The organism is Chryseobacterium gotjawalense (assembly GCF_030012525.1).
GTDB lineage: Bacteria > Bacteroidota > Bacteroidia > Flavobacteriales > Weeksellaceae > Kaistella > Kaistella gotjawalense.
This window is the reverse complement of sequence record NZ_CP124855.1, coordinates 2,767,882-2,825,552: the sequence shown is the minus strand read 5'-3', so window position 1 is coordinate 2,825,552 and position 57,671 is coordinate 2,767,882. Positions and strand designations below refer to the sequence as shown.

Here is a 57,671-nt window from a genome sequence, read left to right as displayed (position 1 = left end):
TCCGCCACTGAATATGCTGAAAATGGTTGGGATATTGAAGAAAGCGCACAGCTTGCCAAAATCCTGAAAGATAAAAATGTCGATTTAATGGATATCTCAAGCGGTGGAAATATTCACGGAGCAAAAATCACTTTGTTTGATGGTTATCAGGTTCCGCTTGCCGCAGAAATTAAAAACAAAGCAGGAATGAAAACGGGCGCGGTCGGTTTGATCAAAACAGCGGAACTAGCGGAAGAAATTCTACAGAAAAAGGAAGCAGATTTAATTCTTGTTGCCCGTGAAATTTTAAGAAATCCATATCTGGCAATTCAGGGAGCTTTTGAGGGCAAAGGAGATTGCGATTTTCCGCACCAATACGAAAGAGCGAGAATTTAATATTAAAATTGCCACGAATGCACGAATGAGTTATTATTCGTGAATTCGTGGCAAAAATTATCGCAAAAAAAATCCGCTTCAATAATATTTGAAGCGGATTTTTCTTTATGAATATTCAAAATTTCTGATGACTTCCAAAGTTCTGTCGATTTCCTTTTCCTTAATGGAATTAGAAATAAACCAGGTTTCATAACCACTTGGAGGTAAATAAATTCCTTTTTTTAAAAGCTGGTGGAAGAAATTATTGAACAAAGCATGATTGGCATTGGCTGCTTCTTCAAAATTCGAAACGGCATTCACGTGGAAAAAAACACTCATCATCGACCCTTTTCTATTGATCCGGTGCGGAATTGATTTATGGTTGAGAATTTTCCCGATTTCAAAGTCTAAAGTTTCTGTCGTTTTATTGATATTTTGGTAAAAATTTTCATCATTTTTAATAAGTTGCAAAGTGGTTAAACCCGCCCGCATCGCCAGAGGATTTCCGCTTAACGTTCCGGCTTGGTAAACCGCACCTTTTGGAGCCAGATGATCCATGATTTCATTTCTTCCTGCGAATGCACCTACGGGAAGTCCGCCACCGATCACTTTTCCGAAGGTCACTAAATCAGCTTTCACGCCGTATAATTCCTGCGCGCCGCCAAAAGCCAAACGGAATCCCGTCATTACTTCATCAAAAATGAGCAAGGCCCCGTTTTCGTCGCAGAGTTTTCTCAGATTCTGGAGGAAATTGTTTTCAGGCAGAACGCAGCCCATGTTTCCGGCAACAGGCTCTACAATAATTGCGGCAATTTCTCCCTGATGGTGTCGGAAAAGATCTTCCACCTGCTCAATATCATTATATCTTGCCAACAACGTATCTTTTGCCGTTCCGGCAGTGACTCCGGGAGAATTTGGGTTTCCGAAAGTGGCAGCACCGCTTCCGGCTTTAATTAAAAAAGAATCGGAATGCCCATGATAGCACCCTTCGAATTTGATGAATTTATCTCTTCCGGTAAAACCTCTGGCCAAACGGATCGCACTCATACACGCTTCCGTTCCAGAAGAAACCATTCTGATCTGATCAATATTAGGAACGTTTTCTACAATAAACTTTGCAATTTCAGTTTCGAGTTCTGTAGGAGTTCCATAAGAAAACCCCTTTTCTGCCTGCTTTTTAATGGCTTCTAAAACTTCGGGATGCGTATGTCCAAGAATCGCAGGACCCCAAGAATTAATGTAATCAATATATTGATTATCATCTTCATCGGTCATATATGCGCCTTTTGCAGATTTCATAAAAATGGGAACACCGCCCACGGATTTAAAAGCACGAACCGGGGAATTTACCCCGCCCGGAATATATTGGTAGGCTTCATCGAATAAAGCTGAACTTCTTTGGTATAACATTTTTTAAATATTAGATATGAGATATTAGATATGAGATATTAGATAATAGACGAATAGATAATAGACGAATAGATGACTGGCAGATCAAAGAATTCATTTTCGATTTCCATTTATCAAGTTTTCGGCCTTTGATTACTTTTTAGGTTTTTTGCTTTGAAGGTAAATTAACTGGCCGCTTGTTGGTTGCTGGCCGTAATCCATTCGGTTTTTGGAATAAAGCTTCTTGAGTTTGATTCCGAATTTCTGGGCGATGTCGTGCATCGATTCTCCAACCTGGGCTTTATAAGTCGCTACGTTTCCGGTGGAAGATTTGTGTTCCAGAAACAGAATGTCATTTCTTTTTAATTGAGTTCCGTCGAGCTCGTTCCATTTCATCAGCGTATTTTCTGTAATCTGGAATTTTTTAGAAATTGCGGCCAAATCAATATCTTCAGGAACAATTACGAATTTCTTACCGCCATTAGGATGACTTTTAATTAAAATTGACTGTAAGGTTTCTGCCTTTGAGACTATTTTCTCTACATTTTTCTGCTGTTTTGCATAAGAGGTCTGTTCGTACGGAACCTTTACGGTGACTGGTTTACCGGTAATTCCGCTCTGATCCAGCTGCGCCATAAAAATACGGTCATTCTTTAAATCAGGATACATTTTTAAAACAGCATACAGCACTTCTTTGGAATTGGTTTTATCGAATTCGTAGAGTCTATTTTTTTCAATTTTATCGATCAGAATATAGGCGTATCTTGGATTCGTCGCATAGCCGGCTTTTTTCAAACCATGTGCCCACGCTTTATAATCCATCATGTCGAGTTTGAAAAGATTCACGTAATACGGTCTGTACGCTAAAAACTTTGAATGATCTTCGTAAGAATCCCGCGGATCATCATAAACCCGGAAACATTCATTCGGCGCATCATCAGTATGTGTCATGGTTTTTCCGTTCCAATCTTCTTTACATTTGATGCCGAAATGATTATTTCCCTGTTGTGCGAGCCGGCTTTGTCCGCCACCGGTTTCCAGAAGTCCCTGTGCTAAAGTAATTGAAGCCGGAATTTTAAATTTTTCCATTTCTTCGACGGCGTAGGTCGCAAATTTCTGAATGTATTGCTCATCCGTCTTCCAACCTTGGGCGTTGAATTTTGCAAATAATATTAATGCAAGAGCAAAAAATATTTTCTTCATATATTATATTTAAGGACTTTTAAACTGATTGCGTGATGAACCATAAAGTCACAAAGTTTCGTTTTAATTTTCATTCAATAAGATCATCTTTATGAACTTATATTTTGAACATCTTCACATGCTTGTGGTTAAATCTATGTGGTTTAAAATCTAATCAGTTCACGGTTTTGTTTTTTCAGCAATTCATTAGCTCCAAATATCCCCTGCAAGCCACCGGTATGAAAAGCCAGAATCCTGCTCTCTTCCGGAAACTCCTTTTTTTCAATCATTTCGAAAAGCTTCTTCATCATCTTTCCGGTATAAACCGGGTCGAGCTGAATACCAAACTTTTGTTTAAAGTCATTGATAAAACGGATATTTTCGTCGGTTATTTTACCGTACTTTCCATCGTGCGCTTCAATCAGTTGAAAGTTATTTCTGGTAGAAAGTTCCGACACCTTATTATATAAGGACTGGTCATCTACTGCTTTGAAACCCAAAACCTGCTGTTTCTTTCCCGCATACTTCGAAATTCCGGCGATTGTTCCGCCTGTTCCGACTGCGGTGCAAAGATAATCAAAACTTTTTGTTTCCTCTGTGAGCATGTATTTTATGCCTTGCACAGCGCGTTCATTGGTTCCACCTTCCGGGATAATCAAAGCCTGGGGAAATTCTTTTTCTAAAATTTGGGTTAAAGTTTCTTTGTCTCTGTACATTTCGCGCGTCACAAACCGAAAATCCATACCGTTTTCCTGCGCGAGTTTCAAGGTTGGATTTTCCTGCCATTTATCCTGAAGTTCTTCCCCCCGGATAATTCCTACAGTTTTTAAATGACCTTCTTTTCCCAAAGCGGCAACTGCTGCAATGTGATTGGAAAAAGCGCCACCAAAAGTAATCAGGAAAGGATCTGCCGGGTTCTGCTCTAAATAGGAATTGATATTATAAAATAATTTCCAGTATTTATTCCCTGAAATCTGTGGATGAATGAGGTCTTCTCTTTTCAGAAAAAGCCGGATGTTTTTTTCTAAAGGGATTTCGACAATGGGAATTGAAATTGCAGGGATTTTCATGGCGCAAATTTCGGGGAAATAATTGAATGAGTATACTAATTAAAGAAAACTATGTATATAGTTAAAGATAAATCATGCAATATTACACCATAAATCCAATAAAATTAAGCCTAATAGCAACAGATTAATTTAAAAATCTATAAAACTAAACCTCCAGGCTTCTAAAATAAATTTCATTTCACACCCAATCTGCGCCCCGACCTGAGTGGAGCTCTTTTTGTGAGGAGGCACGACGAACAAAAAAGCGGGAACGGAGGGCGGAAACAGGCGCCCAAAAAAATATCATTTACCTATTTGATGAAGTCAAATGTGCGCCTAAGTAAATAATTACTCCAAAATATATTTCCAGAAACTCCAGCGTTTCCTGTTTTCCAAATAATTCAAATTGTTTTCCATAGCGTAGGCTTCGCGTTCGAAGGAAATGGATCGGTAGGCGAGATCGTGATTTTTCAGTTTGAAAAACCAATAATAATACTCGATCACGTACCAGAAATAAAAAAAAATAATTAAAAGTTCCAATTGCTGTCTCAGATGGATTTTTTCGTGATTGATGAGAATGGGATCGTGCTTATATTCCGGCTTTCTCAGAATGATGAACGGGAAAAGAGTAATCCCTGAAATTTTCGTATTTTTGAGAAGTCTTTGGCAAATCACAATCATGAAACAAAGATATTCATTTCGGGAAATCTGATTTAACTTATGCACCAGAAAATCATCAAAGAACATGAGGACTTTTATTATAACGAACAGGGTTATAAGGTTTTCACGGAAACATTCCACTTAAAACGAGGTTATTGCTGCAAAAGCGGTTGTAAACATTGTCCCTATGGTTATGATAAGAAAACGGATACGTTTAAAAAGATTGTTAAACCTGAGACAAAGAGATTTGGGACGTGACTAATGATATTTGGGCGACTGAGATATAAAACTAAACTTTTTTTTAAATTAAAATAAAACAAAAACATAACGTCATGAGCAAAAAACTTATCTTACTGCTGCTGGCTTCTGCCACACTGGGACTTGCTTCTTGCAGTCCTTTTCAGGTAAAATCTGATTATGCTGCAACTGCCAATTTCAATCTTTACAAAACGTATAAATTAAGAATCGACGATTTGAAACTAAACGATATTGATAAAGACCGGGTACTGAATGAAGTTTCGAAACAATTGCAAACCAAAGGGTTGAGTGTTTCAGAAACTCCGGACTTGATTGTGAATGTAAAAGCCAACCATAAAAAAATTCAGGACATTCAGTCTTCAAGCCCTTACGGAATCTATGGCTGGGGCGGACCTTTCGGTTGGGGAATGGGAATGAACAGAACCTGGACACAGAATTACACGCAAGGTGCTTTGATTGTGGATTTAATTGATGCAAGAACCCAAAAACTGGTTTGGCAGGGAATAGGAAGTGGGATTTCGGTAGATTCACCAAAAGCGAAACAAAAACAGATTCCGGAAATTGTTGCTGAGATCATGGCAAATTATCCGCCGAACAGAAATAAATAATTTTATTTAAACATAGAGAAGACTGGTTACAAAATCAGTCTTTTTTTTAAACCACAAAGAGCCATGTTTTTGTAGTGTGTTTTTTTTAATACATGACAAAAAATTTCTACCGCAAAAGAGACAAAAGAAAAGAGGACATTTTCAGTTCAAAAGTATTTTTTCAGACCAAAAAAAACCGCCCAAAAGCGGTTTTATATTGATACTGAATTTAAGAATTTAAAACTTATTTCCCAATCGCTTCTACAATCGGGTTTCCGATATTTCCACTTGGGAACTGGATTCTTAATAATGCAGACAAAGTGGGTGCGATATCGGTCATATTGTAATCTTTATTGCTCTCGCCGCTTTTAATTCCCCAACCCATAAAAATTAAAGGAATATGGGAATCATAAGAATTCCACGAGCCGTGCGTAGTGCCCAGTTTCGAATAACTTGGCAACCAGGAATCGTGGTAAATCACCTGAATATCGCCACTTCTCTGCCAGTTGTAGCCATTCACAATCCGCGTTCTAATCGGTTCCGGAACAGAGGACGAACCTGCTTTTTTCATATCAACTGCGAATAAGACCGATTTGTCTCTATTCAGAATATCGATTAGATATTGCTTCACCTGTTCTGCATCCAGTTTATGATCCGCCATTAATTGGTCATCCAGATACACCTGATTGTTGGTTATTTTAGTAATTAATTTATCGACGTTAAATTTATCTTTTAACTGTTTATTAAATTCCTTATTGTCCTCTCCATAAAAACCGGTCGGCATTTTATGTTCTTCCATAAAACCTTCGGAATGCGCGCCGCCATGATCTGCAGAAAGGAAAACGGTATATTGATCCTTGCCAACTGTTTGATCCAAATATTTAAGGAAATCTGCCAAATCCCGGTCTAATCTCAGATAAACATCTTCAACTTCAATAGAATTCGGGCCGAATTTGTGTCCCGCATAATCGGTAGAAGCCAGGTTGACGGCGAGGAAATCGGTAATGGCATCAGCGCCCAGTTGCTCTCCTTTGATGGCAGCTTCTGCTAATTTAAATGTTAAAGTATTTCCGAAAGGCGTAGAACGGATGTTGTCTTTTTTATTTTGATAATCTGCCGCTAAATTACTGTAAGGAAAAGTCGATGTTTTGGCACTTCCCAAAAGCCCTTCCCAGGGAGAATTATCCGGTGAGCTCTCAGTATATTCGGCAATAGGAAGCAAAGTGTTCCAGCCGTTTTTTACCAGTTGATCTCCCATTTTCTGACTGTTAAAATCATTGACCCATTTTGGTAATTCGTTCCTGTAATAAGAACTTGTTACAAAATTTCCGGTGGTATCATCGAACCAATAAGCTCCCGTAGGATTATGGCCGGCAGGAAGAATCGACGCGCGATCCTTTAAAGAAACGCCTACCACTTTCGCTTTAAAATTGGTAGCCAACAGAAGTTCGTCTGTAATAGTCGTTGACCACAAATTTTTTGGTGAATGACTGCCGACTTTAGCATCGGTGGTACCAACCGGCTTTACCGAGTCATCTCCGGTACAGTAAACATTCTTGCCGGTCGTTTTATCAAACCAGTCATTGCCTGAAATCCCGTGAATTGCAGGAACAGAACCGGTATAAATCGTAGTGTGACCAATTGCCGTATAGGTCGGAATATAATTAATGTGGACATTATTGAGGGAATAACCCTGACTCAACAATCTTTTGAAACCGTCATTCCCATATTTTTCATAATAGCGGTAGAGAAAATCCCAACGCATCTGATCGACGACTAATCCAACCACAAGTTTGGGTCTTTCGAGTTGTGTTGATCTATTTTTCTGTGCATTCAACGAAAAAGTGGAAAGCGCAAGAATCCCAATAATCTGAATTTTTCTGAACATTTAATAAATTTTTAGCTTTGGTAAAGGTAATGTTTCTTATCAGATTTTAAAAACGTTTCATCATCTGAAAGGTTTTGGGGTTTAGGTTTACAAGCAGATCTGGAATATTTACAAAAACTGCGGGCGGCATGTTCTCGGTGTTTATCTTTTTTGAGCTTTTTCAGAAGTCGTATTTTCAATTTAATAATGAAGAATCATTGCTGTTTTAAACCAATAAAAAAACGCACCTTTTTCAAGATGCGCTTTCAATATATTTTCAGAAATTTCTTAGAATTTTAAATCTCCATTCACTTCTCTTACTGCTTTTGCTGCCGTAGCGAATTTTTCTTTTTCAGCATCAGTTAAACTGATTTCCACGATTTTTTCAACACCGTTGGCACCGATAATTGCAGGAACACCTAAACAGATATCGCTTTCACCATATTCACCATCTAACATTAATGAACACGGAATCATTTTTTTGTGGTCGCAAAGAATTGCCTGTACCATTACAGAAACCGCTGCCCCTGGTGCGTACCAAGCGGAAGTTCCTAATAATTTCGTTAATGTTGCTCCACCAACTTTGGTTTCTTCTTCAACATAATTTTGTTGTTCTGCACTTAAGAATTCAGTAACCGGAACGCCGTTTCTGGTTGCTTTGCTCATCAAAGGAAGCATTCCCGTATCACTGTGAGCAGCGATTACCATTCCATCCACATCAGAAATTGGGCATTCCAAAGCTTCTGCCAATCTGTATTTGAAACGTGCAGAATCGAGTGCTCCACCCATTCCGATGATTTGATTTTTTGGTAAACCAGAAGTTTTGTGAACCAAATAGGCCATCGTATCCATTGGATTAGAAACCACGATGATGATTACGTTTGGTGAATGCTTTACCAAGTTTGCAGTCACTTCTTTCACGATTCCTGCGTTGATCCCGATCAGTTCCTCACGGGTCATTCCTGGTTTTCTTGGGATTCCTGAAGTAATTACGGCCACTTTTGACCCAGCGGTTTTGCTGTAATCTCCGGTTGTTCCTGTAATTTTGGTATCGAATCCATTCAGAGAAGCGGTTTGCATTAAATCCATGGCTTTTCCTTCTGCGAAACCTTCTTTAATATCTACTAAAACAACTTCTGCCGCGAAATTTTTCATCGCAATGTATTCTGCGCAACTTGCGCCAACTGCTCCTGCTCCAACTACGGTAACTTTCATATCTATTTATTTATTGATTTTTAATGATGGTATGGAAACTTGCGTTTTCATATTTATTAATTTATTATTTATGATAAGAAAACTTGCGTTTTCATCGGTCAATTTCTGTTTCTACCGCATAAGTACCAAAAGAAAATACTGAAAATAAGCAATTCAAAAGTCTGCAAAATGAGAAAGCTCTTTTCATACTGCTTGAGATACTTTTGAAAATCTTAAAAGAAATAAAACTTTTGTAATTTTTGTGGCTATTATTTTCCTATTCTAAACATTTCCTTGAGAATTCAAATTTACGAAATGTTAAAGTTTTGACCAATTTTTGAAGTTATTAAAGTTCCTTTTTGAGCCCGATGATGATCTTTATTTTATTTATTACCGTAGATCAACCTGTTTGGCAAAGCTTATGCTGTAAGTTTGTTCAAATATAAATACCGAATGGATTTTTCTAAACGCTTACATGAGGGTTATGCCCACCGAAAATATGACCTTGATAAAAAGAAGATCGAACATTTCATCGACAGCTTTTTCCGCTTTATATTTTTTCTGGAATATCAGCGGTGTTCGGAACTTAGTGACATCCAAATGCGTTTGAATCATTTTAAAAATGAGTTTAAAGAAATCCTCTATTCGGTTACGGATGATAAAGAAAGTCCCGAAACAGAACTTTTCTTTGAAAGTTTCCCCAAAATCTACGAATCTCTCGAAAAAGATGCCCAGGCAATTTTTGATAACGACCCTGCCGCAAAAAGCATCGAAGAGGTCATGTTTTCTTATCCGGGCTTTTTCGCCATCGCAGTATATCGCTTCGCCCACGAACTCTACAAAAGCAATGTTCCGTTAATCCCAAGAATATGGACCGAATTTGCCCACAGTAAAACCGGAATCGACATCAATCCGGGAGCAGAAATTGGTAATAATTTCGTTATCGATCACGGTACAGGAATCGTCATCGGTGAAACAACAATTATTGGAAATCATGTGAAAATCTATCAGGGCGTTACTTTGGGCGCACATTCGGTGACTAAAAATTTACAGAATACCAAGCGGCACCCGACGATTGAAGATCATGTGGTCATTTATGCCAACGCCACCATTCTCGGTGGCGATACGGTCATCGGAGAAAATGCGCTGATTGGCGGAAACGTCTGGATTACAGAAAGCATTGCCCCGAATTCGGTGGTTTTCCATAAAGGACAGGTCACGGTAAAAAATAAATTCCCGGGGAATGAACCGATCATTTTCAGTATCTGAATACCATCATTTTACGATTAATAACAATTACGAACACAAATACTAACCAAAAAAAATCAGTTATGAAATTGAATACCATATTAGAAGCCATCGGAAATACACCGATCGTGAAAATCAATAAAATTTTCCCCTCCAACGTAGAGGTTTGGATGAAATTAGAAAGACAAAATCCCGGCGGAAGTTTAAAAGACCGGATCGCTTTGGCAATGATTGAAAGAGCGGAGCAAGAAGGAAAAATCAATAAGGACACTTTAATTATTGAACCCACTTCAGGAAATACCGGTGTTGGTTTAGCCATGGTCTGCGCGGTAAAAGGCTACAAACTCGTTTTGGTGATGCCTGAAAGCATGAGCGTTGAACGCAGAAAACTGATGAGTTCATACGGCGCTCAATTTGTTCTCACGCCGAAAGAAAAAGGAACTTCAGGCGCCATTGCCAAAGCGACGGAAATGGCCAATGAAATAGAAAACTCCTGGATTCCGCAGCAGTTTGAGAACCCCGCCAATCCGGAAATTCATGTAAAAACAACAGCTCAGGAAATCCTGAATGATTTCCCAGAAGGCTTTGATTACCTCATCACCGGAGTTGGAACGGGCGGTCACATTACCGGTGTCACTGAAGTTTTGAAACAGAATTTTCCCAATTTAAAAAGCTTCGCGGTTGAACCGAAAGACTCAGCCGTGATTTCAGGAGGAGCTCCCGGATCGCATCCTTTGCAGGGAATTGGCGCTGGCTTTGTTCCAAAAGTTTTGAATACCGCAATATTAGATGGAACAATTCAGGTAGAAAAAGACGAAGCTTTTGCCTTTACAAAAAGACTGGCCGGCGAAGAAGGAATTTTAGGTGGAATTTCTACAGGCGCTTCGCTCGCAGCGATTAATAAAAAACTGGCAGAAATTCCGGAAGGCTCCAGGATTTTAACCTTTAATTACGATACTGGCGAAAGATATTGGTCTGTGGAAGGTCTTTTTGAGGAGAACCTTTACAAGGCGTAATGTGGTGACACTGGAAGTTTAACAAGAAGTTTTTTAACCACAACAGTCACAAAAGTTTTGACTCATAAAGTTTAAAGAATTTCTCTTGAAGAGAAAAAAGACTTAACGTAAAATCCTGCACAACGCAGGATTTTTTTATTTGAATAATTTCTGACACTTGGGACAAACATACGTTTTCATATTTCCCACTTCTTCAATTAAAATTGGAGTTTTATCTTTCGGGCAGATTTTCTTTTCAAAAATTAAGGCATTTTTTTCTACGCTGTCTGTTTTTAATAAGGTCAGGATTTCTTCGGCGTAATCCACGACCATTTTCAGGAGAAATATTATTTTTTTCTCCGGAATAGCTTTGATCAAACTATCAGGATGAATTTTGGCGTGGTATAAAGTTTCAGTTCTGATGACCGGTCCGACACCTGCAAGAATATTTTGATTTAATAAAGCCTCGCCAATGCTTTCTTCGGTGTGGTTGGCTTGTAATTCATTTAAAACAAATTCAGCATCAAATTCCGGTTTTGATATATCTGTTTTAAAATTAAAATAATCGGTTGGTTTTCCCTGATAAACTGTAGGCTCGGAATTATAAAAATTGATTTCATTTTCCTCAAAATGGAATGAAAAACCAGCGTTGATTTTCTTTCGTTTGTTCACCAAAACGTTACCAACTGAATTAACTTCAATCGCCACGAAGAAACCTTTAAAAATAAAAAGGAAATTCTTACCGAAAGTTTGAATATCGATCAGATTTACATTTTCAAACAAAGAGTGATCGATTGCGGCGTCACCCGAAACTTCAGCAATGGTTTTTCCTTTATAGCGCTGGAGTTTATTTTTCAGAAAAAGTAGGAATGGTCCTTCCGGCATTTTTTAATTTTTAAAATTTGAATAAAACAGTCGAACGGATTATTGTTCTTTCTCGAAATACAGTCGGTAATATTTTCCGTTTTCATCCTGGCCCTGTTCAATCATTTTACGGTCACCGTGGACATAAATACTGAAGTTTTTGTCGAGCTTGATAATGCTTTTGAAACCGCGACTCTGTTTTTTCACCGCAGATTCGTTGATGGCAAAATCTTCTGAAATAGACACCTGCATTTCCTGTTCGTAATCGGATTTAAAGTTTCCGAAACTTTCGATCACGTTCTCATCCCGCAAAACTTCTTTGGTAAATTCCTCGTAGTCGAACTGTTCTTTCTCTTTGAAGAACTCAATTGATTTATTAAGGAATTCCGCTTGATCAGCTTTTGTAGTTTCAAATTCCTGAGGCAATTGTTTGGTGATGAATTCTTTGTATACGGACAATGTTTCCTGAGTATGGAAATATTCGTCGTCGCGTTGTTTTACCTTCAGAAAATCCTCGAACCAGTAATACATATCGCCGTTCTTATTATTGTCTACAACAGAAACTGCATAACCGGATTCTTTGAAATTGTTGTAAATGATGCAGCCTTTATCCAGTTTTGTAAGTCCGATTCCGTAATCTTTTTCGATTTCAAACGTTTCGCCTTGGGGGAAAATTTTCAGGAAAGGGTTTTTATTTTCTGTTTTAAAAATTCCGATAGAATCTATTTTTACGCCATCGGTTTCTTCACCTTCGAAATAACATATAAAAAGCTCACCTGGCTGTACACGCGGATTATCGGTAATATCATAGAGATGTTCGGCTATATTTTCAGACTCATACCTGAACTTGGTCAGGTCTTCGAAAATTTCTGAAACCGAACTGAACACAGGATTATTGACCAAATAGGTATCACTGTAAAACTGAAACTGTTCTTCTGATTTAAAGGCTTTGAGGAAAAAATCTTCGAGTAATTCCGTCATCCCTTCTTCAGGTTGATATTCCTCCTGTGAAAGAACCAGCGATTCCTGATTGATTTTGTTCCCGACTTTATGGATGATTATTTTGGTGATCATTGTTTAGACAAATTAAGACTGCAAAGATATTTTTAAAAGATTGAAGCAGGAAATTTTTAAAGGAAAATAAAGCCGTTAAAAGTTAAGTTTTTATAAACCCATTAAACTTTCAAAAAATACAGAAGCGTAGAATTATTGTTGATATCAAAAACCGCAAATTTTTTAGTAAATAATACAGATCGCCTGCATTGAGCTATTTTTTTTACTACCGATGACAGTAATGACAACTGTCATTCTATATCATGACCAACATCATTGCCTCAAACTGATTTCTCTGCTACTTTTACATCAATCAGAACAACAAAGACGAGTAGTATTCCCTATCCAAAACAATATAATATGAAAAAATTTCTAGCAGTTTTTGATGGATTTAACATGTCAAAAAGCACATTGGATTATGCCATACAGTTTACAAAAATTGCAGATGCCCATCTGGTGGGTGTATTTCTCGATGAATTTATTTACCGAAGCTATAATCTGGTAAAAGTGATAAAGACGTACGAGAATTACGAAGAAAAAATGAAAGAACTGGACGAAAAAGATCAAAAGAAAAGAGATGGGGCTGCCCAGAAATTTCAGAAAGCATGTAACAAAGCCGGTATCCATTTTTCCATCCACCGAGATAAGGGTTTTGCCATTAACGACCTGAAACAGGAAAGCATGTTTGCCGATCTGGTGGTCATCAATGAGTTTGAAGCATTCACCAGAAACAAACAGGAATCGCCGACAGGGTTTATCAAAGATCTGCTTCGCGATGTGCAGTGTCCGGTACTGGTTGTGCCCAATAATTTTAGACCCGTTGACAAAATAGTCCTACTGTATGATGGGGGATCTTCCTCTTTATATGCGGTAAAAATGTTCAGCTACCTTTTTGACAGTTTTACGGAGGTACCGGTGGAGGTGGTGACTATAAAAGAGGATGCAATGGCTACATCAAGGTTGCCTGATAATAAACTGATGAGAGAGTTTATCAAAAGACATTTCCCGAAAGCCAGTTTTACTGTTATTAAAGGCACTGTTAAAGAGCAGATTACCGGCCACTTACGCCATCATAAGGAAAATGAACTGGTCGTGCTCGGTGCCTACCGGCGCAGTGAATTTAGCCGCTGGCTGAAGACCAGCCTGGCAGATATACTGATGACAGAGCTGGATACGCCGTTGTTTATCGCACATCTTTAGCAACATCTTCGAGCACTTCGAAAATTACGGTTCTGCTTCTTTGCCATACAAAACGAAGGCTCTTAAAGCCTGCCGATAAAGTTTAAAAACACAAACCAATGAACGCATATACCATTCCCTTTAACAAGATCGATCTTAGTGACCTTCCGCAGGTAGGAGGCAAGAATGCATCTCTGGGCGAAATGTTCAATAAGCTATCTCCACTCGGTATTGAAGTGCCGGATGGTTTTGCGGTGACCGTTGAAAGCTACCGGTCGTTTCTGTCGCAGAATCAACTGCAGGAAACCCTCAAAGAATTACTGGATACCATCGACTGCGAATCGCTTTCCAATCTTCCAAAAGTGGCCTCGCAGTGCCGCACACTGATAACAAATGCCCATATGCCGAAAGAGGTGAAGACTGAAATAATCAACGCGTACCGCCTGTTGGCAGCCGATAAAAATAATTTATCGGTAGCGGTCCGGAGCAGTGCTACCGCTGAAGATCTGCCTACCGCCAGCTTTGCCGGACAGCACGATTCCTTTTTAAATGTTCGGGGTGAGGAAAATTTGCTGAATGCCGTACAACAGTGTTATGTCTCTCTGTTCAATGACCGGGCAATAAAATACCGGATTGATAATGGGTTTGATCACATGCAGGTGGGTTTATCGGTAGGCGTGCAATACATGGTGCGGTCAGATGAAGGCTGCGCTGGTGTAATCTTTACCATTGACCCCGAAAGCGGATTTGAAAATGCCATTTATATAACAGGAGCATGGGGTCTGGGTGAAAATGTGGTGCAGGGCGCTGTCAACCCTGATGAATTCTGGGTATTCAAGCACACACTTTCTCAGGGTAAAAACGGACTGATCAGCCGTAAAAAAGGAGAAAAAACACACATGATGGTGTATGATGAAACAGGTGAATCGGGTAGACCAATTAAAACCGTTGAGACTCCTCTGGATAAATGTTCCGCCTGGATTTTATCTGATCCCGAAGTTTTACAGTTAGCCAAATGGAGCTATGAAATTGAAAAACACTATGGGGTTCCAATGGATATCGAATGGGGAAAAGATGGCGTCAGTAATAAAATATACATCTTACAGGCAAGGCCCGAAACGGTTCATTCACAGAAAACCCATGGGAAAGTTTACACTTATAAATTAAAAGAAAAAGGCAAGGTGATCTGCAGGGGAAAAGCAGTAGGTAAAAAAATTATCAGTGGCCGTGCCTGCATCATTCATTCATTAAGCGAAGCACACAAATTACAGCAAGGCGACATATTGGTTGCAGACATTACGAACCCCGACTGGAATTCCCTTTTACGCAAAGCCGTAAGTATTGTAACCAACAAAGGTGGCCGTACCAGTCATGCTTCCATTGTTGCCCGTGAACTGGGTATTGCCGCAATTGTAGGAACAGGCAACGCCACACAGGTGATCAAAGATGGGCAAATAATAACAGTCGCCAATACCGAAGGCGATGAAGGCCATGTATTGGAGGGCAATATCCCGTTTGAAATGGTGACCACCGACTTATCGAAAGTGCCGAAAACGGAAACCACCCCACTCTTTATATTGGCGGATCCGGACCGGGCATTTGAGCTTTCACATTATCCAGCCAAGGGTGTGGGTTTGCTTCGGATGGAGTTTATCATCAATAACAGTATCCTTATCCACCCCATGGCACTGGTACAGTTTGACCAGTTGCCGGAAGGTCCGGTGAAAAACACCATTGCTCAGATGACAACGGACTATAACAGTAAAACCGAATATTTTGTACAGCAGCTGGCGGAATCGATAGCAAAAGTGGCAGCAGCCTTTTATCCCAATCAGGTGATTTTGCGGATGAGTGATTTTAAAACCAATGAATATGCTTCACTCGTTGGCGGACAGTATTATGAGCCGAAAGAAGAAAACCCGATGATTGGTTTCCGTGGTGCATCCCGGTATTACGACCAGCGTTATTTACCCGGTTTTGGACTGGAATGTGAGGCAGTGCTAAAAGTGAGAAATGAAATGGGCCTCACGAATGTAAAAGTGATGATCCCTTTCTGCAGAACAATTGATGAAGCGAAGAAAGTATTGCAGACCATGGAATCATTCGGATTAAAACGAGGCGAAAATGGGTTGGAAGTATATGTGATGGTCGAGATCCCAAGCAATGTGATACTGGCAGATCAGTTTGCACAACTGTTCGATGGTTTTTCGATCGGCTCCAACGACCTTACTCAGCTAACTTTGGGTCTTGACAGGGATTCGGATATCGTAAGCCATTTATTTGATGAAAACAATGAAGCGGTCACCATCCTGATTGCGCAGGCCATTGCTGCAGCAAAAAAAGCAGGCATTAAAATCGGTTTATGCGGTCAGGCACCCAGCGACTTTCCGGAGTTTTCCCAGTTCCTCGTGGAGCAGGGTATCGATTCCATTTCTTTTACACCCGATTCATTGATTAAAGGGATTGAAAATATATCAAAAGCAGAATTAAAGAGGAGGAAACCCGATAATGGTCTGGTCAAACAGCAATAATGGGAAAGCAATAATTTATTAACAGCATCAGAGAAAAACGACGGCACAGATTAATGCAGTTATTATCTACCGGATAAAAAAATCTGTTATAATCTACCCTCTTTTTATTTAATATTCCTGACATTCAATGGGTCTGTTCAGGAAGTTGCATGTTTGCCGGAATGCAGCGCGCCTGCACTTTATCTATTTTAAGATAACTGAGTCTTTCGGTTTTCTTAAGGATACCATTTCCGTTTCAGCCAAAAGGCGACATTTACCAAGGCGATCAGCGCGGGAACTTCCACCAGAGGACCGATTACTCCCGCAAAAGCCTGCCCGGAATTGATGCCGTAAACCCCTATCGCCACGGCAATAGCGAGTTCAAAATTATTGCCCGCAGCGGTAAAGGAAACCGCCGCATTTTGCGAATAATCCGCACCGAGCTTTTTGCCGAGAAAGAAACTTACCAGAAACATCAGCGCGAAATAGAGGACGAGCGGTACAGCAATGCGCAGCACATCAAAAGGGATCTGCACGATCATGTCCCCTTTCAGACTGAACATGAGCACGATTGTGAACAACAGCGCGATTAAGGTAATGGGTGAAACCTTCGGAATGAAAACGCTGGCATACCACTCCTCCCCTTTGGTCTTCAGCAGGAAATATCGCGTCAAAAAACCAAGAACAAAAGGGATCCCCAGATAAATGGCCACACTTTCAGCGATCTGCGCAACCGTAATATCGACTTCTGAGCCCGAAATTCCAAAAAGCGGTGGCAAAACGGTGATAAAAAGATAAGCGTAAATGCTGTAGAAAATCACCTGAAAGATGCTGTTGATTGCCACGAGTCCGGCTGCGTATTCGCGGTTTCCATCGGCGAGTTCGTTCCAGACCATGACCATCGCAATACATCTTGCCAAACCGATGAGGATCAGTCCGGTCATGTATTCCGGTTTATCATGCAGGAAAATAACAGCCAGAAGAAACATCAGAAGGGGTCCGATCACCCAGTTCAGAAGAAGGGAGACTCCGAGGATCTTTGTGTTTTTGAAAACCTTCGGCAGTTCTTTGTACCGTACTTTTGTAAAAGGCGGATACATCATCAGAATCAAACCGATGGCCAGCGGAATATTGGTGGTGCCATAAGAAAATTTATTGATCACGGCGGAAGAACCCGGATAGTAATATCCGATACCCACTCCGAGGAACATCGCCAGGAAGATCCAGAGCGTAAGGTTTTTATCCAGGAAGGAAAGCTCTTTTCTTTCGTGGGGTGTACAGTTGTTTGCTGACATTGTTTATTTTTTAAGAGAGGAGTTTGTTTTTACATTTTCCAATAATTCCGGAAGTAAATCTTTGACAGGCATATATGGAATGCCGAAAATTCTTTCAGTCAGATTTTCCTTAATGTTACTGATGATTTCTTCCTCTGCGCGGGCACGGCTTTTCAGCAATGGATCGGTGATTCCCGGAACCATGGATAAACTTTGGTTGATCATCCACGCGTAGGGACTGATGCCAGCTGTTTTCAAATCTTCCTGCGAACCTGGTCTGATCATTTAATCCGGCTCATTACATAATGCATTTCCGCTGCGATTTCCAGACTACGGTTGAAGTAGGTGCGGTCCATTTCATGCGTACCGTCGCTGGATTTGGGATCTTCAAACTGTACGGAAATTCGCTTCTCAGCTCCCGCTATGAAAGGACAGCCCGCATCAGCATTAGAACAGGTCATGATGGCGGCAAAGCCTGAAACCGGATTGAAGGCATCATCATATTTCTTGGAAAAACAGATGACCGGATGCGCATTTTCCGCATATTTTACAGCATACACCGGATTTTCTGTTTCTGAAAGTTTCTGAATCTGCAGTCCCTGCCATTCCAGTGTTTCTGCCACTTTAGGAAACATTGCCGTGGCTTCGGTTCCGCCGGAGTAACAGTACACATTTTTGATACCGAAATGTTCTGCCATCACCTGCGCCCAAATCTGGGAAAGGTGGCTTCTGCGCGAATTATGAGTGCAGATAAAGTTGAGGTTGATTCTTTCACCGGCGTCTGCCTTTTTCTGGATGAATTCCGCCAGCGGCTTCAAGATTTCCATTCTTTTATCTGATATCGTCATCATGGCAATGACCTCAATGCTTTCCATTACGTTTTTGAACATGCTGTTATGGTGTTTTGATTAAAGAAGAATTGAATGATTCCGTTTTCTTTTTTAGCAGCAGCCGGATCCCGGAGCGCAGGTGCTGCCCTGAAGATCAGCCATTTTAAGTTTCGGTTTTCCCTGCGGAATTCCACAGGCATCCTCTGCAAGGCACGCGGTGGTTTTTGCAGTAAGCACAAATGCGCTTCCGTTGAAATCCAGCCCAAATTTACCGATGGTAGCCTGTTGGTATTCCACTTCAATTTCTGCATCTTCAAGACCCAGTTTTTCTTCGGAAAGAGCGATGATTTTTTTTAGTTTTTCCGCTTCCAGCCGGTGGTCATTGTCTGTGGAAAACCACAGCTGGAAGTTGATGGCTTTTTCATCGCGCATCACCCCTCCACAATCGATAAATCTTTTGTTGATCTGACCCACTTCGGTGACGTGAAAATGTTGGGGAACCTGCTCACCGTTTTCCAGAACAAAGTGAAGTTCCTGAAGATCGTTGAGGATGTTTTTAATTTCTGAAAGTTTCATATTTGGTTGATTTTAATGACGTTAAAGTTTAACAGCAGCCGCTTTCCTGTTTTTCGATTTTGTGAAAAATATGGTCGATAAAGGTTTGGAATTGATGGATGGTTTCTTTGTTGATGCAATATTTTATTGAGGCTCCCTCGATGGTTCCCTGAATGATTCCGGCATTTTTCAGTTCCTTTAAATGTTGCGATACGGTAGCCTGCGCCAATGGAAGTACGTCCACAATATCATTGCAGATGCAGGTATCGGTGGAAAGCAGGTAATCGATAATCGCAATTCTGGCGGGGTGCGCCATCGCCTTTAGCAGCACCGCCATTTCATTCTGTTCGTCGGTAAAATGTTCTGTTTTTGTAAGCCCCATATTCTTCTGTATTATTCTATTGCAATATTACGATATGTTTTTCAGAGCGAAATGTTTTTTTCGTAAAAATGCTGATTTTCTATTTGGTTCTTTCTTACATCATCGTTCCTCTATGATCTTTTCTCTCTGTTATCTATGGTTTAATATCTTTCTCTATTATCTTTACTCTATTATCTTTTTTCTATTATCTTTTCTCTATTATCTTTACTCCGTTCACTTTTAGAAACCCCTATCGGGTATAAAAACATTAAAGATTGATATTTATACCCTTTAGGGTACAATATAAAATATTTCCCTATCTTTATACCCGAAAAGGTATATTATGAGTAATTTAAGTGATTTTGTGAAACAAAAAAGAAAGTCGACAGGCCTCACCCAAGAAGATTTGTCTGTAAAAGCAGGAGTTGGTTTACGATTTATTCGTGAACTTGAACAAGGCAAGCCCACTCTAAGAATGGATAAAGTGAATCAGGTTTTATCATTGTTCGGTCATGAGTTATCTCCAACTAAAATAACAGATCATGAAGAGCGGTAAAGTTTTTATGCACAACAATTTTGCAGGAATTATTACGGAAGATAGTGAAGGGTATCATTTTCAGTATGATTCTGAAGACCTTAATTCTGAAAATCCTGAGCCCAAAATTGCTTTATATGAAAGGATGTTGAAAGAGAAGGATAAGATGATGGGGCGGTTGGAAAAATTTATTCAAGAGAAATAAAATATTATAAAACAAATATCCTGAGAATGTTCTCGGGATATTTTGTTATTTGATTTAATACGCAATCTTTGAATGCGCTAATCAGATAAATTTAAAAGCAGGAATTCCCGGTGTTTTTTACGAAGCAGTTTACTTCCGGTAATACATTTTAGAAATCTTTTATACTCTACTTCTGACAACTGACCCATTAATTTTGCGTCATCTGGAAAATAACTTAAAATGGTTTTATAGGAAATTACTTCAATATTGTCTCTAAAAAAAACAAAGGTATTTTTATCAAAACTAAAATCACCTCCATTCTTATCAGTTCCAATAATCCTGTCTTTTAGAAAGCTGAAAAAAGAAAAGAAATCATTATTAGTGCATCCGTGTTTTACCAGATCATCCGGTATCTTTTGCTGTGATGTTGTTAATGCACGAAGTAATAAGGAATTTTCATCATCTATTCCGACTACGAGCAATATTTTATTCGTGGGCGTTCCTCCATCTTCATATCGATAGTTTGCAATAAAATAAATACTACCCTTCGTAAACATTTACAAAGAAAATTCGTTGTGCGAAAGCGAAGATTCAAATGCAGATTTATAGGCCATCTGTTTATACACGTCGTCTTTAATCAGATCAGTGAATGGTATTGTGAAATCGCTTCTGTTCTGCATCAGTGCAAACTGCAGCTGCAACTCCTTATCTTTAACTACGGTATCCCACAGTGAACCCTGAGTATGAAGCATTTCAATGATATCGGCACCAGATAAATGTCCATATTCTTTTAAAACCCTGTCCATTAATTCAATATCATATTCTGAGAATTCATCTTCAGAAAATTGCTTTTTCGGTACGATGACATACGCATCACGTGTTTCCGATGACACAGGATTAGGCACTTTATTTACGGCAATAAATTCCGAAAGATAAATCTCTTCCTTTTGGTGAGGAAGAACTTCGCGTAAATCCGTATATAATTCTTTTGGCACAGGACCCATTTTCCATGCTTTATATTCCATCCAGGAAAAAGGCACGCCAGTTTCCTTCACCGAAGTTTCATCTAACAGATAAAGCAGTTTCAATGCCTTCGTTAAATAGACACCGCCTAACTTTTCAGCAATATAAATGAGCGCGTTAGCAATTTTGATATGTTCAGTATGTGCAGACATGGTTGTTAAATGGTTTTGCAAAAATACAAATTTCGCATTACAAATGTATAATTATTTGATATACAAAACAATGCCATAAAAAAAGCACGTTCTTATACTCCTCATTCTCTGTAATCGGCGGATAGCTAAACTCTTGAGGATCTATATTGATTGAGGTAAGTGCCATTTATTGGTTGACTGCAGTAATTTTTAAATACCTTATCTTTTTCTATTACTTCCCTTGTGTATTATACTTCTGCGCGCAGAAAGTTTCTGTTGCAGTGCGGCCTTTGCTACTGCAGATTTTGGAGCGGAAGCATATTCCCGGTCACTTTTTTTCAAAAATTCCTGCTCTCTGGACATATCCAGATTTTCGTACTCTATTTTTCCCAGCAAAAGATTTACAGAATAGCGGTCAATTTCGTGACCTGATGTATTTAGGTTCTTGGGATGATTTTCGCCCTGATGATTCCAACCGCGCAGTTCAATAAGCATGCGTGGACTGTCCGGATTATAACCGGCCTGAAATAAAACATGGGAGAGTTCTTTAGGTTCTGAAAATTTATTCTTTCGGAAATCTTTATAAAGGCGTGACAGAATAAAGTCACCTGGCTCGCGGTATTCCACATTCTTTTCTCCCGATTTCATATGGTACAGGTAAACTGTTTTAATAGTTAGGAAAAGGTAATCCTCTTTGGCAAAACCCAACTTATTGATGGTCTGCTCTAATTCTAAATTTTCAATCATAACTTACTTTTGTGATGGTGGTAATTGCTAAACTAAGTCCATAATTAGCGCAGCCCCGATATCCTTTACTTTCGGATTCGCTAGTAACAGTTGACTTATGCTATCTATTTGGTACTTTACCTGTTCCTCTTAAAATTCTCTGCCTGCTCCAGCACATTTTTATACACCTCATCCTGCGTAATGGGTGGATAGCCATACTGGTGCAGCTTTACAATGATATCCATTTTGAGTTGCGCTTTGATGTCGTCTCTGTCGCTCCAGTCGGGATATTTGGCGGTGTCATCTACAATCTTTTTGATTTCTCTGGCCAGTTCGAGCATTTTGTCTTTGTCGAACTCAAAACCGTATTGCCTGCAAATCATTTCGAGAATATCGTAGAATGCCTTTTCTTCATAGTTGATTCCGAGATCTTCAAAAGATGCCATTTCGGTGCGCAATTTTAGGATCAGGTCGAGAATCTGTTCAGAGGTATCGGCCTGTATGCCGTCATAATCCAGCAGGTCGCCTTCACTCCGCTCGTTGTAGCTGTTGATGATTTTCTGAAGCCGTTCGGAGAATTCAATACCTTTTACTTTATTCACTTTTTTGAAATCTGAAATCGCCTGTTTCAAGAGCCTTTCAAGAATTTTAATCTTCATATTGGGCAGTTCCAGTGCATTGATCTTCTCCAGGAACTTATCATTAAACAAATCAATGGCATTGGCTTTATGATCGTCGAGTTTAAAGATTTCCTCTACCCCTTCAGAAACAATGGCATCTTCAACCATTTTGCTCACTTTCGCGTTCATCTGTGCGGTGTCGGGAGCTTCACCTGTGGTGAGCTTGACGACAATCGATTTGATGGCAAAGTAAAAATGAATCTCATCGGTTTCTTTCTCATTAAAGATTTCTGAACCGCAGGTCAGATTGTATGCTGCTTTCAATTTCTTCGTCACATCCACAAAGAATTTTTCCGACTTTTCTGTAAGCAGAACCAATTCAGACGCACGGTTCAGACAATTCAACTGCTCTATAGGAGATCCTGTAAAGTAATCAGTTGTATCAAACTCATAGAAAAACTGCCGCAGTAAATCCAACTGATCTCTTACGATGATCACCGCTTTGTCTAGGTCTTCAAAATCATCGGCTGCTGTGCTGTGATTGAATAATCCCAAAGCGTGGTTCAGGTTTTTCTTGATGCCGATATAATCTACTACCAAACCTTTGTCTTTGCCTTCAAACTTCCGGTTGACCCGCGAAATGGTCTGGATCAGGTTGTGGGTTTGCAGCGGCTTGTCGATATAAATCGTATCCAAAAACGGAACATCAAAACCGGTCAACCACATATCGACAACGATGGCTATTTTAAAATTGGAATGGATTTGTTTAAACTGCCGATCCAGTTCTTTTCGGTCTTCTTTATTTCCGAGCAGATTCCACAAACTTTCTTCGTCATCTTTATTTCTGGTCATTACCATTTTGATGCGTTCAACTGACTTTATTTCTTTCTGTTCGATTTCGCTAAGATGCTCCGCAATGCTTTTTTCATTCCACTCCGGTCTTAGCTTGATGATTTCTTTAAAGAGTTTATAAGCAATTTCACGCGAGGCACACACAAATAGTACCTTTCCGGCAACGGTTGCTTTCTCCTCAATCCTTTTTTCGTAGTGACTGATAAAATCCTGCACAATCGCTTCAATTCTTCCCGGATCACCCAAAATAACTTCCATTCTGGCAATCGCTTTTTGGCTGGCTTCCACGTGGTATTCCGAAGCGCCTTCTGCAACAGCATTTTGGTAATACTGTTCAATTTCAACCACTTTGGTATGGTTCAGGTTTACTTTCGCGGCACGTCCTTCATAGACCAAACGAACCGTTATTTCATCCACCACAGATTCAAACATCGTATAAGAATCTATCACAGGACCAAAAACATCCAGCGTTTTATCAATGGGCGTTCCCGTAAATCCTACATAAGTGGCATTCGGAAGAGCATCGTGAAGGTATTTGGCAAAACCATACGATTTTTTTACACCATCTTCATCGATGCGAACTTTCAAATCCAGATTGACTTGCGAACGGTGGGCTTCATCTGAAATACAGATGATATTGGTGCGGTCACTCAATACATCATCGTCTTCCACAAATTTCTGAACGGTGGTCAGAAAGACTCCGCCACTTTCCCTGCCTCGCAATCTTGCCCGAAGATCGGCTCGAGATTCTATATTGATAACATTTTCATCGCCAATAAAATCCTTGGCATTAGTGAAATCTCTCGACAACTGGTCATCCAGATCGGTACGGTCGGAGATAATAATGATGGTCGGACTTGCCAATTGCGTAGAACGCATCAGTAATCTCGAAAGGTACAGCATCGTGTAACTTTTCCCACAACCTGTCGCTCCGAAATACGTTCCTCCTTTTCCGTCGCCTTCCGGTTTGCGATGTTTTTGGATATTATCGAAAAGTTTGTTGGCTGCGTAATACTGCGGATAACGGCACAAGATTTTTTCTTCTTTTTTTGATGTATCGGGAAACAGGATAAAATGATGCAGAATATCACAAAGCCTTTGCTTGTTCAGCATTCCGTGAACGATGGAAGTCGCTGTATGAATTCCCGTCAGTGCTTTCTTTTCTTCACCTGTTATTTTATGCCACCCGTAAAAGAAATCATAAGGCGCAAACAGAGAACCTGCTTTGTTATTCACGCCGTCGCTGATGATGCAGAACGCATTGTATTTCATCAGTTCCGGAATATCTCTTCGGTAGCGTATGCTCAATTGTTTGTAAGCATCATAAATGGTAATCTCTTCTTCTATCGTTGTTTTAAACTCAAAAACCACCACCGGAATCCCGTTGATATAAAGAATCAAATCGGGAATGCGCAGTTCTTTTCCCTGAATCTCCAGCTGATTCACAATCTTAAACCGATTGGTTTTCAAAAGACTAGTTAAATCAATATCGATGTAGCGGATGTGCAAATCTTTTTTAGAAGGATTGTTTCTCTTAAAAATCAGACCGTCTGCCAAAAGTTTCCCAATGTATTTATTGCTGTCGTAGAGATTGGAAGCAGGTTGATACGCCAGTTCATTGATAAGGGTTTCCAGCTCTATCGCTTCCAAATCAGGATAACGCGACAGCAGAAAACCACTCAGATCTTCCCGAATCAAAACCTCCTGATGAGATGCCCGAAATAAATCTCTGCCATTCACATACTCATACCCTTCTTCTTTCAGAAGATGGATGAATGATTTTTCTAATTGGGATTCGGTGTATTTCATAGTAACTTTTTCAAGAAAGGTCTTTAATTAGAACATTATATAATTTTGGGTCTTTACTAGTCTCACAACCTAAACCTTGTTTAGACTCTCGCCTAAATAAATCAAAATCTTCGGGTAATTTTTCAGTAGGATGATAGGCTAAAACCTGATCAAAATCTTCCTGTACAATACAATTTCCTTTTAATCCTATAATACGGTGTTCGGATATTTTTTTTGTTTCAAATAACTTAATATATGTTTTATCAAATCTCTGCGTTATAATTGCAATTTCTGAATTCGGAAGAAAAGGGAATATCGACATTAATTTCCCATAGTCACTCATAGCATTCATATACCTTTTATTAAAAGGTCTATTCAAAATGCTTCTAATTTCAACTTTGTTGACACATGCATTATCATAACATAATAGAAGATGTGCAAATTTGTATTTTTCAGTAATTTCGACTCGAAATAGGTAATCATCAAACTCCGCAGATGACATCATGTAAGTATTATCTTTGAATATATACAGATATCCTAATAAATTTTCTCTTGTCAAACTTTCATAATTAGCGCTTCTGTCGCCCTCTTTTTTTAGGTCTGCATAAAAATCTTCGATTTGAATTTCAAGTTCAGTTTTATTATCAAATTCTTCAAAACTTAATTGATGTACATTATCAAATGTTTGAAATTCGACTTCGTCCTCAGTTTGAACTTCATCTTGTATATTTATTATTCGATTACTTATATTAACCTTTCGATACATAAAATCTACCAGGTCTGCACCTTTTAAAATTCTTGTTTGTACTCCTTGTCTTTGGTAGAACTCATTTTCAAAAGGAATCGGTTTGTCAAATCTTGGCACTACAATTTCGAGATAATTTAACAAATTTGATTTATGAAATTTATAATCCAACAAGGCATTTATTTCTTTTGGAAATACCGACACTACAAGTGACTGAATATAATTTTGGTAGTTATCCAGCGTATTAATTTTATCATCAAAACTTAAATCATTTTTTAACCCTTTAATATCACCTGAATCATCTACACCGATAAATAAAGAACCTCCGCCATCGTAAGAATTTAAAAATCCTGCTATTGTTCTTAAGATTACTTTTTGCTGTGGTTCATCTGATGCAGAATAAAAAACAGATGTTTTAAACTCTTTATTTTTTGACTCTGCGCCAAGATTTGTAATCACCTTTTTATTATTTTCATTCTCTTCACTTGTACTATCACCAAGTAGAACAGCTTCAAACTCTTTAATAGAGTTTTTATCTCCTGTAATCGTAACATTATAAAGTTCGCTAATAATAACTTTGCGCAAATACTTAAGAACAGATGCATTTTTATCTAATGAGAAAAATAAATTATTAGATTCTATTAATTTTTTAAGAATATAAAACTTCGAATCTGGAGGTAAATTAATCGGAAGATCTAAAATCTCAGTATTGATATATTTGATTAATAAAAAAACCTCTGAGTCTTGATCAAGTTGCAAATTAGCAATACCATTTTCTGATTCTGTCTCCGGTGTCGATAATACTTCGAAATCCTCTTCATATTCCAGTTTTACAATTTCCGCTAAATCATTTAGTTTACTATTGTAGATAAATGATTTATTACTTTTTATAATCCCCGAAATTACGATTAAAAAGAAATAATTAAGTGTAAGTTCTTTTGGTTCCTTTATATAAAACAAGCGTTGTTCTAAGCAATTTAGAACCAAATTTGAGATGATTTTTAGATTTTGGTCGTACAGAACTTCTGTTTCTGTTTCTTCAGAACTTTGTACATTATCGTGTTCAGTTTGGTCTTCATTGGTTTCCTTCCCGTCAATATATTCACAAAGCATCCCTGCAGAAATAAGATAATTTCGATAATTATCTTCAGTTTCACCGACATACTGCTGATCGGTTAACCTATAATTCGACGTGTAAAAAGACTGATGTTCTTGCGAATAATCTGATACTGTTACTTCAAGTATATCATTAACCGTTAAATTAGATTTTGGTAAAAAAACTGGCCAGCCCTCTTGGGTGATTACATAAGATTTGTCTCCATAAACCTTAACTACTTTACCAATTGTATCTACAGGCTCATATAAAAGCTCATCAGTATATGCATCTAATGCAAACTTCGGTGAAATCACTATCCTTTCACCTTCAATACCAATAATCTCAAAATGAATAAGGTCATTGATCTGAAGAAAATCAGCCACATTACTTAGCGCTTTTACTTTGTGGTAGGAATTGATGTGTAAAAGAGTATCCTTTTTTATACCATCTATATCGCACCTTAAATAGCAGATACTTTGATTATCATTATGAAAAGATTTTATCCTTCCGCTATAAATTTTATTCAATACATTATCTGAAAGAGGTTCTTCTACTTTCTCCTTTCTTTGTTTAGCAAAAGATATTTTCGCTATGATTTTTTTAAGAAGATCATTTAAATCATCCTCGGAACAAATAGGATCTGTTTCTAGCGTTGACGAAATAAATAAATTAAAAGTATCAAGTGCAGCTATTTGCACTTTGTCCTTTATTAAATTTTTCCTGTAAAGATTTCTCGGCACGAATTCTAATCCTGCTTGTGAACAAAAAATTCTTCCTGCGCCAGGGCAATACGTATCTTTAATTTCAGAATCTACACTAAGTTTTTTTAGTTCAGGGAGAGAAATGTCGTAAATATCGCTATGTCTAAGAATATTCGGATGTAAATATCCTTGTCTTACTGCAAGTTTAATTGCAAAATTTAAATATTCAACGTCATTATAATAAATAGCAAGAAAACGCAGAAGATTAATAGAGGAGATACTTGCTCTAAAATAGTTTTTGTCAAGTACATTGAAAATGACCAGCAAATATTGATTAGAAACGAGAAATCGAAGATTCACATTCTCATCTTCAATAAAATTTTCGGAGCGAGCTTCTAAAATTTTATCTCTTACTCTGCTTATTTTAGATTCGATGGAGCGAATATAAGTGTAACGATCGTCATCTTGAATAAAGCCATGTTTAATCATCAAGAAAATAGCATCGTACAAATTTTCATCGTTTGAATCTGCGTTAAAGAATTGCGAGATCTTCACCAGTTCTTTTAGAATGTTTTTATTGGATTTACTTAAATATGGTGATCGATTCAGGCTGTCTTTGATTCCCAATAGAAAATCTTGATCTTTATCCTCCAAATAAAGATCAATGGCGTTAAGCATTGCTTCTAATTTTTCAATTTTACTCTCTGCCTTCTGAATAATCTCTGTGGTTTTGTGCAAACTAAAGTTCTTCAGATAGTCAGATCCTTCTAGTATCCATTTTTCAATTTTAATATAAATATCGGTGAGCGTTTTTGCTTCTTCATATTCACCTTCATCTAATTTTTTAAAAATCTCTGAATCTAAAAATGCTAAATAAGTAAATACCCATAAATTCTCACCATCATTATATTGATCAATAAATGACAGGTTTTTTTTCTCTACCAAGGGATCATCTACATTTTCAAAATCTGAGAGAAGGTTAAAAAAATACCTGTCTTCTTCATCCTCATAACCTATTGCCTCAAAAACATCTTCTATCAAATAATTTATACTGTCCCAGTCAGTGATTTCATTCACTAAATCCAAATACCCTTTTTCTGTAATTCTAAAAATATATAAACTAAGAGAATCACCTTCCTGCAGATTATTCATCGCTACACTAAATGAAATATCGTTACTCGGATGATAATTATTATACATATTATATTGATCTTTAAGAGACCAATATGTCATCCCGCTTTCTGAATCGTGAATTTGCTTATCGATAATAAAATTAGAACGATCACCCACTTTGTAAAGTTTGGAGGTAACGAAAGAACGAACTACTTTTAAGGTCGGTCTTCCATCACTAAAAAACCCTAAATGAATAGTAATATTATTCCCAATTTGTTCCTGAATCAATGTTGGAGGAATGTTTATACTAAATTGCTTTCCTTGGTATTCAGCTACTGCAAATAAATTATTATTCCTATTAATGTAGGTCTTGCTTACAGGTAAGGTATAAATCTCGTTCTCATTAAAAACAGTATAGTCGACCTCTGACTGTTCGCCACCATTCGAAGAAAAATTTCCCTTACTTTTAAACTTAAGTTTATTATGCGCCAAATCTAAATCATAGATCTCCAAATCAATATCTTCCTGATCTTCTGATTCTTTAAAAGATAGCGGAACAGCAATCTCTAGTCTGCTATAATTAGAAACCACAATTACTTTCTCGGTTTCCTTCACAATTTCAAAGTTGTATATTTTACCTACCTCGTAAAGATTGAGAATACTGTACTCAAAAGTAATATGACCATTGAATATGTTCATTTCTCTCTCAAAAAGATAAAACTCATCACCTATTTTGTGGTCTAAAACAAAACAACGATGTTGCATTTGATTAGCAATATCATAAACCCATGCCGTATTATCTGTAATCGATTCTAGTCTATATTTCTTGTGTTTGGAATGTATCATTTTATAAATAGTGATATTAATAATGGTATTCTCGAATGAATGTAAATTAATCTTACTTAATCAGTAAGAAGGTAGTTTATATATTTTGGGGGTTCATACCATTTCTTTTCAATTTTCTATGGTTATCAGTTTTAGTTTTTTCCGTTGGGGCAAATTGCAATTCGCCCATACTTACTTTCGTCCTTACAATACCTTTTCTTCCTCCCCAACCGCCAACCGCGACAACAACAAACTTTGCAGTTGTGAGAGTTTTCGATTTTGCTTTTTTTGTATTGAATAATAATCAGTTATATCACAAGTAATATTAGAAAAACTTTCCATTATCTCATCAAATGGTTTTAATATTTCGATTGCTTCAAATTGTGATTTACTTAACATCGGCATAGTTGAACCACCAACAGCGATACTTTTTAATTCTTCTTTAAGTTCATTCAATTTATAATATAGAAATTCAGAATAATATTCTTTATTTCCAACTATGCTGTTGATCTGTTGATTGGTAATACATTCTTCTATATTCAAAGAAACTTTACCCATATCTGAACCAATACAAGTTACTAAGACTGATTTCTTAGGATTGATCTTATTTGAAAGTCTATTTCTTCCAATTTTTGATAACTTTCTTGAAGAATCCGTAATAACTTTATTTCCAACAAAATCACTTGGAGTTACAAATTGAAACTCGTTTCCAAAATCTTCAGGATTAGAACTTGAAGGTGTTTTTCCCGTAATTACATTCCCTAAACTTTTCAAACTCCTCACTTCCCACCCCTCCGGAATCTCCTTCCCAAGCTCTTCATTCCAAACCATTTTACCGCCGGAAGATTTGTAAGGTTTTCCCTCTTCATTTGGAAACTCAAAATCCACAAACCAATGTTTATACAAAGCTTGCGCAGTAGCTTCTAATGTTGAGCAAATCTGCTCGTTGACTTTTATTTTGTTTGTTACGCTTTGATACTGTTCTACTGCCTTACTCTGTTCTTCAATTGAGGGAACCGGAAGTTCAACTTCACATAATTCCTCCCACTGAAAACCTCCCCGAATAGAGCTATCACATCTGAAATCCGCATATCTGTCAAATTCTGATCTTCTGAACCACATCATTAGATATTCTGGCAAAAGCACATCTTTATCTGTAATTTCAAAAACAATGTATGCAGGAGAAATGATAACATCCTCTCCAAGATTATTCAATACTACGGGTAATTTATGGACTCGAATTACAGACATAAAATCGCAACAGAATTGACCTTGTTTAACAATTTTATATTTAGACAAATCCGTTCCTACAATATTAGATGTTGATTTTCTAAATTCTTTCTTCATACTCAGTCCTTGTAGATTAAGTACTTTAAAATCTTTATTTTTATTGTCAACCTTTCTTATATAATTGCCAAGAATTTTATAACTCATATCCCAAAGTTTTAAAAACATTGGAAACCTCTTTTTTCAACTCACTTTCCTGCTGAAACAAATCTTTTAAATCAGTCTGTAAACTCTGCATTTGCTCATCATAATCCAGACTTTCATCGCGGTTCACAAATTCAATATATTTACTCGGTACCAAAGAATAATCTTTTTTACGGATGTCTTCCAGACTCGCACTGTAAGAATATTCAGGAATGTCTTGATAACTTTCTTTCCAGTTGTTCTGTTGCCAACTGTGATAATGAGCTGCTATCACAGTAATCTCTTCTTCGCCAAACTGAACGAATTTCTTTTCAAACGGTTCACCTTTCTGGCGCAGATCCATAAACAAAACTTCGCCATTTCGGTTACGGTAATTTTTTATGCCATCGTTCACTTCAAAAGTTCTTTCGTTTTTGTTGCGGTTCAGAATCCAAAGCGTAACCGAAATATCGGTAGAATAAAACATTGCTCTTGGCAATATCACCACCGCTTCCACCAAATCATTTTCAATAATCTGCTTCCGTATTTTATATTCTTCGCCACCACCGCTCAAAGCACCGTTTGCCAAAATAAATCCGGCAACGCCATTCTGAGAAAGTTTAGAAATCATATTCAGAATCCACGCATAATTGGCATTCGATTTCGGCGGCACTTCATATCCTGCCCATCGCGGATCATTGGTCAGTTCGTTTTCTGCACGCCAATCTTTTAAATTAAATGGCGGATTTGCCATTATGTAGTCGGCTTTCAGATCCTTGTGTTGGTCATCCCCAAAAGTATCTGCCGCTTTAATTCCCAGATTAGAAGAAATCCCACGGATGGCGAGATTCATTTTTGCCAGTTTGTACGTCGTATTGGTCAGTTCCTGACCATAGATAGAAACATCTTTTTTGTTTCCCTTATGTTTTTCTATAAACTTTAGCGACTGTACAAACATCCCACCCGAACCACAGGAAGGATCATAGATTTTCCCTTTGTAAGGTTCTATCATTTCAGCGATAAGGTTTACAATAGATTTTGGCGTGTAGAATTCTCCTTTTCCTTTCCCTTCTGCAATGGCAAATTTGCTCAAGAAATATTCGTAAACACGACCCACAATGTCTTGGGATTCATCTTTCAGTGTATCAATATTGTTAATGGTATCCAGCAAAGCCGAGAACTTAGACTGATCCAATCCGAGGCGGGTAAAATAATTATCGGGCAAAGCACCTTCCAGAGATTTGTTGGTGCGCTCAATGGTTTTCAGGGCAGAATCTACTTTCAGGGTAATGTCTTCCTGTTTTGCATTTTCAATGATATAAGTCCAGCGCGATTCTTCCGGCAGATAAAAGACATTTTCTGCCTGATAAAATTCGGGAATTTCTAAGAAAGCTTCTTTGTGTTCATTGATGAGTTCTTGTCTCCGTCTCAGAAATTTGTCATTCGCAAACTTGAGGAAAATCAAACTCAACACTACGTGTTTATATTCGGACGGTTCTACGGAACCTCTTAATTTATTGGCAGAATCCCAGAGGATTTCTTCGGTGTTTTTAGTTTGTACTTTTTTAGCCATATTCATTTAATCTCAATAGCGAGATTACTTTTGCATTTATTAATCGTTAAATATAACTAAAGGAAGATAAAGGAAAAAACGGGAAACCGTATAATCAATGTTTTTTTTAACTTTTTTTATTTTACAAGCCAAAATTAGATGCAGGTTAAAATAAAATTAATTTTTGAAAAGTTTCAGTGATAATTTTTTGAGGTCGAATACTTTTACTTGCGTTATAAAAATAAAAAATCAACGCAACGGGTAGGCTATCGTATTGGTAACAGAAAACTGCGGATATTCCGTAAACCCAATGATATGAGTGTAAGTTCTTGTTTGATTGTTGTTACAGTGGTAAAAGTTATCAGACAACATTTTATCTAATGTAATATTTATCCCACATTCTAATCATTTTTACAAAATAGAAAAATACCAATTCTCGTCGGTATTTTATTCATTTATAAGTTTAAAAAATTGTTCAAGAGTAATTTTTCTTACTTTAATTTAAAATCAAATAGTTCCTGTGGATGCACATCTAACCCTTTTGCTAACTCTTGAACAGTAGAGATTCTAACATCTACTTCCCCTTTTTCTATTTTGCTAATATTACTATGATCTACATCACATTTTTGAGCCAACTCTCTATAACTCAAATTCAGCTTTTTCCTAAACTCCTCAACTCTTTTACCAAATGCTATTCTAAATTCTAATTTATCCATTGCGATTAACTTTGAACAAACAAAATGATAAGATTTCAATAAATTATTGTAGTCGAATTAACCTACATTAAGAAAAATGTTTTATATTTGCTAAATAAGTTACAATAAAAGTAACTTTGCAATACTTCAATAACAATCGAAGCTATTGCTTAGATTCTCGACTAGAAAACTGGTAATTTTTATGTGTACGAGTTGATAAGTAAATGTGCCCACGACCTCGGCGTGGGCTCACTTATCGTACACAGGTATACCAGTACCTCTAGTCAGTAAGTTGAGTTCCACGCCTTTTATTTTGGGCAAGATGTAGTGAGATAGTGTTTTGAATGATGCAGAGAATTCATATAAAGATCTAAGCAGTTCCTTCCAGCAATGGTTAAAAAACGCTGCTTATGAAAAATACAGACTCTTTGCCCCGGAAGTTGACCGATCTTCAGTTGTACGAACTGCTGAAAAAAGGCGATCCTGCATCCATGGAACACATTCATCTACGCTACAAAAGATTGCTGTTCTGGCTCGGAAAACAAATGCTTGACGATGATTTTGTTGTGGAAACGCTTGTTCAGGATACCTTCCTTAAATTGTGGTTACACCGCGACTCTATTGAAACTCCGAATCATATCATTGGCTTTTTACGGTTTGTTTTGAAGAGGGACTGTATAACTTATTTTAACGCGCCCAGGAATAAATTTTCCCGTTTAATCAATTCCCTTGAACGGTATGAGAATTACCAAGATTACCTCGCAGGTTACGATCCCCAGCAGGATAAAGAGCATCTTCTCAGTCAGGAAGCTGATCAAAGAAATTTTGATGAAGTACAAAAGGTTTTAAACGTACTGAACCCCAAAAGGAAACACCTGATTGAACTTTGCCTTGAATATGGCTTTCAGTACAAGCCCATCGCAGAAGCAATGGGAAGCAGCGTGACAGGCATCAGCAATGAGGTGAGCAGAGCCATCGATGATCTTCGGAAAATTTTGAATAGAAGTTCTTTTGAACAGTCACAGAAAAAAGCTTTCGATAATGAAAAGCAACTAGATAAACTAAGCAGTCAACAATTGGAGATCATGAAAAGAAGGTTTGAACAGAAATCTTCTTTTGCGGTGATTGCCCAAGAACTTAAATTACCTGAAAAGGAAGTACATCGGGAATTTCTGTATGCCTATCAATATCTACAAAATCAAAAAACTTCTGAAATAAAACTTTGACATGGAAAAATCCACAATGACATTGACCCGAAAAATTCAGCTCCTGATCGACGTTCCTGCAGATGAAAAAAGAGAGATGTGGGAAAAACTCTACCGCTATCAGAACCGCTGTTTCCGGGCGGCTAATTTAATTGTTTCCCATCTCTATGTGCAGGAAATGATCAAAGATTTCTTTTACCTCACGGAAGAAATCCAATACAAGCTGGCTGATGAAAAAAAAGATGAAATGGGAATATTTACCCGTTCGAAAACGCACACCACCGCACGCATGGTTTTCGACCGCTTCAAAGGGGAGATTCCCGTCGATATTCTGGGAAGCCTGAACAATACGATACAGTCTAACTTTTCTAAAGACAAAGTGGATTACTGGAAAGGCTTAAAATCATTGAGAAACTTTAAAAAGGACATTCCCATTCCTGTTCCGGTAAAATACACCACCAAAATGAGGTATGATCCGGATAAAAAAGCGTTTTGCTTCAATATGCTTGCGATTCCGGTAAAAACGTATTTAGGGAGAGACTTTTCTGATAAGCGGGAGATCCTGGAACGCCTCTTAAGAAAAGACATCGCGCTTCGTACCTCACAGATTCAGTTGAAGGCAGGGAAAATCTTTTGGCTCGCCGTATTTGAATTTGAAAAAGAGGAGCACCTTTTAAAACCCGAAATTATTGCTGAAGCTTCCCTGTCTTTGGAACATCCGATCGTGGTACAAGCCAATAAGGTGCGGATGAATATTGGCTCAAAAGAGGAGTTTTTATACCGCAGGTTGGCGATTCAAGCCAGTCAGAAAAGAATTCAAAGCGGTATTGCTTTCTGCCATTCGGGAAATGGTGCCAAACGGAAACAAAAGGCGCTGCACAAAACAGAAAATAGGGAAAGTCGGTATGTAAGTCATCGGCTTCATCTCTACAGCAGGAAGTTGATCGATTTCTGCGTTCAACAGCAGGCGGGCACCCTAATTCTTAAAAATCAGGAAGACAAAATAGGAATTGCAAAAGAACAGGAATTTGTGATTCGCAACTGGAGTTATTATGAATTGCAGACGAAAATAAAATACAAAGCAGAAAAGGCAGGTATCGAATTAATCATTGGATAGCTGAAAAAAAAATAACGAGGGTGCTTGTACATCCGCAGGGTGAGGTCATGAACACTCACTAAATACTCAAGAGTATATACAACAGAGCTCCTCACATTTTTATGCAACAAAGGCAGGTATCGAACTGATCATCGGATAGCGGAAAAAAATAACGAGGGTGCCTGTACACCCGCAGGGTGAGGTCTTGAACACTCACTAAATACTGAATAGTATATACAACTGAGCGGTTTTCTTTTTTATGCAACAAAGGCAGGAATCTACTTCCATCGGTAGGAATCTGGGGTGTCTTTCTTAGTTCACACCGTTGTGGGCAGGAATCAGATCTTTTGGATCAAGATAACCGGTGCCAAAAAGATGGCTCGGCTTTGTTTGATCTGCTCCGAAGTCGGAGACTTCGGAGAGCGGGGAAATGGCGCGAAACGGAAACAAAAGGCGCTGTATACAACAGATAACCTGAAAAGCCGATATGCGAGTCACCGGCTTCATTTGTATAGCAGAAAATTGATCGATTACTGCATCCAGCACCAAGCGGGCACCCTTATTCTTAAAAATCAGGAAGACAAAATTGGCATCGCAAAAGAACAGGAATTGGTGCTGCGCAACTGGAGTTATTATGAATTGCAGACCAAAATAAAATACAAAACCGAAAAAGCTGGGATCGAATGGATCATTGGATAGCTGAACAAATAACGAGGGTGCTTGTAAACCCGTAGGGTGAGGTCATGAACACTCACTAAATACTGAAGAGTATATACAACGGGGCGGTTTTCTTTTTTATGCAACAAAGGCAGGAATTTATCTTCATCGGCAGGAATCTGGGGTATTTTTTCAGTGCACCCGTTGTGGGCACCCTTTTTCTTCAAAATCAGCTAGACAAGACAGCAATTGCAAAAGAACAGGAATTGGTGCTGCGCAACTGGAGTTATTATGAATTGCAGACCAAAATAAAATACAAAGCAGAAAAGGCAGGTATCGAATTGATTATTGGATCGCTGAAAAAAAATACTGAGGGTGCTTGTAAACCCGCAGGGTGAGGTCATGTACACTCACTAAATACTGAATAGTATATACAACGGCGTGGGCTCTTTTTTTTGTCTCAAAACTTGGATTTCAATAAATAAGTCAGAGTACTAAGTTCTATAACGAGTTGCGACCCCATACCAGTCGTGAATATTTAACCCTAATGCAGGCACCTCTGAAATCAGGAAAATTAAACAGGAGACGGAAGAACTATAATAAGAACTTTTACTATGGAAATACAAGTGTAGAGTTCTTTCAGGATGATCATTTATATGGGTATAGCTATATTAGGATTTATTGAGTAATCTGTATAGTTATTTTAGGACGGGTCACACTGAGCATACCCGAAGTGCCTCCCAAAGTCATCCCCTGGGAATCCCCCAGGAATCCCCCACGATAAAGCATAAGAAAGCATTAAAAAAGAGATCGGCAGATTTGGTCGTTTTCGGCAAATCCGGTCGTTTCCGGCAGAAAGAAACCGGTGTAGGAAATAGAACAATTCGTTATTCGCTTTTCAGCCGGGAATTTTTTAAAATACTGTTTTGTGATAAAAAGTGCGCGTCAAGCGAAACAATCTATAACTGAGTTCCCATACCAGGTTCGGATTTGATCCCACGATGGAGTCGTGCGGTAAACAGTGAGCAACCTTGCGCATGGATACTATTATCAAACAGCCATCAGATTAACAATTTAAAAACGTTGAAGGTGCAATCGTACAGTAGCGGGAGGAACCACGGCAATTGCGCGGCCTGGATTTCAATAGAAACAGAACAGTACAGAACACTCAGGAAACGGCTGAATCCCGTCACGGGCACGATGAAAATCTGCGGTGGCCATGGACTTTTTGTTAAAAAACCTTTGCACCGTGAAATCTTAGATAGTGCCTGGTCTTTAGGTGAAAACCCCGAACTCAAGGTACACTTCAAGGCCCGTTCATCTATTTCACAATGCCTTTTGCTTCGTTTAATTGCATTGCCACTATTTTTTCCAGTTGCAATTTTTTAAAAGCAAACCATTCTTCTCTAAAATCAGAGTTGTCGATTGAATTCTTAAAATTCTGAAAGGGCTTTTTGTTTTCTAAAATACTTTCCAGTTCTGCTTGATACCGGGTGTCATTAAGCTGGTCAACGAATAGTTTCATTATTTTAAAGGATTCCGTACTTTCTACAACTTCTATTTTAATGAAATCCGGCCTGTTTTTCTCAACCGCCTGTAGCTCATCTTTAAAGCATTCCTGAAATCCCTCTTCATCAAAAAAGTTTGAAAAGTTCGGAATTGAAATTATTTCGTGACTTGTGGGATGATAATAGCAGTCATTTCCGCAGTCCAATTCCTGTGCAATTTCTGCAATTGCTTTTAACATGGAATTTTCCATTTTTTTTAAAATTCAATAAGTTTATTTTACCATTACCATATTCAGTGGAGATCCTACGGATCCTTTCGTGCAGGTGATTTCGGTTCCGTTCAATCACCGAGGAGAAGCAGTCTTTCAGAATAATGATTTCGCCTCTGCGGCCGGCATTCACAAATAACTTCGCTCCGTGCTGTATTTGACGGAAAATTCCAGTTATGCTTTTGGAGGGGTTCCTTCTGCGTTGGCAACAACTGCATCAATCTGGATCAAAGCATCTTTCTGTAAAGCGGAGACACCCACTGTTCTTCTTGCAGGAATACCGCCAGGGAAGAATTTTTTGTAAACTTCGTCTACGGCATCCATATCTGCAATATTTTTAACAAAGATATTGACTTTAACGACATCTTCCATAACGTGGCTGATGCTTTCGACAATGGCCTTGATGTTTTTCAAGCACTGTTCCGTCTGTTCTCTTATACCACCGGCAACCAGTTCACCCGTTTTCGCATCCAAAGGCAGTTGCGCTGAAAGATGATTGTAATGAGAAAAAGCTACGGTTTGTGTACACAGAGAACATTCAGGTGCATTTTGAGTGTTATTTGCCCAAATAACGATTCCATGCCTGTGCTCTACGGCTTGCGGAGGAGTACCGTCTCCGTGTGACACCACTGCTTCAATCTGGATCAGGGCATCCATCGGTAAGGCTGAAGCGGCAACTGTTGTGCGTGCAGGAACATACCCTACAGTTCTGGCAATCGCAGAGTCTGGGAAAAATGTGGAGTACACTTCGTTTACGGCATCAATATCTGCGAGGTTTTTAAGGAAGATATTAATTTTGACAATATCGTCAAAAGGGACATCGATACTTTCTAAAATCGCCTTGATATTTTTCAGGCACTGGGTCGTCTGCTCTTTTACACCGCCAGCCACCAATCTGCCCGATTTCGGATCGACTGGTAACTGAGCTGAAAGGTTATTGTAGTGAGAGAAAGCGACCGCCTGCGCAGATAAAGTACTTACGGGCGCATTGGACGTATTATTGGTCAGTTTTATAAGATCTCCGGATTGTGGTGCGTCTGGAATGGTACCTTCCCCGTTCGAAATAAGAGCTTCAATCTGGACCAGCGCATTCATCGGTAAGGCTGCCACGGCCACTGTCGTCCTTGTCGGAACATAGGTTGGGAAGAATGTTTTATAAACTTCGTCTACAGCATCAGCATCTTTGATGTTGGTTACGAATACAGTGATTCTTATAACATCGCTCATCACATGGCCGATACTGTCTACAACGGCCTTGATGTTTTTGAAGCACTGTTCTGCCTGCTCCCTGATACCGCCGGATACCAACGCACCCGATTTCGGATCGACCGGCAATTGGGCCGACAGGTTATTGTAATGGGAGAAGGCTACCGTTTGCGAGTAGGGACCGATTGCTTTTGCAGCATTTTCCGTATTTCTTGCCAATAAGGAATTTACTTTTGAACTCATCTTTATCAATTTAGTCGGTTAATAAATAATGTGAGTTACGCTTTAATTTAGCTTCAATGGCGGAAATTAAGCGCTGCGCTCCATCGTACAAAATTACTGTAAAATCTTTTTAAAGAAATGTCTGAAAACCATAAATTTTACCGCCGAAGCAAAACTTTATGATATTTTAAGTAGACGTTAACATACTGCATGTCTTGTCTTTGCATACAAAATAAAAGTCCAATTTTTGTCTGCAGTAATGCAACGACAAACAAAGATTTCTTTATACTTTTAAGATGATCCAAGACGCTAAAGCTTATTGGAGTAAGACAAATTCACGAGAAAGCATGAGAAAGCATTAAATAGGAGATCGCCATATGGAGTCGTTTTCGGCAAATCCGGGCGTTTCCGGCGGAAAGAAACCGGTGTAGGAAATAGAACAATTCGTTATTCGCTTTTCAGCCGGGAATTTGTTTTAAAAATACTGTTTAATAATCTGTTTAAAATTCATCAAAATTAATTCCCCCAACCCTTACTTCGGCTTTGCTCAGCATAAAAAAGGGAATAATTTTGATGAAATTTTCAGAGAATTTTTCCTCCTTTTAGGGTTGGGGAAAAAGAAAATATTTTTTGTACGCAAATGTAAACTGGGCTCTAAAGTTCAATGCTGTTATCGCGGAATTTTTTTTGGCCATCGAACCGGGTATTTTGTTCTTTTTTGCGAAAGTATTGTCATGAACTCCTCATGAACTATCCATGAAGTATCCATGAAGCATCCATGAAGCATCTATGAAGCATCTAGGCATTATGACATTATCGTCAGTTGGAGGGTGAAAGGCGGAAGAGGTGATCTTCTCACAGCGCCTAAGTATAGCAGTGCTAAGGCAGCTTTTAGCCAGGCGGCACCCAAGATATAAAGAAATATACTGCAAGTCAACCGCTTAACTATAAAATTAATGGACTGGTTATGGATTTGTTATGGAGTTGCTATGGAGTTGTTGTGGATCCGGTAATGGAGAATTAACCTACGATGACTGAAAAGCAGTTCAAAATGCCGGACGATTGCCCCGATAACTGAGGAACATGCCAATTCATTTTTATAAAGATATAAAAAATTCCCCAAGTTTTCACCTGGGGAATTCCAATTATTTTTCCTCACCCTAAATCCTTCTTCAGAGGAGAGGGACTTTTTTTGTGGGGATTATTTCACTTCTTCGAAGTCAGCATCCTGAACATCTTCGCCTCCTGCATTTCCAGCAGGATTTCCCTGTGCCTGGTCAGCACCTGGCTGTCCCTGGTTGCCTGCAGCGTACATTTCTTCAGAAGCTGCCATCCAGGCGGCATCCAAAGCTTCAGTTTTCGCTTTTACGCTCTCCATGTCTTTCGCTTCGAAAGCGGCTTTCAATTCTGTATGCGCAGCTTCAACTGCCGCTTTTTTATCAGCAGATAATTTGTCGCCAAATTCTTTCAGTTGTTTTTCAGTCTGGAAGATCAATCCGTCTGCTTTATTGAATACTTCAACTTCTTCTTTTTTCTTCGCATCCGCAGAAGCATTTTCTTCAGCTTCACGCTTCATTCTTTGGATTTCATCATCTGAAAGTCCTGAACTTGCCTGAATTTTAATTGACTGTTCTTTTCCGGTTCCTTTATCTTTGGCAGAAACACTCAGGATTCCGTTGGCATCGATATCGAAAGTTACTTCGATCTGAGGAACTCCTCTCTGAGCCGGTGGAATGTCTGATAAATCAAAACGTCCGATTTCTTTATTGTCATTAAACATTGGTCTTTCTCCCTGTCCTACTCTGATAGAAACTGCAGGCTGGTTGTCACTTGCTGTTGAGAAAACCTCTGATTTTTTAGTCGGGATTGTGGTATTTGCGTCAATTAGTTTTGTAAATACAGAACCCATGGTTTCGATACCTAATGAAAGTGGCGTAACATCTAATAAAAGAACATCTTTCACATCACCTGTTAAAACTCCACCCTGAATCGCAGCTCCTAACGCTACAACCTCATCCGGATTCACTCCTTTTGAAGGTGTTTTTCCGAAGAATTTCTCAACCTGCTCCTGAATGATCGGGATTCTTGTAGAACCACCCACTAAAATTACCTCATCGATATCTGAAACGGAAAGACCAGCATCTGAAAGGGCTTTTTTACAAGGCTCCATAGAACGTCTTACCAAGTCAGCCGCCAACTGTTCGAATTTTGATTTGGTCAAAGTTTTAACCAAGTGTTTCGGACCTGTTGCAGTTGCGGTAATATAAGGAAGATTGATTTCCGTTTGTGAAGAAGAAGACAATTCGATTTTTGCTTTCTCTGCGGCTTCTTTTAATCTTTGAAGCGCGATTGGATCAGCTTTCAAATCTACCCCTTCTTCGGTTTTAAATTCGTCTGCTAACCAGTTGATGATCACATCATCAAAATCATCACCCCCTAAGTGGGTATCACCGTTGGTGGATAATACTTCGAAAACACCGTCGCCCAAATCAAGGATAGAAACGTCAAAAGTTCCTCCACCCAAATCGTAAACTGCGATTTTCTGGTCTTTGTGATTTTTATCTAAACCATAAGCCAATGCTGCTGCGGTAGGCTCATTGATAATTCTTTCTACTTTTAAACCGGCGATTTCACCCGCTTCTTTGGTAGCCTGTCTCTGTGCGTCATTAAAATAAGCAGGAACGGTAATTACGGCTCTTGTTACTTCCTGTCCCAAATAATCTTCGGCAGTTTTCTTCATTTTCTGAAGAATCATTGCAGAGATTTCCTGAGGCGTATATTCTCTGTCGTCGATCTTTACTTTTGCGGTATCGTTAGGACCAGGTACTACTGTATAAGGTACTCTGGAAACTTCAGATGCATCATCTTTAAAGTGGGTTCCGATAAATCTTTTAATAGAATATACGGTCTTGGTCGGATTGGTTACCGCCTGTCTTTTTGCAGGATCTCCTACTTTTCTTTCACCGTCTTCTGTAAACGCAACGATGGAAGGAGTTGTTCTTTTGCCTTCTGCATTAGGAATTACTACGGGATCTTTACCTTCCATTACAGCGACACAAGAATTGGTTGTTCCTAAGTCGATTCCAATTATTTTGCTCATTTTATTTATATTTTTAGTTGTTATTAATGTTAATTTTTACAATCTGTACTTCTCCAATTTTATACCAAGGGAAAATTTATGACAAATTGACAGATTGGGTGCCGTCCCAGAAATGAAACGGAACATTTATATTGCTCCATCCACCTCAGGAGTGCACAGATAGTCATTGAGAAGAAATATATTTTTAGAGCCTGTTTAAATTTGTGTAAAAACCACAAAAGGCACAAAAGGGATATTCTTTTAAGCTTTTCAAAGAGCAAATAAGGAAACTGTCCTAAAAAGTTGTGTTTTTTGCTCTATGGAGTGTTTTCTTTTTAGATTTTTTTTGCTCATTTTGCGGTTTAACTATTTTAATCATTTTTAAACAGGTTCTTAATCCTCATTACGGATATGCATATTGCGTTTTCAGCAAAACACAAATACCCCTGATTTTTCCACAAATAACACGACTTTTCGTAAAACGTTTTTTTTCAAAAACAGATTTAAGTTCAAACTCTATTTCCATGCAAAATGTCACAGCGCTTCATTCATTAGATTTGCTTCTGACCCAGAAACAAAAAAGACACCTTACCCGGTAAGATGTCTTTAATTTTTAATGAAGTGGTCTGTTATTTTTTAAGCGTCATGATATATTCCACCATTTTCTTAGCATTTTCTTTACTCATGCCCGTATGTGGTGTCATCGGGATTTCTCCCCAGTTCCCTTTTCCGCCTTCAATAATCTTGTTGGCAAGCATATCAAGATCGCCTTCTGTATATTTATCTGCTACTTCCTGGTAAGAGGGCCCAACAAGTCTGGCATCAACTTTATGACAGGTTAAACAATCTGCTCCTTCGATCAGAGCCAGCCCTTCATTTTTACCTGCTGCCGCAGAATCTACAACTTTCACTACAGGTTCCTCCTTCATTACATTGCTGTCCATATTGGGATTGCTTTCTTTCTTGTTACATGCTACCAGTGCTAAAACGCCGCAGATTACGAGATACTTTTTCATTCTTTTCTTATTTTAAATATCAGTTAAAATTTTGTATCACAAATTTGACGATAATTATCATACGGTATATATGATTACAGTCATAACGAGAATCAAGCAAACGGTAGTACTTTTGAACATACAAAAAAATCAAAACAATGAAATTAGTAAAAACAATTGCCCTGGCAACGCTTACCTTCGCCTTATTCTCTTGCGGAGGAGACAAAAAAACCGATTCAGTTCCTACAGCATCATCTGACGCTGCTACAACTGCAAATGAAACTAGCGCTGAAATGGAGGCTAGTGCTGCGAAGTACGACCCAAACAGAGGTCTGGGTAAACATGAAAACGTTGATATAAGTAAGTTTGATCCGGCAATGGCTGCTGCAGGTAAAAAAATAGCTGAAGTAAAATGTACTTCCTGCCACAAACCAACCGACGAAAAATTAGTGGGTCCGGGCTGGCTGGGCGTTACAAAAAGACAGACTCCGGAGTGGATTATGAACTTTATCTCTAATCCTGACCCGATGATCGACGTAGATCCTGAATTACAGAAACAACTGGAACTCTGTTTGGTGAGAATGCCAAATCAAGCCCTTACAGATACCGACGCCAGAGAAGTTCTCGAATACATGAGACAGATCGACGGCGCCAAATAATACCTCCTGATGATGAATGGTAAACAGATTCTTATTTACCATTCATCTTCTTTTCCTTTCTATTCCGAAAGAATTAATCAATAATATATGAAAACTTACAAGAAAATTGGACTCGCAGCTTTTGCTGCGGTGAGTATTGTCGCATGTAAACCTAAGGGTACGCAGACTGCTGTATCAGGCGATGCTGCGGAGAAAGTGTATGTTGCTCCGGGAAAACATGATGAGGTTTACAACTTCGTCAGCGGTGGTTTTAATGGGCAAATCAGCGTTGTCGGGCTGCCAAGTGGCAGAACTTTGAAAATCGTTCCCGTATTCTCTGTACATCCGGAAAACGGTTATGGATTCAGCGAAGAAACAAAACCGATGCTCGAAACCTCCCACGGGTTCGTGCCATGGGATGACCAGCACCACCTTGCCCTGTCACAGACCAACGGAGAAATTGACGGCAGGTATTTATTTGCCAACGCCAATAACACTCCGCGTGTTGCTAAGATTGACCTGACCACTTTTAAAACAACAGAGATTATTGAAATCCCTAACTCTGCAGGGAACCACTCCTCTCCTTTCTTAACGGAAAACACAGAATATGTGGTTGCCGGAACCCGTTTCGCCGTACCTGTGGACGGACAGGGCGATGTCCCAATTGAGTCTTTCAAAGAAAATTTTAAAGGTTACCTTTCTTTTATCGGAATTGGAAAAGAAGATGGAAAAATGGACATCACGTTCCAAATTGAAGCTCCGGGATTCAACTTTGACCTGTCGCACGCCGGTAAAGGGAAATCCCACGGCTGGTTCTTTTTCTCCTGCTATAACTCCGAACAGGCCAACACGCTTCTGGAAGTAAATGCTTCTCAAAACGAGAAAGATTTCATCATGGCCGTCAACTGGAAAAAAGCTGAAGAATATCTGAAAGCGGGAAAAGCCAAAAAAATGGCGGTAGAATATGCTCACAACACCTTTGATGAGTCTACCCAAATGGCGAAATCTGAAATATTAAAAGAAGTATCTGTTCTTTCTGCTAAAGAATTAAAAGACATCTGCTATTTAATTCCCTGTCCAAAATCTCCGCACGGTTGCGACATTGATCCAACGGGGGAGTACATTATTGGTTCCGGAAAACTGGCTGCTTTGATCCCTGTATTCAGTTTTGATAAATTAATGAAAGCAATTGCAGACAAAAATTTCTCAGGCGAATTTGACGGTATTCCAATCGTTAAATATGATGCCGTTTTACACGGTGAAGTTCAGAAACCGGGTTTAGGGCCACTCCACACCGAATTTGACGGAAAGGGAAATGCCTATACCTCGATGTTCGTTTCTTCTGAAGTAGTGAAATGGGACATCGCAACCTGTAAGGTTTTAGACAGAACTCCAACGTTCTACTCTGTAGGTCACTTAATGATTCCAGGTGGAGATACTAAAAATCCTTACGGAAAATATCTGGTTGCTTATAATAAAATTACGAAAGACCGGTATTTACCAACGGGTCCGGAATTAACGCAGTCTGCCCAGCTGTTTGACATCAGCGGAGACAAAATGAAACTGCTCCTGGACTTCCCAACCATTGGCGAGCCGCATTACGCACAGGCAGGTCCGGCAGCTTTGTTTACGAAAAACCAGATAAAATTCTATAAACTGGAAGACAACAAACACCCGTATGCGACCAAAGGTGAAGCCGAAAGCAAAGTCGTCAGAGAAGGAAATAAAGTTCATGTTTATATGACTTCTATCCGCTCTCACTTTGCACCGGATAATATCGAGGGCGTAAAAGTAGGTGACGAAGTTTACTTCCACGTGACGAATCTGGAACAGGATTGGGACGTGCCGCACGGATTCGCAATCAAAGGCGCACAAAATGCCGAACTCCTCATCATGCCGGGAGAAACCTGTACCCTGAAATGGGTTCCCCTAAAACCGGGAATGTATCCGATGTACTGTACCGACTTCTGTTCTGCCCTACACCAAGAAATGCAGGGATACGTAAGAGTATCACCGGCTGGCAGCAATACCCCGCTTATCTATTCACTGAATAATAAAAAGGACAATGCTCAAAGCCCTGTAAAACAAGGTGAAACCAAGTAAAAACCAGGAATAAAGGGCAGTTTTTTACTGCCCTTTTTAATTTAAATAATTGAGGTCATTTACTGAAAAACAGTAAACCGTCACTTTACTGAATCCATCAGCAAAAACTTAAATACCTTAAAAAAAAACAAAATGAAAACAAACGCAATCCAAAAATGGAGTAAAATACTTCTTATCCTTTTGGGCATCGGATTAATTGTTGCGATTTTTGTGCCCATCTGGTCCATCTATCTCAACGCGCCACAATATCCGGAAGGCCTAGCGATGTTCATCCACGCCGATAAAATATCCGGAGAATACGCAATCATTAACGGTCTGAATCATTATATCGGGATGAAAGAAATACACGCCGACGAATTTTGGGAATTCAAAATCCTGCCTTACGCATTAGGAATTTTTGCACTTCTCTGTTTTTTGGCCGCTTTCTTGAACAGCCGGAAACTTCTTTATATCCTAACCGGCATCTATTTACTCTTCGGTGTAGGATTCGTATTTGATTTCTGGCGGTGGCTCTACGATTACGGCCACAACCTGAATCCTCATGCAGCGATTATCGTTCCCGGAATGTCTTACCAACCTCCACTTTTCGGCTATAAACAATTGCTTAATTTTGAAGTATGGTCTTATCCCAATATCGGAGGCGGCATCATGATTGGCGCTGGTGTTATTTTGATTATCTTAGCATTGATGGAAAACAGAATTGCTAAAAAAGCAGTTTGAGACCTTCCATTATTTCAACTTATTATCTATTTAAAAAAATTAAAAATTATGAAATTATTAGGAAGATTATTTTTAGCAGGCAGCATGATTGCTTTGACCGCATGTACGAAAACCGGACCTCAGGAAATTGCGGTAGGCAAAGACCAGTGCGACAACTGCAAAATGACCATTACCGAGCCGAAATACGCTACCGAATTAATTACCGAAAAAGGCAGACTTTATAAATTTGATGACATTCACTGCATGGAGGATTACGAGTCTTCTAATCCCGAAACCACGGGTAATGCAAAAACATATGTGGCCGATTTCCCGAGCGGAGCATTTATAGAAAGCAATACGGCCACTCTTATTAAAGGAGGCGATATCAAAAGTCCAATGGGAGGAAACACACAGGCTTACAAAGACAAAGCCGCTGCCGAAAAAGCCGCGACCGAATTACACGCAACCCTACTCCAATAACAATCTGCAAACTTGTAATCCCCCAAGGATCGCAGTTGGTATGAAATATGAAAAATAAAATATCCTGTTTACTGTTTATACTTTTACCGGTTTTTGCGTTTTCCGCAGTTTTAAAAGTCGGTAAAAACGGGCAGTACAAAACCATCAGACAAGCCATTGCCGCCGCAAAAAACGGCGACACTATTTTCGTGCAGAAGGGCCATTATCGGGAAGGAACCATCGATATCGAAAAATCATTAACCCTGATCGGAATAGACCGACCGGTAATTGACGGTAACCTCGACGGCGAAATCATCACCTTTAAGGCTGACCGTATTACTTTGAAAGGATTTAAACTGATCAACAGCGGCAGAGACGAAATCAAAAGTGTGGCCGCCGTGCATATTTACACCAGCGCCGATTCGGTCATCGATAATAATATTTTTGAAAACAACCATTTCGGAATTTATGTTCAGAGAGGATTGCGCTGCTTGATCAGCAATAACAAAATCACCAGCAACCGCGGCACTTCTGAGGAAAGCATCGGCGACGGAATCCATCTTTTGGGAAGCCGTGAAATTTGGGTGAAAAACAATTACATCAGCGGGCACAAAGACGGAATTTACCTCGAGAAAAATGCAAAATGTTTCGTCTATCGCAACCTTTCCCGACACAATCTCCGGTACGGGCTGCACTTTATGTTTTCCAATGACAGTGTTTACACAGGAAATGTCTTTGATAATAATGAAGCCGGTGTGGCCGTAATGTACGCCATGAATGTGAGCATGTACCACAACAAATTCATCAACAACTGGGGCGACAGTGTTTTCGGACTTTTATTAAAAGAAATTTCATTCAGCAAGATTAAAGGAAATACCTTCACCAACAACACCACCGCCATATTTGCAGACGGCGCCACTAAAATCGATTTTTACAATAACCAGTTCGAAAACAACGGGTGGGCGATAAAAATCAACTCAAACTGTATGGAAAATAAAGTCATCAGAAATAATTTCATCAATAACACTTTTGATGTCAGCACCAACGGCTCCACCGTGATGAACGATTTCCGGTTTAATTACTGGGACAAATATGAAGGCTACGATCTGAATAAAGATAAAATCGGCGATGTGCCCTTTCATCCGTTGAGTTTATACTCCGTTTTGGTGGAACAGAATCCATCGGTGATGCTGCTCTTCAGAAGTTTTATGGTAGACATGCTGGACCGGACGGAAAAAATAATTCCGAGCTTGACGCCTGAAAGTTTTGTTGATGATCAACCGCTGATGAAACCCATCCACTTTAAGAATAATCTCTAGTATTTTTATTTAAAACTTTGGCAAAAGAAAAATTTAATGAAAGTTGATGTTGAAAATTAACATCTCAATGATATGATTGAAATTAAAAATTTAACGAAGAAATTCCAAAAGTTCACCGCCCTGAACGGGATTGATTTATCCTTTGAAAACGGCCATTCTATCGCACTAATAGGCCCAAACGGCTGTGGAAAAACCACCATGATTAAATGCATTTTAGGTTTAAATGTAGTTGAAGAGGGCGATATTTTGGTCGATGGCAAAAGCGTAAAAGACGATTACAAATACCGGGAAAACATCGGCTATATGCCACAGATAGGACGATATCCCGAAAACATGACCATCGAGGAAACCATTAAGATGATCAAAGATACGCGCAAAAACAGCAGCGATTATCTTGACACTGAACTTCTGGAAGCATTCGAACTTGAAAATATCTACGGTAAAAAAATGCGGACGCTTTCCGGCGGAACCACGCAGAAAGTAAGCGCCGTACTCGCTTTTCTTTTTAATCCTAAAGTAATTATTCTGGATGAACCTACCGCCGGCCTGGATCCACTGGCGACAGAAATCCTGAAAAACAAAATCATCAAGGAGAAAAACAAAGGAAAACTCATCATCATCACTTCTCACCTGCTGAGCGAACTGGACGATATCATCACCGAAATCGTTTTCATGAACGAAGGCAAAGTGGTCGTGCACCAATCCGTAGAAGATTTGAAAAAGGAAACCAATACCGAAAAAATTTCCGACGGGATTATTTCGATCTTAAAAGCAATGAAAAAATGAACAAAATAGCCCGCTTTATTTTATTTGACATTCTAAAAAATAAAATCGTGATTCTTTATACGGTTTTACTTTTCATTATTTCCTGGTCCGTTTTAGGACTGGATAACAATTACACCAAAGCCACCCTGAGTTTACTGAATGTAGTCTTGCTGGTCGTTCCGTTAGTCAGTATTATTTTCTCGACGATTTACGTTTATAACAGCAGTCAGTTTATCGAATTGCTTTTGAGCCAACCCGTTCCGCGCGGCAAGGTTTGGTTCAATCTTTTTCTGGGACTTGCTACGGCTCTTATTTTAGCATTTTTAATCGGATGCGGGATTCCGATCCTGTTATATTCGTCGATTGCGACCGGGATTTCTTTGTTGATAACGGGCGTTTTTCTGTCGGTTATTTTTACTTCTTTAGCGATGTTAGCCGCCATTTTCAGCAGAGACCGCGCCAAAGGAATCGGGATCTCCATTTTCATCTGGATGTTTTTTGCCATTATCTACGACGGGATTTTATTGGTCTTAATGTTTCAGTTCGCCGATTATCCGATTGAAGGCATCATGGCCACTTTGGCGGCAGTTAATCCGATTGGACTTTCCAGAATTTTTGTGCTGCTTCAGTTAGATGTGGCCGCGATGCTGGGACAGGCCGGTGCGATTTTCAGACAGGTTTTTGGTTCAGGCGGAGGCATGGTGATATCCATCATCATCTTAGGAATCTGGACTTTGGTTCCGTTCTTATGGTCATTGATTATGTTCAATAAAAAAGATCTGTAAGTATTTTATAACGCTTTATAAAAACTGATAAAACTCACCTAATTAATTGTTTGATATGTGATTACAGTCATAGCAGCTTACGGATTTTTCAGCTTAATTTTATCTCAGATTAAAAAAACTGATTCAATTTCAATTTTTAAAAATTAACCCATAAAATAAAAGCTATGAAAAAATCAATGATGATGCTCGCACTGATTGCCCTCACTTTTTCTTCCTGCTCGAAGAATGAGACAATAGCAGCAGCGACTGAAACCACAGGCACAGAAGCGGTCGGCGGTGGCCAGGAAGCAGTTGTGGATAATGACAGCGCTCCCGACATTGTGAAACTGGCGGTGAGCAATCCGGATTTATCGACTTTGGTAAAAGCAGTACAGGCGGCAGGCTTAGCGACCTCTTTAAGCAACGCCGGACCTTTCACCGTTTTCGCACCCACCAATGAAGCGTTTGCCAAACTTCCGGCAGGAACTCTAGATGATTTAATGAAACCTGAAAACGTTGAAAAATTAAATGACATTCTGGGCCACCACACTTATGTCGGAGTGATAAAAACCGATCAGCTTACAGATGGTCAAAGTCTGGGAATGGTCGACGGAACGCCCATCAGCATTAAAATCGTCAATGGAAAACCGGTGGTGAACGGTACCGTAAATATTATCGCATCTGTTCCCGCGTCCAATGGAATTGTTCACGTTGTTGACAGCGTCATCTTACCCAATTAAGGATCGAATAAGTTGTTTAAATTTAATTAATGTTTTGTTCAGCTTCCCGGAATTCAGTTTCAGGAAGCTTTTTTAGGCCTTCTTTTTTAAATTGAATAGGATGATTCCCAGCGAAATCAACATTAATAGAGAAACCGCCAACAGTATTTCCGGGGTAAAAGGAATTGAAATATATTTAATAGAGAAAATCCCCATCAATCCAAGGACAGCTTCATTTAAGAAAATCCCGAGAAGCAGAAGTTTAAGTCCGGTAATCACAGGTTTGGTCATTTTGAAAACGTTGGTTGCCAAAATCTGGTTGATCAGAAATACCGAAACACACATTAATAGAATTAAGTGCAGATAGGCAATCACTACATTCCGGAATCCAAAGGCAAACTGGCTTAATGCCGGTATGGTAGATCCCAACTGCAGAAGCGTTTTCGCGAAGAATGCAAAACCGACATACATTAAGACCAACCTTTGTAACGCAGAAAAATGAAGAACCAGTTTCGCCCAGTTTCTTTTGACCAATAGATATAGTTTGCCCGCTCCAAAAGTCTGAGCGACCGTCGCCAGTACAATGGCGATAAAAATCCAAAGGGGGATTTTCATCCAAAGTACCGAAAGTCCAAAACCAACTAAACAGCCTGTAAACATCAGCCAAAAAATCATTTTGTTTTCCTGATCAGAAATTTCAGCTCCGATTTCCTTTAGTGAATGAATAAGTAATCCTATACAGCTGAAAATAAAAAATCCGTTATACTGAAAATGCAGGTAATAATAAGTGGAAGCCAGATATAAATTTTGGGGCATATTTCCTGAAGCCATCATATAACTGAGTCCAAAAACGCCGACCGAGGAAATAACAGAGAAAAACAATCCTCCCAAAAACCACGGTTTTGCCAAATCGTGATTATTCCGCAAATCTCTCACTAAGAAAAAGAAGAAGACAAAACCAGTCAGCAAAGCGGCAGTTGAGGCGGCAATAGATGCCCAGTAATAGCCATTATAAATAAAACTCGGAATCATCGCGTACGCCGACACCGCATTGACAATCAATAAAGCATGGTATTTTTTCAACTGCTGTTCAGAAAGAATCCCGTGCAAATACCGGATCATCAGCACATAAATAATCTGTGTAATCCAACCGTAGAAAGCGAAATGAGAATGCGCTTCCTGCACATGTTTCTGATCAACTATCGGCAGTGAATAGGCGATTTTATATCTCATCAAAACACCCAGTACCGCAACGATTAAAAAGTTAAGAACTGAAAACCGAAGCCAAAAAATAATATTCTTCATCCTACAAAATTATGCTGAAAAAACAGATTACGGATATGACTCCCGTCATGATTTAAATGAAAATTTTACCGTTAACAATCTCAAGTTTTCCCTCTTTTTCCATCTTTTTAATGGTCCGGATAACAGTTTCAATTCTCAAGCCGGTCATGTGGGAAAGTTCTTTCCTGGTATAATTAATCATTATTTTTTCACCGTCGCAGCCATTCTCACTTTTAAAATCACGCAGCTGCAGCAAAATGCGGTCTTCCGGATTAAACAAAACAATCTGCTTGAGTAAGTGACTTTTTTTAATGGATTTTTTAGCGATGGAAACCGTAAATTCAAAGAGTTTTTCCGGGTGTTCTTTTAAATAAGCAATCAGGCGCTCGCGTTCAATCTTGATGATTTCCACTTTATCAGAACACACTTCTATGTTTCCCGGCACAGGCTCGCTTAACAAAATGGCGGGTTCCGCAAAAAAATGACCTTCTTTCACTTTATGCTGCAAAAGTTCTTTTCCTTTTTCCGTTAAATTAAAAACAGAAAGTTCGCCATGTTTTAAATAAAAAAAGCACTGGGAGCGGTCGCCCTCGTGTAAAATAATATCCCCTTTGTAATATCTTTTAGATTCTGCTTTCGTGGTGCTTATTAAATCATCGTCCAATAAAAACTTCATGTTATATCTTTGTAATTCCTTCAAATATACCAAAGTTTTAACAAACTTTTAGGATAATATTGTCACAATTTAATCAAAAAACCGCTGAAAACCCATTAGGAATCTCTATTTTTGAGTTCATAATTAAAAAAATGTCGAATCAGTTCAATCCAAGAGATATTACCTGGCTCTCCTTTAATGAAAGAGTTCTGCAAGAAGCGATGGATGAGAATGTTCCGTTGCATTTGCGGATTCGTTTTTTGGGAATTTTCTCCAATAATCTGGATGAGTTTTTCCGGGTTCGCGTGGCCGGTTTAAAACGGGCGATGGATTTCAAAGATAAATTCATCACGGAATCTTTTTATCAGCCGCCGACCAAGATTCTGCAGAAAATAAATGAAATTGTAATCCGGCAACAACAGAATTTCGCGAAAACCTGGAAGAAAATTCAGGTTGAAATGGCCGAACAGAAAGTCTTCATTAAAACCGCCAGGAATTTAACCTCAGCTCAGAAACAGTTTGTCACTGCCTATTTTGACGAAGTGGTAGAAAGCAATGTTATCCCGATTTTATTGCATGACAATTCAGCCATGCCCTATTTAAGGGACAAATCTCTTTACTTAGGAGTGGCGATGCGGAAAAAAGAATTTCAGTACGAAAGCAAATTTGCCATTATCGAAATTCCGTCGCGAATCGTCGGACGGTTTGTTTTACTGCCTTCCAGCAACCCCAATGAAAAAAACGTCATGTTATTAGAAGACGTTATCATTTACAATCTGCCACATATTTTCTCCTACTTCGGTTATGAAGAGTTTGAAGCGCACTGTTTTAAAGTAACGAAAGATGCCGAATTCGATTTGGATAATGACATCAAAACCACGCTCGCCGAGAAAATAGAAAAAGGAATAAAATCCCGGCGCAAAGGCAAACCCACCCGTTTCACTTTTGATAAACTGATGGACAAAGCGCTGCTGGAATTCCTGATCAGAAAACTTCATTTAACAAAAAAAGACAGCATTATTCCGGGGGGGAAAATTCATAATTTCCGGCATTTCATGGAGTTTCCCGATGTGTTTGAAACCTATAAAAAACCGGTCGAAAGAACCTCTTTTGACCATCCTGAACTGGTAGGAAAAAGAATTACCGATGTGATTCAGAAAACCGATATTCTGCTCACTTTTCCCTACCACAAATACACTCCAGTCATCGATCTGTTGCGGGAATCTGCGATGGATCCCGACGTGAAATCAATTCAGATTACGGCGTACCGGCTAGCGAGCAATTCCAAAATCATCAATGCTTTAATTAATGCGGTGAGAAACGGTAAGGAAGTGACGGTGATGCTGGAACTTCGCGCCCGGTTTGATGAAGAAAACAATCTGAAATGGAAAGAGATTCTGGAGCAGGAAGGCGTGAAGGTTTTAACGGGGATTCCGAATAAAAAGGTTCATGCGAAACTTTGTGTCATAAAAAAAAGAGCCAACAATAAAACCCTTCAGTATGGTTTTGTAAGTACCGGAAACTTCAATGAAAAAACGGCAAAAATTTATGGTGACCATTTGATAATGACTTCTGACCGTGGCATTATGGCCGACATTAATAAAATATTTACCGTTCTGAAAAAACCAAAACAGGACGTGATTCCCGCTTTGAAATCCTGCAAAAATCTGGTGGTTTGTCCGGAATTCATGCGCGAGAAAATCATTGACCATATTGAGAAAGAAATTGAAGAAGCCAAATCCGGCAGAAAAACTTTAATTATCATTAAAGTCAATTCCCTGAGCGACCGGGATTTAATTACCAAACTTTATGAGGCTGCAAAAGTAGGAGTCGTGATCAAAATGATTGTACGTGGGATTTACTGCGCGATTAACCAGAAGGATTTCAAACAGAAAATCCAGGCCATCAGCATTGTGGACGAATATCTGGAACATTCCCGCATCATGTATTTTTACAATAAAGGTCATGAAGATGTCTATATTTCCTCCGCCGACTGGATGACCCGTAATCTGGATTACCGGATTGAAGCCGCCGCAAAAATCACTCAAAAAAATCTGAAAAAAGAAATCAAAGACCAACTGGAAATTCAGCTGAGCGACAATGTAAAAGCCAGAATCCTCGACAAGAAAATGGCGAACGAATATGTAAAAGCCGACACTAAAGAAATACGGTCGCAGATTGAAACTTACCATTATCTGAGAGATAAAACAGCGGCTGAATTGCCTGGTAAAAAGCAGGAATAAGTCAATACTCTAAGTTTTTAAGAGCTATGAAATTTCATAATTTCCGTTATCGTATAATGTAATTTTCTTTACTTCATATCCGGCAGAAGAAATTATCACACTCTCTTTTGGAAATGTTGCGAAACTGTATTTACCCAAAGAATCTGTAATATATAAATGATCACTATCCATTATTTTACAAAAAGGGATAGGTTTATTATCAAGACTATCAATAATTATTATTTCTTGACTTTTTATAAATATGGATAAGAAAATTAAAATTAGTTTTTTCATATTATAGAAATTCAAAAATAGAATTAATCTCCAATCAGTTACCGTTTTAGAAAGGTCTTTGGTATTTTATTGTCCTTTTTTTATCTATAAAGTGTGAGTTCTAAGAAATTATTATTGTTTTTTATTTTTGCCCGTTCTATTTCCTCTGCATTTCGAATCATATCGGAAACAGAGTAATCTTTACCGTCGTAATTTATCTTCAACCCGAATTTTGAACTCAGTAGCCTAAATTTCACATCTTTTGCAGGATCTTTTTTATACGCTTCCCATGCTTTGTGAAATTCATTTCCGTTTACCTTGAGTTCCTTTAATTTATTAACCTTATAAAAATTTGAGTAACCATTTGATCTATTTTCAATTCCTAAAAACTCAAATTTGTGTTCAGACTTTGTATCTTCAACCTCTAAGATCAGACCAGGTAAACCATTGAATTTAAAGGGGCCATCAAATATTGGAATGTCTTTTGTGTACCAAGCAATCCATTGTCTACCACCATAATTTGCAGTTGCCTTTTGTACAGCAAATCCTCTTATCGTATTCTGATCATTCTCTAAATGCCAATTAATTTTTGCGCTATCCGCTACTGCATAATTTGTTTTTCCTAGTGTAGTATGATACATCATCTCAAAGTTTGGATATTCTTTTTCTACGAAGAATAATATTCTGGATCGATCTGCTTCTAGAATATTTTCTCGGTTTTTATGTTTTTCAATTACAATTGAGTCATATCTAAATTTAGGATGACTGTAAAACACAGAACCTTCTCTCGCAACATCAAGAACCATCATTTCATTTTCAACAAACTTTACATTTGTAGAATCGCTTACAAATGAATAATTGTACATTACTCTATAATCTTGGCTAAAAACAGTTGAATAAATTACAGTTAAAAACAGTAATATTATTTTTTTATTCCCATTCATATTTTTTTTCAATACCACCTCTTATAATTTTTTTATTTTTAATAACGACTCCAGAAGGAGCATTGCCAATCATTTTATTAAATTGATCATTGCTATTTTTATTTTTCAATACTAAAAAATCTTTTAGACTTATTGTTTTTGTATTATCTGGAATATTCGGAAGTTTGTGATTTAGTTGATAATTCTCTTGCACAATTGTTGCAATCCAAGAATTAAATTCAGGATGATCATCATCTTGGATTTCCAAAATTAAGCCCTCAAGCCCTCCAAATTTATATGGACCACTATTATATTTCAATATTTTTGAATAAAATGCGGTAATATTAGAACCGCGAAATTTTAGAGTTGCTTTATTACACAGGAATCCTGCAATCATTTTAGTTTCTTCATGATTTGTATTCCAATTCATTTCTGGCAAAACATCTTCAATGAAGAAAATTTTTTCATCTAAGTGATTGTTAAACAGGACCTTATTTTTATGATTTTTAAAATAGGTGATTTTATGATTTTTTTCTTTTCTGAAAAATATGGCTTCATTGTTACCTGAATTATTAGCCTTTGCGTCAAAAGTATTCACAACCGTAGAATCTCGAATACTTACAGAATTGTTTTCCACTATAAATAAATCCTCTTGAAATGTGGTGTATTTTGAGGTTTTATTTGAATAAACAACATGTATATTTTGAGCTGCCAAAAAATTAGCAGTAAGAAAAAATAGTAAAAGTATGGTCTTCATATAAAATTGATATAATCTGTGGTAAATTTATTTTACCACAGATTTTGTTAATAATTAGTTTTGACCATTCAACTGTTCTAATCTAAAATTTGCAAGATCTTGACAATTTTGATTACTGTATGCCCAATATTCTTCAGTCCAAGTATATGTAGATCCATCGCTGCCGTACGCTGTAATGGTTAAATAGCAAGTCCCTATAGCATCAAATTCCATTGTGCTTTTATAATTGACATTGAGTGTTGTCTCTGCAGCAAAAGCGTTTAATGATAAGAAAGTAGTCAAAGCGGTTGGATATTTGCGAAGTAAGCCCCTATTCATAATGTATTTTTGGGGCTTCTTTTGCAAATATCTTGTCGGCAGAAAATCATTTCTAAGAAAAGTAAAGTTTAATTCCTATTAAGATTACGAGAATACCCATTGTACTCAAAGAAATGGTACATGGCTTCTTT

At 38.6% G+C, this 57,671-nt stretch carries 52 protein-coding genes and 1 pseudogene (1 of these 53 running past the window's edge); 22 read left to right on the top strand and 31 right to left on the bottom strand.

What is annotated here, in order from left to right; all coding sequences use genetic code 11:
- Positions 1–375 carry the final stretch of an NADPH dehydrogenase NamA gene (gene namA / locus QGN23_RS12955; RefSeq protein WP_282906403.1) on the top strand. 672 nt of this gene lie to the left of the window's left edge, so only the last 375 of its 1,047 coding nucleotides appear in the window; its start codon lies beyond the left edge, outside the window; the stop codon is at positions 373–375.
- A 105-nt stretch (positions 376–480) separates the two neighbouring features.
- Here the strand turns inward: namA and hemL are convergent, their stop codons facing one another.
- From hemL to QGN23_RS12935, 4 genes are all read right to left on the bottom strand, one after another.
- Positions 481–1,764: a glutamate-1-semialdehyde 2,1-aminomutase gene (hemL, locus tag QGN23_RS12950; RefSeq protein ID WP_282904678.1), complete on the bottom strand. Its 1,284-nt coding sequence runs from the start codon at positions 1,762–1,764 to the stop codon at positions 481–483.
- Between the two features lie 132 nt (positions 1,765–1,896).
- The gene (locus QGN23_RS12945; RefSeq protein ID WP_282904677.1) at positions 1,897–2,946 is read right to left on the bottom strand and encodes a glucosaminidase domain-containing protein; all 1,050 of its coding nucleotides are present in this window, start codon (positions 2,944–2,946) and stop codon (positions 1,897–1,899) included.
- Between the two features lie 143 nt (positions 2,947–3,089).
- Positions 3,090–3,995 carry a 1-aminocyclopropane-1-carboxylate deaminase/D-cysteine desulfhydrase gene (locus tag QGN23_RS12940; RefSeq protein WP_282904676.1) on the bottom strand — a complete coding sequence of 302 codons (906 nt, stop codon included), beginning with the start codon at positions 3,993–3,995 and terminating at the stop codon, positions 3,090–3,092.
- A 327-nt stretch (positions 3,996–4,322) separates the two neighbouring features.
- Positions 4,323–4,655, bottom strand: a complete 333-nt coding sequence (locus QGN23_RS12935) for a hypothetical protein (RefSeq protein WP_282904675.1) — start codon at positions 4,653–4,655, stop codon at positions 4,323–4,325.
- 39 nt (positions 4,656–4,694) lie between these two features.
- Between QGN23_RS12935 and QGN23_RS12930 the strand changes: the two genes are divergently transcribed.
- Together QGN23_RS12930 and QGN23_RS12925 are read left to right on the top strand one after the other, a co-directional pair.
- Positions 4,695–4,892 carry a DUF5522 domain-containing protein gene (locus QGN23_RS12930; protein ID WP_282904674.1) on the top strand — a complete coding sequence of 66 codons (198 nt, stop codon included), beginning with the start codon at positions 4,695–4,697 and terminating at the stop codon, positions 4,890–4,892.
- A gap of 74 nt (positions 4,893–4,966) precedes the next feature.
- Positions 4,967–5,500 carry a DUF4136 domain-containing protein gene (locus tag QGN23_RS12925; protein WP_282904673.1) on the top strand — a complete coding sequence of 178 codons (534 nt, stop codon included), beginning with the start codon at positions 4,967–4,969 and terminating at the stop codon, positions 5,498–5,500.
- A 223-nt stretch (positions 5,501–5,723) separates the two neighbouring features.
- On the opposite strand, the gene pafA is transcribed toward QGN23_RS12925, so the two are convergent.
- Both pafA and QGN23_RS12915 read right to left on the bottom strand, forming a co-directional pair.
- A complete protein-coding gene (gene pafA / locus QGN23_RS12920) occupies positions 5,724–7,367 on the bottom strand; it encodes an alkaline phosphatase PafA (protein ID WP_282904672.1) in 1,644 nt (547 codons plus the stop codon).
- A gap of 267 nt (positions 7,368–7,634) precedes the next feature.
- Complete coding sequence (locus QGN23_RS12915; RefSeq protein WP_282904671.1) at positions 7,635–8,561, bottom strand: malate dehydrogenase; 927 nt, start codon at positions 8,559–8,561, stop codon at positions 7,635–7,637.
- Positions 8,562–8,993: 432 nt separating this feature from the next.
- On the opposite strand from QGN23_RS12915, the gene epsC reads away from it, so the two are divergent.
- Both epsC and cysK read left to right on the top strand, forming a co-directional pair.
- Positions 8,994–9,809, top strand: coding sequence for a serine O-acetyltransferase EpsC (gene epsC, locus QGN23_RS12910; protein ID WP_282904670.1), 816 nt, complete (start codon positions 8,994–8,996; stop codon positions 9,807–9,809).
- Positions 9,810–9,871: 62 nt separating this feature from the next.
- Positions 9,872–10,804: a cysteine synthase A gene (cysK, locus tag QGN23_RS12905; RefSeq protein WP_282904669.1), complete on the top strand. Its 933-nt coding sequence runs from the start codon at positions 9,872–9,874 to the stop codon at positions 10,802–10,804.
- A gap of 135 nt (positions 10,805–10,939) precedes the next feature.
- Here the strand turns inward: cysK and QGN23_RS12900 are convergent, their stop codons facing one another.
- Together QGN23_RS12900 and QGN23_RS12895 are read right to left on the bottom strand one after the other, a co-directional pair.
- The gene (locus QGN23_RS12900) at positions 10,940–11,668 is read right to left on the bottom strand and encodes a hypothetical protein (protein ID WP_282904668.1); all 729 of its coding nucleotides are present in this window, start codon (positions 11,666–11,668) and stop codon (positions 10,940–10,942) included.
- Between the two features lie 39 nt (positions 11,669–11,707).
- Complete coding sequence (locus tag QGN23_RS12895) at positions 11,708–12,721, bottom strand: nucleoid-associated protein (protein WP_282904667.1); 1,014 nt, start codon at positions 12,719–12,721, stop codon at positions 11,708–11,710.
- A gap of 375 nt (positions 12,722–13,096) precedes the next feature.
- On the opposite strand from QGN23_RS12895, the gene QGN23_RS12890 reads away from it, so the two are divergent.
- Both QGN23_RS12890 and ppsA read left to right on the top strand, forming a co-directional pair.
- Positions 13,097–13,900 carry a universal stress protein gene (locus QGN23_RS12890; protein WP_282904666.1) on the top strand — a complete coding sequence of 268 codons (804 nt, stop codon included), beginning with the start codon at positions 13,097–13,099 and terminating at the stop codon, positions 13,898–13,900.
- 98 nt (positions 13,901–13,998) lie between these two features.
- Entirely contained in the window at positions 13,999–16,410 is a 2,412-nt protein-coding gene (gene ppsA, locus QGN23_RS12885; protein ID WP_282904665.1) for a phosphoenolpyruvate synthase, read from the top strand.
- A gap of 215 nt (positions 16,411–16,625) precedes the next feature.
- On the opposite strand, the gene arsB is transcribed toward ppsA, so the two are convergent.
- From arsB to QGN23_RS12860, 5 genes are read right to left on the bottom strand one after another with little or no spacing between them, the layout of a single operon-like run.
- Entirely contained in the window at positions 16,626–17,684 is a 1,059-nt protein-coding gene (gene arsB / locus QGN23_RS12880; RefSeq protein ID WP_282904664.1) for an ACR3 family arsenite efflux transporter, read from the bottom strand.
- 3 nt (positions 17,685–17,687) lie between these two features.
- Positions 17,688–17,948: a hypothetical protein gene (locus tag QGN23_RS12875; protein ID WP_282904663.1), complete on the bottom strand. Its 261-nt coding sequence runs from the start codon at positions 17,946–17,948 to the stop codon at positions 17,688–17,690.
- The gene (locus tag QGN23_RS12870; protein ID WP_282904662.1) at positions 17,945–18,553 is read right to left on the bottom strand and encodes an arsenate-mycothiol transferase ArsC; all 609 of its coding nucleotides are present in this window, start codon (positions 18,551–18,553) and stop codon (positions 17,945–17,947) included. Before QGN23_RS12870 ends, QGN23_RS12875 begins: the two co-directional genes overlap by 4 nt.
- A 51-nt stretch (positions 18,554–18,604) precedes the next feature.
- Positions 18,605–19,069 (bottom strand): DUF6428 family protein, encoded by a 465-nt coding sequence (locus QGN23_RS12865; RefSeq protein ID WP_282904661.1) that lies wholly within the window; start codon positions 19,067–19,069, stop codon positions 18,605–18,607.
- 28 nt (positions 19,070–19,097) lie between these two features.
- Positions 19,098–19,430 (bottom strand): ArsR/SmtB family transcription factor, encoded by a 333-nt coding sequence (locus tag QGN23_RS12860; RefSeq protein ID WP_133439683.1) that lies wholly within the window; start codon positions 19,428–19,430, stop codon positions 19,098–19,100.
- Between the two features lie 322 nt (positions 19,431–19,752).
- On the opposite strand from QGN23_RS12860, the gene QGN23_RS12855 reads away from it, so the two are divergent.
- Positions 19,753–19,965 (top strand): helix-turn-helix transcriptional regulator, encoded by a 213-nt coding sequence (locus QGN23_RS12855; RefSeq protein WP_282904660.1) that lies wholly within the window; start codon positions 19,753–19,755, stop codon positions 19,963–19,965.
- A gap of 97 nt (positions 19,966–20,062) precedes the next feature.
- Positions 20,063–20,149, top strand: a pseudogene (locus tag QGN23_RS12850) (XRE family transcriptional regulator); the annotation flags it as partial.
- 77 nt (positions 20,150–20,226) lie between these two features.
- Here QGN23_RS12850 and QGN23_RS12845 read toward each other — a convergent pair.
- From QGN23_RS12845 to QGN23_RS12810, 8 genes are all read right to left on the bottom strand, one after another.
- Complete coding sequence (locus QGN23_RS12845; RefSeq protein ID WP_282904659.1) at positions 20,227–20,685, bottom strand: hypothetical protein; 459 nt, start codon at positions 20,683–20,685, stop codon at positions 20,227–20,229.
- A complete protein-coding gene (locus tag QGN23_RS12840) occupies positions 20,686–21,303 on the bottom strand; it encodes a Panacea domain-containing protein (RefSeq protein ID WP_282904658.1) in 618 nt (205 codons plus the stop codon).
- 198 nt (positions 21,304–21,501) lie between these two features.
- A complete protein-coding gene (locus QGN23_RS12835; protein WP_282904657.1) occupies positions 21,502–22,029 on the bottom strand; it encodes an MCP four helix bundle domain-containing protein in 528 nt (175 codons plus the stop codon).
- A gap of 116 nt (positions 22,030–22,145) precedes the next feature.
- Positions 22,146–25,289, bottom strand: coding sequence for a type I restriction endonuclease subunit R (locus QGN23_RS12830; RefSeq protein WP_282904656.1), 3,144 nt, complete (start codon positions 25,287–25,289; stop codon positions 22,146–22,148).
- 10 nt (positions 25,290–25,299) lie between these two features.
- A complete protein-coding gene (locus tag QGN23_RS12825; RefSeq protein ID WP_282904655.1) occupies positions 25,300–29,769 on the bottom strand; it encodes an AlbA family DNA-binding domain-containing protein in 4,470 nt (1,489 codons plus the stop codon).
- A 183-nt stretch (positions 29,770–29,952) separates the two neighbouring features.
- A complete protein-coding gene (locus QGN23_RS12820; RefSeq protein WP_282904654.1) occupies positions 29,953–31,182 on the bottom strand; it encodes a restriction endonuclease subunit S in 1,230 nt (409 codons plus the stop codon).
- Positions 31,172–32,731: a type I restriction-modification system subunit M gene (locus tag QGN23_RS12815; RefSeq protein ID WP_282904653.1), complete on the bottom strand. Its 1,560-nt coding sequence runs from the start codon at positions 32,729–32,731 to the stop codon at positions 31,172–31,174. The genes QGN23_RS12820 and QGN23_RS12815 overlap by 11 nt, the downstream gene beginning before the upstream one ends.
- A gap of 470 nt (positions 32,732–33,201) precedes the next feature.
- Positions 33,202–33,426 (bottom strand): helix-turn-helix domain-containing protein, encoded by a 225-nt coding sequence (locus tag QGN23_RS12810; RefSeq protein WP_282904652.1) that lies wholly within the window; start codon positions 33,424–33,426, stop codon positions 33,202–33,204.
- Between the two features lie 389 nt (positions 33,427–33,815).
- On the opposite strand from QGN23_RS12810, the gene QGN23_RS12805 reads away from it, so the two are divergent.
- The 4 genes from QGN23_RS12805 to QGN23_RS12790 all read left to right on the top strand — a co-directional run bounded on the left by QGN23_RS12805 (position 33,816) and on the right by QGN23_RS12790 (position 36,761).
- Complete coding sequence (locus QGN23_RS12805; RefSeq protein ID WP_282904651.1) at positions 33,816–34,631, top strand: RNA polymerase sigma factor; 816 nt, start codon at positions 33,816–33,818, stop codon at positions 34,629–34,631.
- Between the two features lies 1 nt (position 34,632).
- The gene (locus QGN23_RS12800) at positions 34,633–35,727 is read left to right on the top strand and encodes a hypothetical protein (RefSeq protein WP_282904650.1); all 1,095 of its coding nucleotides are present in this window, start codon (positions 34,633–34,635) and stop codon (positions 35,725–35,727) included.
- 354 nt (positions 35,728–36,081) lie between these two features.
- Entirely contained in the window at positions 36,082–36,405 is a 324-nt protein-coding gene (locus tag QGN23_RS12795) for a hypothetical protein (protein ID WP_282904649.1), read from the top strand.
- Between the two features lie 164 nt (positions 36,406–36,569).
- Entirely contained in the window at positions 36,570–36,761 is a 192-nt protein-coding gene (locus QGN23_RS12790) for a hypothetical protein (RefSeq protein ID WP_396127327.1), read from the top strand.
- A 923-nt stretch (positions 36,762–37,684) separates the two neighbouring features.
- Here the strand turns inward: QGN23_RS12790 and QGN23_RS12785 are convergent.
- The 4 genes from QGN23_RS12785 to QGN23_RS12770 form a co-directional block, all read right to left on the bottom strand.
- Positions 37,685–38,122 (bottom strand): UPF0158 family protein, encoded by a 438-nt coding sequence (locus QGN23_RS12785; RefSeq protein ID WP_282904648.1) that lies wholly within the window; start codon positions 38,120–38,122, stop codon positions 37,685–37,687.
- Positions 38,123–38,314: 192 nt separating this feature from the next.
- Entirely contained in the window at positions 38,315–39,589 is a 1,275-nt protein-coding gene (locus QGN23_RS12780) for a RidA family protein (RefSeq protein ID WP_282904647.1), read from the bottom strand.
- 1,180 nt (positions 39,590–40,769) lie between these two features.
- Complete coding sequence (gene dnaK, locus QGN23_RS12775; protein ID WP_133439674.1) at positions 40,770–42,668, bottom strand: molecular chaperone DnaK; 1,899 nt, start codon at positions 42,666–42,668, stop codon at positions 40,770–40,772.
- A 608-nt stretch (positions 42,669–43,276) separates the two neighbouring features.
- Positions 43,277–43,663: a c-type cytochrome gene (locus tag QGN23_RS12770; RefSeq protein WP_282904646.1), complete on the bottom strand. Its 387-nt coding sequence runs from the start codon at positions 43,661–43,663 to the stop codon at positions 43,277–43,279.
- A 272-nt stretch (positions 43,664–43,935) separates the two neighbouring features.
- Between QGN23_RS12770 and QGN23_RS12765 the strand changes: the two genes are divergently transcribed.
- The 8 genes from QGN23_RS12765 (at position 43,936) to QGN23_RS12730 (ending at position 51,129) form a co-directional block, all read left to right on the top strand.
- Entirely contained in the window at positions 43,936–44,301 is a 366-nt protein-coding gene (locus QGN23_RS12765) for a c-type cytochrome (RefSeq protein ID WP_396127326.1), read from the top strand.
- Positions 44,302–44,388: 87 nt separating this feature from the next.
- The gene (nosZ, locus tag QGN23_RS12760) at positions 44,389–46,383 is read left to right on the top strand and encodes a Sec-dependent nitrous-oxide reductase (protein ID WP_282904644.1); all 1,995 of its coding nucleotides are present in this window, start codon (positions 44,389–44,391) and stop codon (positions 46,381–46,383) included.
- Between the two features lie 132 nt (positions 46,384–46,515).
- Positions 46,516–47,103, top strand: coding sequence for a hypothetical protein (locus tag QGN23_RS12755; protein WP_282904643.1), 588 nt, complete (start codon positions 46,516–46,518; stop codon positions 47,101–47,103).
- 48 nt (positions 47,104–47,151) lie between these two features.
- A complete protein-coding gene (locus QGN23_RS12750; RefSeq protein WP_282904642.1) occupies positions 47,152–47,562 on the top strand; it encodes a nitrous oxide reductase accessory protein NosL in 411 nt (136 codons plus the stop codon).
- Positions 47,563–47,609: 47 nt separating this feature from the next.
- Complete coding sequence (locus QGN23_RS12745) at positions 47,610–48,860, top strand: nitrous oxide reductase family maturation protein NosD (RefSeq protein ID WP_282904641.1); 1,251 nt, start codon at positions 47,610–47,612, stop codon at positions 48,858–48,860.
- A 72-nt stretch (positions 48,861–48,932) separates the two neighbouring features.
- Complete coding sequence (locus QGN23_RS12740; RefSeq protein ID WP_133439667.1) at positions 48,933–49,646, top strand: ABC transporter ATP-binding protein; 714 nt, start codon at positions 48,933–48,935, stop codon at positions 49,644–49,646.
- Positions 49,643–50,410, top strand: a complete 768-nt coding sequence (locus QGN23_RS12735) for an ABC transporter permease subunit (protein ID WP_282904640.1) — start codon at positions 49,643–49,645, stop codon at positions 50,408–50,410. The genes QGN23_RS12740 and QGN23_RS12735 overlap by 4 nt, the downstream gene beginning before the upstream one ends.
- Before the next feature lie 164 nt (positions 50,411–50,574).
- Entirely contained in the window at positions 50,575–51,129 is a 555-nt protein-coding gene (locus tag QGN23_RS12730) for a fasciclin domain-containing protein (protein WP_133439665.1), read from the top strand.
- A gap of 72 nt (positions 51,130–51,201) precedes the next feature.
- Here QGN23_RS12730 and QGN23_RS12725 read toward each other — a convergent pair whose 3' ends face one another.
- Positions 51,202–52,413, bottom strand: a complete 1,212-nt coding sequence (locus QGN23_RS12725; RefSeq protein WP_185145780.1) for a hypothetical protein — start codon at positions 52,411–52,413, stop codon at positions 51,202–51,204.
- Between the two features lie 52 nt (positions 52,414–52,465).
- Positions 52,466–53,068, bottom strand: a complete 603-nt coding sequence (locus QGN23_RS12720) for a Crp/Fnr family transcriptional regulator (protein ID WP_282904639.1) — start codon at positions 53,066–53,068, stop codon at positions 52,466–52,468.
- A 131-nt stretch (positions 53,069–53,199) separates the two neighbouring features.
- Here QGN23_RS12720 and ppk1 point away from each other — a divergent pair, with 131 nt between their 5' ends.
- Positions 53,200–55,290, top strand: coding sequence for a polyphosphate kinase 1 (gene ppk1, locus QGN23_RS12715; RefSeq protein WP_282904638.1), 2,091 nt, complete (start codon positions 53,200–53,202; stop codon positions 55,288–55,290).
- Between the two features lie 24 nt (positions 55,291–55,314).
- On the opposite strand, the gene QGN23_RS12710 is transcribed toward ppk1, so the two are convergent.
- From QGN23_RS12710 to QGN23_RS12695, 4 genes are all read right to left on the bottom strand, one after another.
- The gene (locus QGN23_RS12710) at positions 55,315–55,563 is read right to left on the bottom strand and encodes a hypothetical protein (protein WP_282904637.1); all 249 of its coding nucleotides are present in this window, start codon (positions 55,561–55,563) and stop codon (positions 55,315–55,317) included.
- A gap of 80 nt (positions 55,564–55,643) precedes the next feature.
- On the bottom strand, positions 55,644–56,486 hold the full coding sequence (locus tag QGN23_RS12705; RefSeq protein ID WP_282904636.1) for a GLPGLI family protein: 843 nt from the start codon (positions 56,484–56,486) through the stop codon (positions 55,644–55,646).
- Entirely contained in the window at positions 56,473–57,222 is a 750-nt protein-coding gene (locus QGN23_RS12700) for a GLPGLI family protein (protein WP_282904635.1), read from the bottom strand. Before QGN23_RS12700 ends, QGN23_RS12705 begins: the two co-directional genes overlap by 14 nt.
- Before the next feature lie 54 nt (positions 57,223–57,276).
- Positions 57,277–57,540, bottom strand: a complete 264-nt coding sequence (locus tag QGN23_RS12695; RefSeq protein ID WP_282904634.1) for a hypothetical protein — start codon at positions 57,538–57,540, stop codon at positions 57,277–57,279.
- Positions 57,541–57,671: the final 131 nt, after the last annotated feature.

Excerpts from the sequence above, each read along its gene's own strand:
- hemL (WP_282904678.1), bottom strand. The coding sequence starts at position 1,764 with ATGTTATACCAAAGAAGTTCAGCTTTATTCGATGAAGCCTACCAATAT.
- QGN23_RS12945 (WP_282904677.1), bottom strand. The coding sequence starts at position 2,946 with ATGAAGAAAATATTTTTTGCTCTTGCATTAATATTATTTGCAAAATTC.
- QGN23_RS12940 (WP_282904676.1), bottom strand. The coding sequence starts at position 3,995 with ATGAAAATCCCTGCAATTTCAATTCCCATTGTCGAAATCCCTTTAGAA.
- QGN23_RS12935 (WP_282904675.1), bottom strand. The coding sequence starts at position 4,655 with ATGATTGTGATTTGCCAAAGACTTCTCAAAAATACGAAAATTTCAGGG.
- QGN23_RS12930 (WP_282904674.1), top strand. The coding sequence starts at position 4,695 with ATGCACCAGAAAATCATCAAAGAACATGAGGACTTTTATTATAACGAA.
- QGN23_RS12925 (WP_282904673.1), top strand. The coding sequence starts at position 4,967 with ATGAGCAAAAAACTTATCTTACTGCTGCTGGCTTCTGCCACACTGGGA.
- pafA (WP_282904672.1), bottom strand. The coding sequence starts at position 7,367 with ATGTTCAGAAAAATTCAGATTATTGGGATTCTTGCGCTTTCCACTTTT.
- QGN23_RS12915 (WP_282904671.1), bottom strand. The coding sequence starts at position 8,561 with ATGAAAGTTACCGTAGTTGGAGCAGGAGCAGTTGGCGCAAGTTGCGCA.
- epsC (WP_282904670.1), top strand. The coding sequence starts at position 8,994 with ATGGATTTTTCTAAACGCTTACATGAGGGTTATGCCCACCGAAAATAT.
- cysK (WP_282904669.1), top strand. The coding sequence starts at position 9,872 with ATGAAATTGAATACCATATTAGAAGCCATCGGAAATACACCGATCGTG.
- QGN23_RS12900 (WP_282904668.1), bottom strand. The coding sequence starts at position 11,668 with ATGCCGGAAGGACCATTCCTACTTTTTCTGAAAAATAAACTCCAGCGC.
- QGN23_RS12895 (WP_282904667.1), bottom strand. The coding sequence starts at position 12,721 with ATGATCACCAAAATAATCATCCATAAAGTCGGGAACAAAATCAATCAG.
- QGN23_RS12890 (WP_282904666.1), top strand. The coding sequence starts at position 13,097 with ATGTCAAAAAGCACATTGGATTATGCCATACAGTTTACAAAAATTGCA.
- ppsA (WP_282904665.1), top strand. The coding sequence starts at position 13,999 with ATGAACGCATATACCATTCCCTTTAACAAGATCGATCTTAGTGACCTT.
- arsB (WP_282904664.1), bottom strand. The coding sequence starts at position 17,684 with ATGTCAGCAAACAACTGTACACCCCACGAAAGAAAAGAGCTTTCCTTC.
- QGN23_RS12875 (WP_282904663.1), bottom strand. The coding sequence starts at position 17,948 with ATGATCAGACCAGGTTCGCAGGAAGATTTGAAAACAGCTGGCATCAGT.
- QGN23_RS12870 (WP_282904662.1), bottom strand. The coding sequence starts at position 18,553 with ATGTTCAAAAACGTAATGGAAAGCATTGAGGTCATTGCCATGATGACG.
- QGN23_RS12865 (WP_282904661.1), bottom strand. The coding sequence starts at position 19,069 with ATGAAACTTTCAGAAATTAAAAACATCCTCAACGATCTTCAGGAACTT.
- QGN23_RS12860 (WP_133439683.1), bottom strand. The coding sequence starts at position 19,430 with ATGGGGCTTACAAAAACAGAACATTTTACCGACGAACAGAATGAAATG.
- QGN23_RS12855 (WP_282904660.1), top strand. The coding sequence starts at position 19,753 with ATGAGTAATTTAAGTGATTTTGTGAAACAAAAAAGAAAGTCGACAGGC.
- QGN23_RS12845 (WP_282904659.1), bottom strand. The coding sequence starts at position 20,685 with ATGTTTACGAAGGGTAGTATTTATTTTATTGCAAACTATCGATATGAA.
- QGN23_RS12840 (WP_282904658.1), bottom strand. The coding sequence starts at position 21,303 with ATGTCTGCACATACTGAACATATCAAAATTGCTAACGCGCTCATTTAT.
- QGN23_RS12835 (WP_282904657.1), bottom strand. The coding sequence starts at position 22,029 with ATGATTGAAAATTTAGAATTAGAGCAGACCATCAATAAGTTGGGTTTT.
- QGN23_RS12830 (WP_282904656.1), bottom strand. The coding sequence starts at position 25,289 with ATGAAATACACCGAATCCCAATTAGAAAAATCATTCATCCATCTTCTG.
- QGN23_RS12825 (WP_282904655.1), bottom strand. The coding sequence starts at position 29,769 with ATGATACATTCCAAACACAAGAAATATAGACTAGAATCGATTACAGAT.
- QGN23_RS12820 (WP_282904654.1), bottom strand. The coding sequence starts at position 31,182 with ATGAGTTATAAAATTCTTGGCAATTATATAAGAAAGGTTGACAATAAA.
- QGN23_RS12815 (WP_282904653.1), bottom strand. The coding sequence starts at position 32,731 with ATGGCTAAAAAAGTACAAACTAAAAACACCGAAGAAATCCTCTGGGAT.
- QGN23_RS12810 (WP_282904652.1), bottom strand. The coding sequence starts at position 33,426 with ATGGATAAATTAGAATTTAGAATAGCATTTGGTAAAAGAGTTGAGGAG.
- QGN23_RS12805 (WP_282904651.1), top strand. The coding sequence starts at position 33,816 with ATGAAAAATACAGACTCTTTGCCCCGGAAGTTGACCGATCTTCAGTTG.
- QGN23_RS12800 (WP_282904650.1), top strand. The coding sequence starts at position 34,633 with ATGGAAAAATCCACAATGACATTGACCCGAAAAATTCAGCTCCTGATC.
- QGN23_RS12795 (WP_282904649.1), top strand. The coding sequence starts at position 36,082 with ATGGCTCGGCTTTGTTTGATCTGCTCCGAAGTCGGAGACTTCGGAGAG.
- QGN23_RS12785 (WP_282904648.1), bottom strand. The coding sequence starts at position 38,122 with ATGGAAAATTCCATGTTAAAAGCAATTGCAGAAATTGCACAGGAATTG.
- QGN23_RS12780 (WP_282904647.1), bottom strand. The coding sequence starts at position 39,589 with ATGAGTTCAAAAGTAAATTCCTTATTGGCAAGAAATACGGAAAATGCT.
- dnaK (WP_133439674.1), bottom strand. The coding sequence starts at position 42,668 with ATGAGCAAAATAATTGGAATCGACTTAGGAACAACCAATTCTTGTGTC.
- QGN23_RS12770 (WP_282904646.1), bottom strand. The coding sequence starts at position 43,663 with ATGAAAAAGTATCTCGTAATCTGCGGCGTTTTAGCACTGGTAGCATGT.
- QGN23_RS12765 (WP_396127326.1), top strand. The coding sequence starts at position 43,936 with ATGGAGGCTAGTGCTGCGAAGTACGACCCAAACAGAGGTCTGGGTAAA.
- nosZ (WP_282904644.1), top strand. The coding sequence starts at position 44,389 with ATGAAAACTTACAAGAAAATTGGACTCGCAGCTTTTGCTGCGGTGAGT.
- QGN23_RS12755 (WP_282904643.1), top strand. The coding sequence starts at position 46,516 with ATGAAAACAAACGCAATCCAAAAATGGAGTAAAATACTTCTTATCCTT.
- QGN23_RS12750 (WP_282904642.1), top strand. The coding sequence starts at position 47,152 with ATGAAATTATTAGGAAGATTATTTTTAGCAGGCAGCATGATTGCTTTG.
- QGN23_RS12745 (WP_282904641.1), top strand. The coding sequence starts at position 47,610 with ATGAAAAATAAAATATCCTGTTTACTGTTTATACTTTTACCGGTTTTT.
- QGN23_RS12740 (WP_133439667.1), top strand. The coding sequence starts at position 48,933 with ATGATTGAAATTAAAAATTTAACGAAGAAATTCCAAAAGTTCACCGCC.
- QGN23_RS12735 (WP_282904640.1), top strand. The coding sequence starts at position 49,643 with ATGAACAAAATAGCCCGCTTTATTTTATTTGACATTCTAAAAAATAAA.
- QGN23_RS12730 (WP_133439665.1), top strand. The coding sequence starts at position 50,575 with ATGAAAAAATCAATGATGATGCTCGCACTGATTGCCCTCACTTTTTCT.
- QGN23_RS12725 (WP_185145780.1), bottom strand. The coding sequence starts at position 52,413 with ATGAAGAATATTATTTTTTGGCTTCGGTTTTCAGTTCTTAACTTTTTA.
- QGN23_RS12720 (WP_282904639.1), bottom strand. The coding sequence starts at position 53,068 with ATGAAGTTTTTATTGGACGATGATTTAATAAGCACCACGAAAGCAGAA.
- ppk1 (WP_282904638.1), top strand. The coding sequence starts at position 53,200 with ATGTCGAATCAGTTCAATCCAAGAGATATTACCTGGCTCTCCTTTAAT.
- QGN23_RS12710 (WP_282904637.1), bottom strand. The coding sequence starts at position 55,563 with ATGAAAAAACTAATTTTAATTTTCTTATCCATATTTATAAAAAGTCAA.
- QGN23_RS12705 (WP_282904636.1), bottom strand. The coding sequence starts at position 56,486 with ATGAATGGGAATAAAAAAATAATATTACTGTTTTTAACTGTAATTTAT.
- QGN23_RS12700 (WP_282904635.1), bottom strand. The coding sequence starts at position 57,222 with ATGAAGACCATACTTTTACTATTTTTTCTTACTGCTAATTTTTTGGCA.
- QGN23_RS12695 (WP_282904634.1), bottom strand. The coding sequence starts at position 57,540 with ATGAATAGGGGCTTACTTCGCAAATATCCAACCGCTTTGACTACTTTC.